General features: G+C 44.8%; 67 protein-coding genes and 2 pseudogenes (1 of these 69 only partly in view). 15 read left to right on the forward strand and 54 right to left on the reverse strand.

The genetic code is table 11. The features are described from left to right. Together G1O98_RS02810 and G1O98_RS02815 are read left to right on the forward strand one after the other, a co-directional pair. Nucleotides 1-3, forward strand: partial view of an aldo/keto reductase gene (locus G1O98_RS02810; protein WP_163927074.1) — the 3' end only. It extends 1014 nt beyond the left edge of the window; 3 of the gene's 1017 nt are visible here — the last part of the coding sequence; its start codon lies beyond the left edge, outside the window; the stop codon is at nt 1-3. A gap of 46 nt (nt 4-49) precedes the next feature. Continuing rightward, nucleotides 50-811, forward strand: a complete 762-nt coding sequence (locus tag G1O98_RS02815; RefSeq protein WP_163927076.1) for a peptidylprolyl isomerase — start codon at nt 50-52, stop codon at nt 809-811. Nucleotides 812-949: 138 nt separating this feature from the next. On the opposite strand, the gene G1O98_RS02820 is transcribed toward G1O98_RS02815, so the two are convergent. The 7 genes from G1O98_RS02820 to G1O98_RS38695 form a co-directional block, all read right to left on the reverse strand. Then, entirely contained in the window at nt 950-3685 is a 2736-nt protein-coding gene (locus G1O98_RS02820; protein ID WP_163927078.1) for a CHAT domain-containing protein, read from the reverse strand. A gap of 19 nt (nt 3686-3704) precedes the next feature. Then, nucleotides 3705-6740 (reverse strand): S-layer family protein, encoded by a 3036-nt coding sequence (locus G1O98_RS02825; protein WP_163927080.1) that lies wholly within the window; start codon nt 6738-6740, stop codon nt 3705-3707. A gap of 41 nt (nt 6741-6781) precedes the next feature. Further along, nucleotides 6782-7582, reverse strand: a complete 801-nt coding sequence (locus G1O98_RS02830; RefSeq protein ID WP_163927082.1) for a DUF928 domain-containing protein — start codon at nt 7580-7582, stop codon at nt 6782-6784. Beyond that, complete coding sequence (locus tag G1O98_RS02835; RefSeq protein ID WP_163927084.1) at nt 7575-9947, reverse strand: CHASE2 domain-containing protein; 2373 nt, start codon at nt 9945-9947, stop codon at nt 7575-7577. Before G1O98_RS02835 ends, G1O98_RS02830 begins: the two co-directional genes overlap by 8 nt. 23 nt (nt 9948-9970) lie before the next feature. Beyond that, complete coding sequence (locus tag G1O98_RS02840; protein ID WP_163927086.1) at nt 9971-10948, reverse strand: DUF1822 family protein; 978 nt, start codon at nt 10946-10948, stop codon at nt 9971-9973. A 25-nt stretch (nt 10949-10973) separates the two neighbouring features. Next, entirely contained in the window at nt 10974-11612 is a 639-nt protein-coding gene (locus G1O98_RS02845; protein WP_163927088.1) for a sigma-70 family RNA polymerase sigma factor, read from the reverse strand. 249 nt (nt 11613-11861) lie between these two features. Continuing rightward, a complete protein-coding gene (locus tag G1O98_RS38695) occupies nt 11862-12035 on the reverse strand; it encodes a hypothetical protein (RefSeq protein WP_167306172.1) in 174 nt (57 codons plus the stop codon). A 156-nt stretch (nt 12036-12191) separates the two neighbouring features. On the opposite strand from G1O98_RS38695, the gene G1O98_RS02850 reads away from it, so the two are divergent. Together G1O98_RS02850 and G1O98_RS39210 are read left to right on the forward strand one after the other, a co-directional pair. Beyond that, a complete protein-coding gene (locus G1O98_RS02850) occupies nt 12192-12674 on the forward strand; it encodes a GNAT family N-acetyltransferase (RefSeq protein WP_163927090.1) in 483 nt (160 codons plus the stop codon). Between the two features lie 325 nt (nt 12675-12999). Further along, complete coding sequence (locus G1O98_RS39210; protein WP_202985777.1) at nt 13000-13329, forward strand: GNAT family N-acetyltransferase; 330 nt, start codon at nt 13000-13002, stop codon at nt 13327-13329. Between the two features lie 11 nt (nt 13330-13340). On the opposite strand, the gene G1O98_RS39215 is transcribed toward G1O98_RS39210, so the two are convergent. From G1O98_RS39215 to G1O98_RS03070, 45 genes and pseudogenes are all read right to left on the reverse strand, one after another. Next, complete coding sequence (locus tag G1O98_RS39215; protein WP_202985778.1) at nt 13341-13595, reverse strand: hypothetical protein; 255 nt, start codon at nt 13593-13595, stop codon at nt 13341-13343. Between the two features lie 149 nt (nt 13596-13744). Further along, nucleotides 13745-14272, reverse strand: a complete 528-nt coding sequence (locus G1O98_RS02860) for an AAA family ATPase (RefSeq protein ID WP_163927092.1) — start codon at nt 14270-14272, stop codon at nt 13745-13747. A gap of 85 nt (nt 14273-14357) precedes the next feature. Further along, nucleotides 14358-14609, reverse strand: a complete 252-nt coding sequence (locus tag G1O98_RS02865) for a hypothetical protein (RefSeq protein ID WP_163927094.1) — start codon at nt 14607-14609, stop codon at nt 14358-14360. A gap of 184 nt (nt 14610-14793) precedes the next feature. Then, nucleotides 14794-15105, reverse strand: coding sequence for a YciI family protein (locus G1O98_RS02870; RefSeq protein ID WP_163927096.1), 312 nt, complete (start codon nt 15103-15105; stop codon nt 14794-14796). A gap of 99 nt (nt 15106-15204) precedes the next feature. Then, entirely contained in the window at nt 15205-15381 is a 177-nt protein-coding gene (locus tag G1O98_RS38700) for a hypothetical protein (protein ID WP_167306173.1), read from the reverse strand. Further along, nucleotides 15356-15847, reverse strand: a complete 492-nt coding sequence (locus G1O98_RS02875; protein WP_163927098.1) for a hypothetical protein — start codon at nt 15845-15847, stop codon at nt 15356-15358. The genes G1O98_RS38700 and G1O98_RS02875 overlap by 26 nt, the downstream gene beginning before the upstream one ends. Nucleotides 15848-16128: 281 nt before the next feature. After that, complete coding sequence (locus G1O98_RS02880; RefSeq protein ID WP_163927189.1) at nt 16129-17283, reverse strand: IS4 family transposase; 1155 nt, start codon at nt 17281-17283, stop codon at nt 16129-16131. Nucleotides 17284-17456: 173 nt separating this feature from the next. Further along, nucleotides 17457-17714 (reverse strand): annotated as a pseudogene (locus G1O98_RS02885) (iron uptake porin); the annotation flags it as partial. A 439-nt stretch (nt 17715-18153) separates the two neighbouring features. Further along, nucleotides 18154-18795 carry an isochorismate family cysteine hydrolase YcaC gene (ycaC, locus tag G1O98_RS02890; RefSeq protein ID WP_163927101.1) on the reverse strand — a complete coding sequence of 214 codons (642 nt, stop codon included), beginning with the start codon at nt 18793-18795 and terminating at the stop codon, nt 18154-18156. A 226-nt stretch (nt 18796-19021) separates the two neighbouring features. Continuing rightward, on the reverse strand, nt 19022-19207 hold the full coding sequence (locus G1O98_RS39655; RefSeq protein WP_243458326.1) for a hypothetical protein: 186 nt from the start codon (nt 19205-19207) through the stop codon (nt 19022-19024). A gap of 15 nt (nt 19208-19222) precedes the next feature. Further along, complete coding sequence (locus G1O98_RS02900) at nt 19223-19600, reverse strand: nuclear transport factor 2 family protein (protein ID WP_163927106.1); 378 nt, start codon at nt 19598-19600, stop codon at nt 19223-19225. A 72-nt stretch (nt 19601-19672) separates the two neighbouring features. Then, a complete protein-coding gene (locus tag G1O98_RS02905) occupies nt 19673-19960 on the reverse strand; it encodes a hypothetical protein (RefSeq protein WP_163927108.1) in 288 nt (95 codons plus the stop codon). A gap of 17 nt (nt 19961-19977) precedes the next feature. Beyond that, a complete protein-coding gene (locus G1O98_RS02910) occupies nt 19978-20469 on the reverse strand; it encodes a peptidoglycan-binding domain-containing protein (protein WP_163927111.1) in 492 nt (163 codons plus the stop codon). A gap of 36 nt (nt 20470-20505) precedes the next feature. Further along, entirely contained in the window at nt 20506-20838 is a 333-nt protein-coding gene (locus G1O98_RS40575; RefSeq protein WP_345940520.1) for an SgcJ/EcaC family oxidoreductase, read from the reverse strand. Continuing rightward, nucleotides 20835-21236, reverse strand: coding sequence for a RidA family protein (locus G1O98_RS02920; protein WP_163927113.1), 402 nt, complete (start codon nt 21234-21236; stop codon nt 20835-20837). Before G1O98_RS02920 ends, G1O98_RS40575 begins: the two co-directional genes overlap by 4 nt. Nucleotides 21237-21497: 261 nt before the next feature. Beyond that, on the reverse strand, nt 21498-21818 hold the full coding sequence (locus tag G1O98_RS02925; protein WP_163927115.1) for a hypothetical protein: 321 nt from the start codon (nt 21816-21818) through the stop codon (nt 21498-21500). Nucleotides 21819-21834: 16 nt separating this feature from the next. Beyond that, nucleotides 21835-22125: a hypothetical protein gene (locus G1O98_RS02930; RefSeq protein ID WP_163927117.1), complete on the reverse strand. Its 291-nt coding sequence runs from the start codon at nt 22123-22125 to the stop codon at nt 21835-21837. A 162-nt stretch (nt 22126-22287) separates the two neighbouring features. Further along, the gene (locus G1O98_RS02935) at nt 22288-23079 is read right to left on the reverse strand and encodes a CPBP family intramembrane glutamic endopeptidase (RefSeq protein ID WP_163927119.1); all 792 of its coding nucleotides are present in this window, start codon (nt 23077-23079) and stop codon (nt 22288-22290) included. Nucleotides 23080-23107: 28 nt separating this feature from the next. Then, nucleotides 23108-23443: a CPBP family intramembrane glutamic endopeptidase gene (locus G1O98_RS41050; RefSeq protein WP_345940521.1), complete on the reverse strand. Its 336-nt coding sequence runs from the start codon at nt 23441-23443 to the stop codon at nt 23108-23110. Nucleotides 23444-23878: 435 nt separating this feature from the next. Further along, the gene (locus G1O98_RS02945; RefSeq protein WP_163927122.1) at nt 23879-24976 is read right to left on the reverse strand and encodes a PHB depolymerase family esterase; all 1098 of its coding nucleotides are present in this window, start codon (nt 24974-24976) and stop codon (nt 23879-23881) included. Between the two features lie 58 nt (nt 24977-25034). Then, nucleotides 25035-25634, reverse strand: coding sequence for a TMEM175 family protein (locus tag G1O98_RS02950; protein WP_163927125.1), 600 nt, complete (start codon nt 25632-25634; stop codon nt 25035-25037). Between the two features lie 48 nt (nt 25635-25682). Next, nucleotides 25683-26624, reverse strand: coding sequence for a DUF5996 family protein (locus G1O98_RS02955; protein ID WP_163927127.1), 942 nt, complete (start codon nt 26622-26624; stop codon nt 25683-25685). Nucleotides 26625-26772: 148 nt separating this feature from the next. Further along, nucleotides 26773-27519, reverse strand: a complete 747-nt coding sequence (locus G1O98_RS02960; RefSeq protein WP_163927129.1) for an alpha/beta hydrolase — start codon at nt 27517-27519, stop codon at nt 26773-26775. A 123-nt stretch (nt 27520-27642) separates the two neighbouring features. Next, nucleotides 27643-27954, reverse strand: a complete 312-nt coding sequence (locus G1O98_RS39665) for a hypothetical protein (protein WP_243458327.1) — start codon at nt 27952-27954, stop codon at nt 27643-27645. A 40-nt stretch (nt 27955-27994) separates the two neighbouring features. Beyond that, nucleotides 27995-28240: an SgcJ/EcaC family oxidoreductase gene (locus G1O98_RS39670; RefSeq protein ID WP_243458328.1), complete on the reverse strand. Its 246-nt coding sequence runs from the start codon at nt 28238-28240 to the stop codon at nt 27995-27997. 17 nt (nt 28241-28257) lie between these two features. After that, the gene (locus G1O98_RS02970) at nt 28258-28647 is read right to left on the reverse strand and encodes a cupin domain-containing protein (protein WP_163927131.1); all 390 of its coding nucleotides are present in this window, start codon (nt 28645-28647) and stop codon (nt 28258-28260) included. 35 nt (nt 28648-28682) lie between these two features. After that, the gene (locus G1O98_RS02975) at nt 28683-28913 is read right to left on the reverse strand and encodes an AraC family transcriptional regulator (protein WP_163927133.1); all 231 of its coding nucleotides are present in this window, start codon (nt 28911-28913) and stop codon (nt 28683-28685) included. A 133-nt stretch (nt 28914-29046) separates the two neighbouring features. Beyond that, nucleotides 29047-29712: a hydrolase gene (locus G1O98_RS02980; protein ID WP_163927135.1), complete on the reverse strand. Its 666-nt coding sequence runs from the start codon at nt 29710-29712 to the stop codon at nt 29047-29049. A gap of 179 nt (nt 29713-29891) precedes the next feature. Continuing rightward, complete coding sequence (locus tag G1O98_RS02990; RefSeq protein ID WP_163927137.1) at nt 29892-30305, reverse strand: hypothetical protein; 414 nt, start codon at nt 30303-30305, stop codon at nt 29892-29894. Beyond that, nucleotides 30298-30828: a pirin-like C-terminal cupin domain-containing protein gene (locus G1O98_RS41055; protein ID WP_345940522.1), complete on the reverse strand. Its 531-nt coding sequence runs from the start codon at nt 30826-30828 to the stop codon at nt 30298-30300. Before G1O98_RS41055 ends, G1O98_RS02990 begins: the two co-directional genes overlap by 8 nt. Continuing rightward, nucleotides 30713-31189, reverse strand: coding sequence for a pirin family protein (locus G1O98_RS39680; RefSeq protein ID WP_243458329.1), 477 nt, complete (start codon nt 31187-31189; stop codon nt 30713-30715). The genes G1O98_RS41055 and G1O98_RS39680 overlap by 116 nt, the downstream gene beginning before the upstream one ends. Nucleotides 31190-31536: 347 nt before the next feature. Continuing rightward, nucleotides 31537-32025 carry a lipocalin-like domain-containing protein gene (locus G1O98_RS03005; RefSeq protein WP_163927139.1) on the reverse strand — a complete coding sequence of 163 codons (489 nt, stop codon included), beginning with the start codon at nt 32023-32025 and terminating at the stop codon, nt 31537-31539. A 30-nt stretch (nt 32026-32055) separates the two neighbouring features. Beyond that, on the reverse strand, nt 32056-32919 hold the full coding sequence (locus G1O98_RS03010) for a dioxygenase (protein ID WP_163927141.1): 864 nt from the start codon (nt 32917-32919) through the stop codon (nt 32056-32058). Nucleotides 32920-32969: 50 nt separating this feature from the next. Then, nucleotides 32970-33539, reverse strand: a pseudogene (locus G1O98_RS03015) (DUF981 domain-containing protein). 34 nt (nt 33540-33573) lie between these two features. Continuing rightward, nucleotides 33574-34773, reverse strand: coding sequence for a ScyD/ScyE family protein (locus tag G1O98_RS03020; protein WP_163927143.1), 1200 nt, complete (start codon nt 34771-34773; stop codon nt 33574-33576). Nucleotides 34774-35186: 413 nt separating this feature from the next. Then, nucleotides 35187-36095 carry an alpha/beta hydrolase gene (locus G1O98_RS03025; RefSeq protein WP_243458330.1) on the reverse strand — a complete coding sequence of 303 codons (909 nt, stop codon included), beginning with the start codon at nt 36093-36095 and terminating at the stop codon, nt 35187-35189. Between the two features lie 207 nt (nt 36096-36302). Continuing rightward, on the reverse strand, nt 36303-36455 hold the full coding sequence (locus G1O98_RS03030; RefSeq protein ID WP_163927036.1) for a hypothetical protein: 153 nt from the start codon (nt 36453-36455) through the stop codon (nt 36303-36305). 88 nt (nt 36456-36543) lie between these two features. Beyond that, nucleotides 36544-38463: an alpha/beta fold hydrolase gene (locus G1O98_RS03035; protein WP_163927145.1), complete on the reverse strand. Its 1920-nt coding sequence runs from the start codon at nt 38461-38463 to the stop codon at nt 36544-36546. Next, nucleotides 38460-38612 carry a hypothetical protein gene (locus G1O98_RS03040; protein WP_163927037.1) on the reverse strand — a complete coding sequence of 51 codons (153 nt, stop codon included), beginning with the start codon at nt 38610-38612 and terminating at the stop codon, nt 38460-38462. Before G1O98_RS03040 ends, G1O98_RS03035 begins: the two co-directional genes overlap by 4 nt. Before the next feature lie 17 nt (nt 38613-38629). Beyond that, on the reverse strand, nt 38630-39385 hold the full coding sequence (locus G1O98_RS03045) for an SDR family oxidoreductase (protein WP_163927147.1): 756 nt from the start codon (nt 39383-39385) through the stop codon (nt 38630-38632). A gap of 162 nt (nt 39386-39547) precedes the next feature. Next, complete coding sequence (locus tag G1O98_RS03050) at nt 39548-40129, reverse strand: nuclear transport factor 2 family protein (protein WP_163927149.1); 582 nt, start codon at nt 40127-40129, stop codon at nt 39548-39550. A 420-nt stretch (nt 40130-40549) separates the two neighbouring features. After that, nucleotides 40550-40732, reverse strand: a complete 183-nt coding sequence (locus tag G1O98_RS03055; protein ID WP_041457393.1) for a hypothetical protein — start codon at nt 40730-40732, stop codon at nt 40550-40552. Between the two features lie 187 nt (nt 40733-40919). Next, complete coding sequence (locus G1O98_RS03060) at nt 40920-41477, reverse strand: DsbA family protein (RefSeq protein ID WP_163927151.1); 558 nt, start codon at nt 41475-41477, stop codon at nt 40920-40922. A gap of 202 nt (nt 41478-41679) precedes the next feature. Continuing rightward, nucleotides 41680-42309: a response regulator transcription factor gene (locus G1O98_RS03065; protein ID WP_163927153.1), complete on the reverse strand. Its 630-nt coding sequence runs from the start codon at nt 42307-42309 to the stop codon at nt 41680-41682. 12 nt (nt 42310-42321) lie between these two features. Continuing rightward, nucleotides 42322-49407 (reverse strand): PAS domain S-box protein, encoded by a 7086-nt coding sequence (locus G1O98_RS03070; protein ID WP_163927155.1) that lies wholly within the window; start codon nt 49405-49407, stop codon nt 42322-42324. A 92-nt stretch (nt 49408-49499) separates the two neighbouring features. On the opposite strand from G1O98_RS03070, the gene G1O98_RS03075 reads away from it, so the two are divergent. Beyond that, nucleotides 49500-49754, forward strand: a complete 255-nt coding sequence (locus G1O98_RS03075; protein ID WP_163927157.1) for a hypothetical protein — start codon at nt 49500-49502, stop codon at nt 49752-49754. Here G1O98_RS03075 and G1O98_RS03080 read toward each other — a convergent pair. Beyond that, nucleotides 49731-50630: a hypothetical protein gene (locus G1O98_RS03080; protein ID WP_163927159.1), complete on the reverse strand. Its 900-nt coding sequence runs from the start codon at nt 50628-50630 to the stop codon at nt 49731-49733. The two genes, G1O98_RS03075 and G1O98_RS03080, sit on opposite strands and share 24 nt — an antisense overlap. A 47-nt stretch (nt 50631-50677) precedes the next feature. Next, entirely contained in the window at nt 50678-50899 is a 222-nt protein-coding gene (locus G1O98_RS03085) for a ribbon-helix-helix protein, CopG family (protein ID WP_163927161.1), read from the reverse strand. A gap of 160 nt (nt 50900-51059) precedes the next feature. On the opposite strand from G1O98_RS03085, the gene G1O98_RS03090 reads away from it, so the two are divergent. The 10 genes from G1O98_RS03090 (at nt 51060) to G1O98_RS03135 (ending at nt 56248) form a co-directional block, all read left to right on the forward strand. Beyond that, nucleotides 51060-51872 (forward strand): hypothetical protein, encoded by an 813-nt coding sequence (locus tag G1O98_RS03090; protein ID WP_163927163.1) that lies wholly within the window; start codon nt 51060-51062, stop codon nt 51870-51872. A gap of 114 nt (nt 51873-51986) precedes the next feature. Beyond that, nucleotides 51987-52313: a hypothetical protein gene (locus tag G1O98_RS03095; protein ID WP_163927165.1), complete on the forward strand. Its 327-nt coding sequence runs from the start codon at nt 51987-51989 to the stop codon at nt 52311-52313. Further along, the gene (locus G1O98_RS03100; RefSeq protein WP_163927167.1) at nt 52306-52509 is read left to right on the forward strand and encodes a hypothetical protein; all 204 of its coding nucleotides are present in this window, start codon (nt 52306-52308) and stop codon (nt 52507-52509) included. Before G1O98_RS03095 ends, G1O98_RS03100 begins: the two co-directional genes overlap by 8 nt. 24 nt (nt 52510-52533) lie before the next feature. Then, nucleotides 52534-52923: a hypothetical protein gene (locus G1O98_RS39685; RefSeq protein WP_243458331.1), complete on the forward strand. Its 390-nt coding sequence runs from the start codon at nt 52534-52536 to the stop codon at nt 52921-52923. 125 nt (nt 52924-53048) lie between these two features. Continuing rightward, entirely contained in the window at nt 53049-53900 is an 852-nt protein-coding gene (locus G1O98_RS03110; RefSeq protein ID WP_163927169.1) for a hypothetical protein, read from the forward strand. Nucleotides 53901-54025: 125 nt separating this feature from the next. Beyond that, nucleotides 54026-54259: a hypothetical protein gene (locus tag G1O98_RS03115; RefSeq protein ID WP_163927171.1), complete on the forward strand. Its 234-nt coding sequence runs from the start codon at nt 54026-54028 to the stop codon at nt 54257-54259. After that, on the forward strand, nt 54256-54654 hold the full coding sequence (locus G1O98_RS03120; protein WP_163927173.1) for a hypothetical protein: 399 nt from the start codon (nt 54256-54258) through the stop codon (nt 54652-54654). Before G1O98_RS03115 ends, G1O98_RS03120 begins: the two co-directional genes overlap by 4 nt. Then, nucleotides 54651-55109 carry a DUF1392 domain-containing protein gene (locus G1O98_RS03125; protein WP_163927174.1) on the forward strand — a complete coding sequence of 153 codons (459 nt, stop codon included), beginning with the start codon at nt 54651-54653 and terminating at the stop codon, nt 55107-55109. Before G1O98_RS03120 ends, G1O98_RS03125 begins: the two co-directional genes overlap by 4 nt. Before the next feature lie 34 nt (nt 55110-55143). Next, nucleotides 55144-55944: a KilA-N domain-containing protein gene (locus tag G1O98_RS03130; RefSeq protein WP_163927176.1), complete on the forward strand. Its 801-nt coding sequence runs from the start codon at nt 55144-55146 to the stop codon at nt 55942-55944. 25 nt (nt 55945-55969) lie between these two features. Then, complete coding sequence (locus G1O98_RS03135; RefSeq protein WP_163927178.1) at nt 55970-56248, forward strand: hypothetical protein; 279 nt, start codon at nt 55970-55972, stop codon at nt 56246-56248. Nucleotides 56249-56258: the final 10 nt, after the last annotated feature.

Consider the following 56258-nt stretch of genomic DNA (forward strand, 5'->3'; position numbering starts at 1 on the left):
TAATCAGCAACAATCTCACCCAAATCAAATTTCATAGGAAAACAAAACCATGATAGAAACTTTAGAAAACATAGAATTAGTGTCTATGCCAGAAATTGCTTTAGCAACCGACGAAGATGTGATTGCTTACCTGCGCTCTTGTCACAAAATAGCTGAATATGCAGTTTTAGCTGAACGAAATGCATGTGTTTTAAGTATGTGTCAACAGCTTGACTTAACTGTTACTGATGAAGAATTGCAAACATCCGGAGATGCATTTCGACTTGAACATAAATTACTAGGAATTTCTGAAACCTTGGTTTGGCTGCAACAACAACGAATTACTGTAGAAGATTGGTCTAGGGGTATCAAATTAGAATTACTTACAAAAAAGTTAAAAGAACATTTATTTGGAGATGTTATTGATGCTCATTATTTGAGTCATCGTCAACATTATCAACGTGTTGCTCTATCTCAAATTCTAATCAGCGACCTCACAGAAGCGAAGAAAGTAATTTATGCAATTCAAGAATCAAATGAATCTTTCTGTGCTTTAGCATTAGAATACTCCAAAGGTAAACAGTCTAAACAAAATGGTGGCTTTGTTGGCGTTCGCTTTTTATCAGAATTAATGCCAGAGATTGTACAAGCTATTTCTCAAGCAAAAGAAGGCGAAGTGATTGGGCCAATACATACAAAACTGGGTTATCACATTCTCAAAATTGAGAAGCGCTTCCCTGCTGAATTCAGTGAAAGTCGAGAGCAAATCTTTAAATCCCTCTTTCAAGATTGGCTACAAGCAAACACCACCTCTACTTCCCGTACTGAATAACATCAATAGTTTTTCTCTTCCCATTTTTCACTAAAGATAATAAAATAATCATCTGCTTGACTTGAGAGATTCAATACAACTCATTTGTCAGTGCAAATGATTAAACTTTGACTGCCTATGACCCATATATCAGTATAATTACAACCAATTGCCCACAAGAACATAAGGTGCCCAAAAATATGGGCGATTTTCTTTAGCTAAAATTGCCAGTTGGGCGCGTTGCAAAGCTTGGGCTTTAGTTACCCCAGCATCCAACTGTCGGTATAATTCACCCATAAACTCGCTAGTAGATTCATCATCTATTGTCCACAAAGTTGCTAGGGTACTGCGTGCGCCCGCCCGCACCGCCACGCCTGCTAATCCCAAAGCAGCTCGTTTGTCTCCCGTAGCAGTTTTACAAGCACTAAGAACGAGTAATTCAATTGTTTCTGGTCGGCTTTCACCCCTAGTTCGTAGTAAATTATCTAATTCTCTAACCTTCAGTAGGTTATCCCACGTGAGAATATAGGTTTGTTCAACATCTGAACTAAATTGCCCGTGAGTTGCTAGATGCACCACTGAAAACGGAGTAGATTGAATTTGCTTTTCCAGATTAATTTCAGTGAAATCCTGATTTAAAAGTTTTTTACTTGTTTTAACTTCAGCCTGGACTTGTTTTAATTCTTGTGTCACATTTGAGAGTTTAGAAAAGGATTGACCTTCAATTAAGCGTTCTTCCTCAACTCCAGCAACTAAAACATTTAGCTGCACGTTTTGTAAAGGTTTGGGATCGATAAGTTGCAAACCAGGGGTCAAAGAAATAGCATACTTTTCTATTAAATACTTCTGCTGTTCTTTGTCGTAGAGAATCGCCATTGGGATATTTCGCAAAGCACCATCTAATACAAATACTAAAGTTTTTATACCTTGGTTTGCTAAATTTGCTTCAATGGGTTTAATTAACCAATCATATAAATGTTGTGAGTACTGCTTAACATCAGGCTCTCGACTAGCAACGGGTAAATCTTTTTGTAGTTGTTCTACAGTTTTTTCTAATATATTTTTAGATATTTTATTAGTATTGCGATAAATTGTATCTTGTCCTGGCAATTTAGTAATAATTTCTAGTCGGTTATCTAAAATAATTGGATAGATAACAGCTGTGGATTTTTCCTTTTCAACTAATTTATCAAGATCAACTCTTGGTAGCAAACAAGGCGAACGAAAGAAGTTATCTAATTCCGCGAGTTGGAGAGATTCAATTACCTGGCGGGCTTGCAGGAGATTGTTTGACTTTTGATTTGTATTTTCCTCCAATTGCAATAGCAAATCAACGTAATCTCGATATACGGGTTCTATGCTCTCACGGAAAGAAAATTGTACGTCAGGATTAATTGCAACTAAATCGTTACGAAGGGATTTAAGGGCATTATAAGCTCGATTATAAGCTGCTGTTGCTGCTGGGATATTAGATTGCTTTTGAAGTATCCGTCCCATCTGCCAATGCCATTGATAAGCAATGTCTTGAGCATCAATAGACTCAGCTTTCACCAAGGCTTGCTGCGTAAGTCCTTTGGCATCAGATAACTGTCCGCTTTGTTCGTACAGTTCGCCAAGAGTACCAAGTGCATAAGATTCGCTTCGTTCATCTTTTAAATTCTTAGCCACTTCTACAGCTTGGGCTAGCATTTTAGCAATATCTTTTGGTTGAATTTCGTTTTGGATGATTTTGCTCAGACTTTGGGCAAAGTTAATCCGGTAGTTAACAGCTGTCCGACTTGGAGGCAAATTGTTTATCTGAGATTGAATTTTGGATAATAATGCTTTTGCTGTGCTAAATTCTTTTTGTTCTACTAATAGTCTTAATAGATTCAGTTGAGCTTGGAGGCGCACAGTAGGTGTTGCAGATGCAATCTGTACCGCCTGTTGATAGTATTGGATTGCTGTTTTAGTGTAATTATCGGCGCTGTTTGAGTTACCTAAATTAACTTGAGCGTATGTTTGAGCGCGGGCTGTGTTACCTAAACTTAGTAAAGCATTACTTTGAGCGATCGCATCTCCCACTTTTCTAGCCACAGAAGAACTTTCTTCTAAAATTTTGTGCGAATCGTTTAAATAACCTAAACTTCGCAGCACATTTCCTAAGCTCTGCAATCCTGTGGCTTTCAGAGAAGAATCTGGTTGTTTTTGAAGAATTCCTTGTACTAAGATTAATGTTTTATGTGCTTGCAAGTAATTTCCCAAAGCTTGCATTGCTTGGGCTTGATTAATCCGATTGCGAATCAGTGCCGATGTATCATCTAATTGTTGATAAATTTTAGCTGCTTCTTGCCAAGTACTCAAGGCGGCTTCAGTTTGTCCCTGTGCTAATTTTAGACCTCCTTGAACATCTAAAGCTTGGGCAAATATTTGCGATTTTTCTTGTGAATAATCGGAATTTTTTAGAGTGTGTAATAATTGAATACTTTGTGCGTGAAGCGAAGCTATCGCATTGCGAATCGCTTCAGTTGCTTCTTGCCATTTTCCGAGTTTTTGGTAGGCTAAAGAAAGATTGCTCAAACTTATAGCTTCGTTCAAGACATCATTATTAGCTTTAAATTCATTAGCTGCTTTTTTTAAAAGTTGTACCGCCTCCATAAACTGTCCCACTTCATAAAGTGCTTGACTTTGTTGCACTAGGCTATAAGTCTGAGTTTGGTTGGCAGTAGACGTTGTTGTTAAAACAGAAAACGGTAGAGTTGTAGATTTTGAGCTATGGGTAACGGCGGTCACATCAGAAGGATTTGAGGTTGCAAACGCCGCCGTAAAATCATTAGATGACTCAAAAAAATGCGGTAAAGATATGCACAGTAATACAGTCAACAATGCTATTAAAAAATGCTTTAAAAGTTTCATGTAACTCTAAAATTTCACTTTAGCTACCATGACATTGAATTGGGTTCTGTCTGGAAGTGCCAGGATTAGCGGTAGATGAATTAGCAGTGAGGACTATTTGCCCTTTGGCATTTAGTACTGCACCTGTGGCTTCAACAATACGTTCGGGAGTGGAGGTTGTTGGTTTAGTGGCAATAGGTGGTAGGGAACGGTTGTGATTGCTGGGTTTGAGAGACACCCAATCTATTTGGGTTGCATCAGGAGTGAGAATGTCTTTGGGGTTGGCTGGTAAACCACCGCGTCCGGCGATCGCAAACTTGCTTTGAGCGTAATTAGGACTATAGCAGCCTTGGGCTATTTCAGTATCAACTGGTATTGTTGGCAATTCAACTAAGCCACTGTTAGGGTCAATCTCAGGTGTATTTAATTCTACAGAACCACCGAGATCGGAACTTGCTCCTGTAGCGGTAATGTCGCTTGTGCTATCAGATGCCACATCTCGGAACTGTATACCAAAGATACCTTGAGCATTTATTCGCACATTCCCCCCACGGAAGTTAGCAGAATTGGCGCTGATATCACTATTTTCAACACCAATGAGAAAATCGGTGTCAATGTTGATGTTGCCGCCGATGACGTTTTCTCCTGTTGCGTTGGTTCTGATGTTGCTATTGCGACTCATGATTAAATTTTCTGAGTTAATGTTAATTGTCGCTTGCTCCTGATTAGGGTCAACTTTAGTACTTTGTGTGTCACCAATAAGTAAGGCGTTCTTGTTTAAACGGATAGAGCGGGCATTTACTGTCATGTTACCTGCGGTTCCTGTTCCCAAACTCTCCACGGTTACTCCAGCTCCATCTTGCACTAGCAACGTATTAGTTTTAATAGTCAAATCTCCCGCATCCCCTGTTGAATCTGGCTGTGCAGAAGCAGCCAAGCCACTGTTCCTATTAATCAGTTGCACGTCTTGGGCATCAACGGTCAAACTCCCCCCATTGCCCTCACCAAATGTAGCAGTATTCACCTGTGCCCCACCTTGCACTAGCAAAGTATTAGTTTTAATAGTTAAATCTCCTGCATCCCCTGTTGAATCTGGCTGTGCAGAAGCAACCAAGCCACTGGCAAACGGACCATTAGCACTTGTACCAATCAGTTGCACGTTTTGGGCATCAACGGTCAAATTTCCCCCTTTGCCTGCACCAAATGTACCAGCGCCCACTTGTGCCCCATCTTTGACTAGCAACGTATTAGTTTTAATAGTCAAATCTCCCGCATCCCCCGTTGAATTTCGCAGTGCGGAAGTACTTAAGCCACTGGTAAACCGACCATCGTCACTTGTACCACCAATCAGTTGCACATCTTGGGCATCAATAGTCAAATTTCCCCCTTTGCCCGCACCAAATGTAACAGTACCGACCTGCGCCCCATCTTTGACTAGTAAAGTATTAGTTTTAATAGTCAAATCTCCCGCATCCCCTGTTAAGTTTAAGTTTGCAGAAGTGGACAAGGCACTGCCCCTATCAATTAGTTGCACATCTTGGGAATCAATAGTCAAATTTCCTCCCTTGCCTGCACCTAATGTACTAGCATCCACTTGTGCCCCATTTTTAACTAGCAAGGTATTAGTTTTAATAGTTAAATTTCCTGCGTCCCCCGTAGAGTTTCGCTGTGCGGAAGCGAACAAGCCACTGAGAACACCATCGACGCTTGTACCAATCAGTTGCACGTTTTGGGCATCAACGGTCAAATTTCCCCCATTGCCCTCACCAAATGTACCAGCACCGACTTGTGCCCCATTTTTAACTAGCAAGGTATTAGTTTTAATAGTTAAATTTCCCCCTTTACCCACACCAGATGTATCAGTAGCGATTTTTGCCCGATCTTGAACTAGCAAGGTATTAGTTTCAACAGTTAAATTTCCTGCGTCTCCTGTTGAGTTTAAGTTTGCGGAAGCGAACAAGCGACCCCTACCAATAAGTTGCACATCTTGGGCATCAATGGTCAAATTTCCCCCCTTGCCTGCACCTAATGTATTAGTATTCACCTCTGCCTCACTAACTTTCAACGTGCTAGCACTGATACTGACATCGCCTGCTTGTCCGTTAGCTCCTGGTTGCACCTGATTAACAATCAAACTCCCAGTGTTAAAATTTGTTGCTCCCGTTGCATTAATATCAATATTTCCTGCCCTACTATTATCAGAACCTAGTCCTCTCCCTATTCCTGCAATCAGTAAACTTCCTGTCATCTCGAAATTTCGGGCATTAATTGTGATACTTCCACCATCACCAGCAATTACGGCTACCCTAGCGCCATTGCTAAGGAAAACATCACTTCTTTCTACACTATCGGGAAATCTCAAACTTAGATTATTACCATCCCCATTCAACCCAACTGTTCCCGCACTTGCTAACCCGCCCAACTCAACTCGCCCACCAAAAGCATACAATCCTCCACCATCCATATTGATATCACCGCCTACCAACAGTAAACTATTGCCATCTGGTACGCGCAAAACTATTGAGTTATTTTCAATCGGCGCAGCAGCAATTTGATTAAATAGTAAGGCGGAAGGATTGACTGTTAGCAAAGATGGAGAAACTTCTGGATTAGTAGCACTAAAAAAACCGCGATCGCCAAATCCAATAGCATTAGCTGTAGTCCCTACAAACGAACCACCAATATTCAGCCTCGCACCTTGCCCAAAAATAATCCCGTTGGGATTTATCAAAAACAAATTAGCTGTACCATTAGCACGAATTAACCCATCAATATTAGAAACTGACCCACCCGTAACCCGACTAATGATATTTTGAATATCTACAGCATTATTAAAGGAAGCAGTGTTGCCAGGAGGCACAGAAAACTCGCCAAAACTGTGAAACAAATTATTTCCTGCTTGCGTTCCTCCAGTAATATTGAAGATATTACCCTCCCTTGTAACGCTGGAATTATTAGGCAAGGTGTTATCTGGGGTAATTTGAGCAAAAACATATTCTTGCCAAGAAGCAATTAACACTCCGCACATCACAAAACTACTACACCAGCATTGCCAATTTTGAGTTATCCCCGACATAACACCTCCAAGAAATTAGTAACTTCACCGTGCGATTAGTTTTATTTTTCCAAGTTGTAATGCTCTACAATTGGCTCCTGAGCAATATCTTTCAAGCCAACTACATTTAATAAATCAACCCAATCTTTATTAATAGTTGCATTCTGCGGATTAGCACGGCGCAGTTGACCTAAATTAGTTAGGGCATCATACCAAATATCATTGGCACTATAGGCAATATACTGCCTTGATTTTGCCATCTTCAATTGGCTATCAAGAGTCTCTGTCATCAGTTGTTTTTGTACAAACCCATCTACATAAAAATTGTCAGATGTTTTTTGCGGGTCGCCACAATAAATATGAAAATACCAGCGATATTTTTTATCTGCTTTTAAGGAAGATTGCGATTCTGATGGCAAACTAATGCTAACAATCCCAGATTTTCCAGAGAGAGTAAGAGGTGTTCGATAGACATTCTTTACATCTTTACCATCTAGCACTTGTAACACGAATTCTCCATAACGCGTGGTTTGTGGCAATTGGGGAACATAAAACCAAAATGTTGGATTCTCTACAACTGTTGATGCTAAAAATGATTCCTCTGCATCGCCAGGTACTAAAGCAGTCAGACGTGTCAGAGAGCTAGGACACTCAGGATTACGCCCAGCCCCTGCTCTGCGCCGACCTGTCGGTGCGCCATTTCTGGGCAATTTCGGTTGGCGAAAAGATTGGAAGTGCGAATTTTTAACAGTGTTTTGAATCGAATCATTCAGCTGTGCTTGCACTGATTGTGAGGAAATTGTTGTACTAAAAATTAGCAGATGAATGACGCAGGTACGTTTAATTATTTTTTTTCTAATCATGGCGAAAATTTAATTGTTTTTTCTTACCAATATGGAAATGCCTAAACCATGAAATTACCATTATTTGGGTAGCTAGTAATGCTAATGCTGGAGGAATAAATGGTATCCATCCAGCAAATGTAAAAATGCCAAAACATAAGCCAAACAATATTAGTAACCCTCCTACCACCGCCAAGCCAAGGTACAGGGGTTTTGAATAATACCATGCTGTAATACCTCCTATTAATGACCATCCCCATATCCAAAGTGCCTCCATCCATCCAGACCACCACCACAACAAAGGTCTGCGGTCTAAAACGGCGCTCAGGATTTGGCTTAGCATCTGCGCTTGTACAAACACTCCCGGTATTTGCTTTTGCTTCGGTTTTGCATTAGAACTAAAAGGTGTTTTCCAAAAATCGTTTGTATTGGTGGGGGCAGAAAGACCAATAAGAATAATGCGGTCTTTGAGTAATTGAACTGATTCTAACGGGATTTTTTCATCTAACACATCTCTCAAACTAATTTGCTCGGCAATTTTTTCTACAGAGGAGAGAGAACGATAATTCAACAATATTTGATAACCCGATGCATCCACTTTTTGATAACCACTAGTGTGTTCGTTGAGTTGCTCAAACACAACGTTACCAATTTGTAAATAACCTTCTTTTGTAACACTTGATATTTTGCCTTCTTTATCTAAATAATGAAGTGCTAGTTGTAGACTAAAAGCGTATTCTGTGGTACACAAAGATTTTGAGGGGGGAGTTAAATGTAAAAGCTGGCGACGAGCAATATCTTCTTCGTCTGCTACAAAATCACTAAAACTCAACCGTTCTCTGGAAACTCCAGGAGGTGGGGGAATTCCATCAGTATCACCATCATCATAAACAGTAGCAACTTTGCATACGAAAAATAGCCGATTATCTTCTTGAAAACGAGTAGCTAAATTTGGATATTTCGGGTCTAGAATACCATCACGATAAATATCTAAACCGATAGTTCTTGGTTGATAGTTATTTAATTTCTCTAATAGTTGAGCGAGGGCTTGGTCAGATAACGACCATCGCATTTGCATTCCTTTATTAAGTTGGTACTGGATATCTGCTTCATCAATAGTGATAATTAAAATCCGTTCGTCAGGTTGTTCCGTGAGAAGTTGCGATCGCAATTGCATAAAATGGTCAAAAGCCTGTAATTCTGACGTTTGCAGATAACCCCAATACCGCACTCCCATCACTAAACTTGTTACCAACAAGCTTGTCAGCAATATTGCCATTCCACTCTTGAGAGCAAACATTTTTCGGTGCGCCTGCCAAGTCATTGGCACTACCGCAGGATGTTCGCTAATCACTGGCAACCAACTTGCACCTGGATATTCCTTTTCTATTCCTTTAAGCCTTTGTCTGGCAGTGCGAACCGCAGCATATATAGATTGTCCTGATGAAAAAACCTCCAGAAAATGCTTTAAAAATTTTTGAGCTACGAAGTCTGGCACTGGTTCTCGCATGACAATAATTTGCGGAATCTGTAAATCTTGTAGCTCTCGCGCTAATCCTAATCCATCACAAGAGTTAAAAATCGCTAGTTGTAAACCATTGGCGACAGCATTTCTCAGGTCATGTCTGAGTTCATCAATTGTTAATTTATCTGTCTTATTAATATAGATACAACCAGTATCACCTTCGCTTTTGGTATGACCTGCAAAAAATAAAATATTCCAAGGTTGTTTCCACAATTTATCGTTGATGTCTGAATATTGAGGTTCTACTAAAAAAGTTGTAGCGGCATTAGGTAATTTCTCTAGTAACTGGCGGTCTTGCTCCACATCAATACCGTCACTATGGCCTAAAATTGCCAAAATTCTGATTTTATTTCTCCAGTTATACGTCCGCAATGCAGCTGTTACTCGTTCTGATTCTGGAATACTGAGAACAACTTCAGCTTTGAGGTAATCTCTATCTATCAAATCCCACAAATGCCAGGGAAGTTTCTTGAGTTGCAAACAATGAGTACGAATCAACACCCGTATTTCTTCATCTGGCATCAGATGTTTGAGCCATTTTTCCCGCACGGGACGAAAAGATTCTGACAGCAACCATTTATTCAGATGCTCCTGCACCTCACTAGCTTTTGTGTCGTACTCCTTACGTCGCTGGGAGATAGAACCATCGTAAATAATTTTTTTTGCTTTGATGCGGGTAAATTTCCACAAACTGCGATAGTTCAACTGCCACTGGTCAATTGCTGTTGCCATATCTAGATTGGAGGGCAGCTTGCCAGTAATTTCTGTAGTGGGGCGTTTGCCTTCTTCTCCAATTTCCAGCGTTACATGCACGCCTAAGTGCAAATCGCCATCTAGCTTCAGCACAACTAATTTTCTCATTGGCAGTACCCCTGCTGTTGCTATTAACAAATGGCAAAATTTTCTGTAATGCTGATATCTCCCAGAGCTAGTTTAACGCTGAAACGTTCTCCCATCTCACAACTAAATTCCAATTGAATATTTTTATTGCTGCTTCTAGCTTGAGCTTCCATCACAGATGCACCCTCAAAATCTAGTATCATTAGATGGAGATTTGGTGGCAGATAATCTTCTCCGTTTGTCGGATGTACTTCTACGATAACGTCCATTTCTTGCTCGTTGTCTGGTGGTAGGGTGACAACTAAAACCACTGCGCGTTGGTGTAGCCCGCCGTAGGCATCGCTCAAAATTTTTCCTAAATCAATCAGCTTACCCCTACTAATAAAAGCGCCATTAGCACTTCTCAAACTCCAAGCTGGATTGATACTTGGAGTCCCTAAAAGAGTTTCAACTTCTTGCCAACCAGATTCAAAAACATTCTCTAACCATTGCTTCAAATTAACTAGATTCTGATTACAGGTCAGCGAATTATTAGCAAGTTGAATTTGAGAAAGTTCTTCTAAATACTCTAATAGTTCATCTAAAGGTTGCAATTGGTTAATGGGTAACAAATCAGTTTCTACCTGCTTGACAAATCCCAGCAACTTTGCTTGTCTAAATGATTTGCCAATCTGCACAGCTACATAGCCAATTCGATTTGACTGTACTTCCGGCGGCACATAAACAAATTGTGTATCTGACAATACTGGGCGACATTCTAATAAACCCAAGTTTTTAAGCGACAAATCAGCGACATCCATCAGTGTCTGTTGAATGACATTCCAACTGTCACTTTTATTCAAGTCTGTCTCAAATCCCATGCAACATAGATAATAGTTTACAAAAGATACAGCCAAAGTATTGAGATAAACTTGTTCGCCTTTTGCTTGCGTGGCTTGTTGTCTGCGTAACTCTTCTGCTCGATGCCTTCCATCCACAGGTATAGGGGCTGAAAATGTTAAAACGTCTATGATTTTGCTCATACTTTTCCTAGCTAATTAGATAATATTAAATATACAAATATTCTTGAAATTTATTGGCAAATTTTTTCAAACAACGTTGGTAAAAATTGTGTAAAGATGTGATTCCAATACCCCATTCTGCTGAAATATCTTTCCAAGAAATGCCAGAACATCTTCTTTGAGCTATGGCTTGAAAATTTGCCTCTGGATGACCTTTGATGTGTTCTTTGCAAAAAATTAACTCTGGATCTGATTCTATACATTCTCTTACTTGTTCAAATAAAGATATGGGTTGATATGAGGGTATATTTTCCCAGTGAGAGTTTTCTAGATTTATTTCATTTTCTTTGCCGATAACTTTGGGGATAGCTTCTGGGAAAAAACGTTTAGTTAATAACATATTTACCCAAGTCATTACTTCGCCCCGTTCTGGGTCATATTTATCAATATTGTTATCTTGACAAAGATAGAAAAAGAAATTTTGTACTGCCTCATCATAGATATCTTCGTAAAGTAGTTGAAATTGGCCTTTATAAGGACGAACAAGCTTACCTGACTGCCAAATAGCATTTATCAGACGTGTTAGAGCTATCCGCTTTTCCTTGGTTAGGTGTGTGTATTGTTGGGCTGCGATCGCTAATTCTTTAAGTTGTACATCTAGTTGTTTTCTCCAATCATTAGTCATAAAAGACCTCGAATCAGAACGCACCAAGTTGCGAATTCATATATATCTCATGGATTGATTGCAACTTTTACACAAACCAGCCACAATTGTTACAAAACTTTGTGCTTAAGCATTGAACTGAGGACTGGGAAGATTTGGCTCGGCGCAACACCAGATTCTTTCTTTGGTGTTTACGCTGACCTCCTTTCAAGTTCGATAGTAAGTTAAATTCCTCTTTGGTGGAGGTATGAGCCACTAGAATTAGCTGGACTAATCCCCAGCCTTACATTTTTGCTCGATAAAACTCGGTAGTTTCTCTTCAACCACAGTCAAATACGATCGCTTCAGTTCCCCCAAGTGCTTCAGCACAGCACTTGGGGCATCTTCTAAATTCTCATATTCCCGTAACCTACTGATGCGTAGGCTAGCAAGAACCGCAGGCATCGCAAATCACCTGCATCTGCTGACATTCTGACTCCAGCTACTTCAATGGTTCAATGGCTTAAAGTGGTCAATTCTGACAGTGTATTTCCCATACCAAAAAAACAAAAGATTAGCTGGTAGTATTTATGTAACATACTATCACCACATAATACCTCTATGCGAATTGAACCATACGAAGATAGCAAACTTGATACCATCAAAAGTCTTTCGCTTCGGGCATGGAGTCCGGTCTTTGATTCGATTCAAAAAGCGATGGATATTGAGGTGTACCATTCATTTTACCCTGATGGTTGGCGTGTAACCCACCTTAATGCTGTGGAGTCCGTCTGTACTACAGCAGACATGAAGGTGTGGGTTGCAATCGACTCTGCTGATTCAACCGTGGGCTTTGTAGCTGTGAAGCTCCATTCAGAGAGTTGTATGGGAGAAATCTACATGATTGCTGTTGATCCAAATTATCAACGTCTTGGTATTGGAGCCGCTCTGGTCGAGTTTGCTCTTAATTGGATGAAAGCTGCTGGTATGTCCGTTGCTATGGTCGAAACCGGAGGCGATCCTGGCCATGCACCAGCACGTTGTACTTATGAAAAGCTGGGTTTCGGATTGTTACCAATTGCAAGGTACTTTAAGAAGCTGTGAAGTTCACCATTCCAAACCAACCGCACAGTGTAAGATTTAACTCTTATTCTTCTGCTCTCCTGTTTGTTACATACTTATAAATTTTTCTACCGACTTACCTATCTTCCAATACTCAACCTTTATCCCTGATTCCTCAATTGCAAATTAGCAAGGATGATCGCACGCGATTGGTTTAAGGGAAGACAAGTGAGCTAAAAAGCTTACTGTATAAGCTTCATAGCCCTTAAACTTCACTGATAATATGCCTGCTTATTGCAAATGAAACCGACCAGTTCCTCGACCCATGCTTGACACTCATGCAAAGCTTCTATCCAATTAAAATCGTATGAACCATTTAGCTATTGATATGGAGATAGTGACCAAGAGATTTCTGCTGCGTGATTTCGTTGAGTTAGATAGATCGTCATTCCTAAACTATCAAGCCGATCCACGCAGTCAAATATTTTCTCAAAGGGGCGAAGCTAGTCCCGAAAATTCAGCACGTTTGTTTGAGACATTTTGCACATGGGCTTCTGAGCAGCCTCGACTTAACTACCAGCTTGCGATTGTCCAACGGCGTGAACCTTACGCGCTTGTCGGTTGCTGCGGATTACGGGGAAGGGGGTATGATGCAGGTGAAATGGAACTGGGGATTGAACTTGCACCTGACTATTAGGGGCGATATGCCTACGCGATCAAGGTTGGACGCGCCCTGCTCGACTTCGGATTTAGGAAACTCAGGCTAGACGTGATCTCTGGTTTCACAGTCAGTGCAAATGTGCGGGTCGCTCGGTTGGCATGGTGGATGGGAGCAGAAATAGTTACCATCCGTCCAGGTTCCACATGGATGTCCAAACGAGGTTGGAGCGAGGTCAATTGGCGAATCACAAGAGCGCAGTGGAGCAATTGCTCAAAGTAAGTTTTTATGCTTACAAGTTGCACAATAATAGTAAGTTATTGTCGTCTCAGATATTAACCCCCAACACTTGCAATATCTTCTTAATCCCCGCTTTTTCTTGCTCCATCTGCTAAACGCGCTTCAGTAAACTGAGGATGCGATCGCTCTTCCTGAGCTAGTTCTGTTATTATTTTCAGGATTGAACATATTTCAGAATTGTCTGAATATTTTCATTTAAAGGATGAACTGCATCTATTGTCAGGTGTTCTCCTTCATCATCTGTCCAAACTTCACTCTTCAAACGCATTCGTTCTACATGGCTCCAACTAACAGTGTCATGCCAACCTGGAATACCACGCTTACGCCCTTCGACTCGTCTACGATGTAGCTCCATATCTGAGCAAATTGTTTCAATTCCATAAAACCCTGCACTACATGATTGCGCTAAATCCTGCCAGCGTTTTCTTTGTGCCACTGTATTAGCAGGAGTGTCTAAAATAGCCGATTGTCCTAACATTAGTTGTCTTTGGATTAGCATTGTCAGCAGTGCTTCAGCAGTCGTAACGTAAAATCCCTCTTGTTGGACACGCAACTGTGATCGCAGCATTGCCCCTAGTATCCAGTCTAGAGAGAATACAGGGATATGCAATATCCGTGCAATTTCTTCTGATAGGGTACTTTTCCCAGTGCCCGGAATACCAGAAAATAGAATTAGTTTCATCTATTCATAGTTAACAGAATCATAGGCTGCTCCCAGACTAGCAGGCAAGAAGCAGTAATCTAAAGAATTGCTACTCACGAAGATTCTAATAAATCTGGGTAATCTCGTTCCCATATTCCAACTCCACAACACTCAATAATTTCTCTTCCACAGCAGTAAGATAAGGCCGATTTACCTTCCCTAACGACTGCAACAGACTTTTGACAGTCTCCTCCAGCGAATCGGAATACACTCGACTGATGCGATCGCTGATTAATTGCATCTGCTCACACTCGACAGGCAAGTATTCGTAAGATTTCAAATGTTGCAACCCAACGGCGTACTCGCCATCCCACATTCTCACCCTGCAACTAAAGTCATTCACTGCACTGACAATCGCCCAGCACCCGCCCTTGCCCCTGAGTTCCGGGTTGTCTTTGACAAGGATTTGGCAGACAGGATTAATCTCAATTATGAGAATTTTCTACTGTGCGTTTATCTGCTTGTATCCAAGTAATTTAGCAATTGTTGCTTCTACTTATTCACACGGGAGCAAAACGATCGCGTCCAATGTGAACTTCCCACTCCACAACTCTAGCAGAGTCCGCCAGCATACCATCTCGCACACGAGGACTGCTGTTTACAACAGCTTGAGCCTGTTCAAGATTATCTGCCTGGATTACCCAAAGCCCAGTTCCATCATGGGGAAAAAATGGCCCACAGCACAGTAGTGTTCCTTTCTCATGTTGCTCATTAAACCAAGCGAGTTGGTTTTGGTCATGCTCTGGGTGAGCCAATTTATAATCGTAATACTCTGGAACGGTTGCAACCACAACGGCAAAAAGTTTAGACATAATGCTCTGGTTGGTGATTTGAGATGATGTTCAGATTGTATGACCCAAGAAATACTTCTGGAACGCCAGTGTAGGTTCAAAGATCAGGTTAACTCTGCCCTAATTTACAATCCCATATTCTTGTTCAATAAAACCTAATAATTTTTCCTCAAACTCACTCAAATACGGTCGCTTCAGTTCCCCCAGATGCTTCAGCACAGCACGGGCTGCCTCTTCCAGGTTTTCGTTTTCCCGTAATCTACTGATGCGATCAGCTACGCTGGGCGCTTGCGCCATCGCAAATTACCTGCATCTGCTGACATTCCGACTCCAGGTAATTCAGTGGCTTCAGGTGGTCAATTCTCACAGTGTACTCCCCATCCCACATTGTGACTGTACAACTGACCTCGCCCACATGGTTGACTATGCCCCAGCATCCACCTTTACCTCTGAGTTCTGGGTTGTCTTTTGCAAGAATTTGACAGACTTCGCCTAACTGGTAGGTGTTTGGTACTCTAGTTCGCTCAAGAATGCGCTGCACCACATCCTTCACAATCCTACCACTTGGAACTTTACCACCGGCAACCTCAACTGCCTTCTGCCAAGCTTCTCTTTGCACTTCTGGCTCTAAAGAAGCCAAAGGGCGTACTTGACGTTCATTATTTGGCAGAATTTGTAAACCATTGGTTAACATTTTTGGAGTCTGTAATTCATCCGTAGCTTTTTCCTCTTTTTGTAAACCATTGGTTAACAAATTGTCCATGACTGTCGCTGCGGCAATCTTGTAGCTGGCTGCTATCCGCGTGTAACCAAACCTTTGCTTGCAATATTCTTCAAAGGTTTTATGCGTAGAGCGATATAATCCAATACGGTTCAGTTAAGGCTATGCAGTGCTTGAAACAACAAACACAGGAGGATTGGTTATTGTTCCAGTACCTCTGTGTTTAACCTTTTTCGAGCGAAATTTTGATACAGGCTTTTTCACAACCCTTGGGTTGTTTCTATGAACCCTTTCAGGTAAAAGTTGGTCAAGAATCTCCACTGTTAACCAACTAAAAAAAAGGGAAGTTCTTGTGGTTGTAATCGCTGGAATTTGGGAAGGGCGCGACGAACAACTCGTAATGTTCCTGTGAAACTTACACGTAAGGGTGAAATATTTGCGTTGCTTGCAGCTTGAAAAATTAACAACCGGATAGCCCAATGTCCTAATAACAAACCGTAAACTTCTTGCACCACCTCTTGTGGCTTTTGAGAACGAATATGAGTTTTTCGTCCTAGAAGATGTACTTTGAGTTCGTCAATCGTATTCTCGACTTCCCAACGTTGATGGTACTCGCTTGCAAGTAACTCGGCTGGGAATTTTTCAATGTCCAATAAGCTCGTAATTAAACGATATTTGATTTGTTCTTCTGGATTATCAGGATTCTCAATTGTGTACTCGATAACTCGTACTTGTATTGGTTCAAAACCTTTTTTTCTCAATTTCCCAGATGGATACATATAACTTAAATATGAACCATCGCCTAAAGCTTCTTCATTTAAAAATTTAACATTGGCAGGAATTCTTCCTAAATAATCACAACCCTTACTTACTGTTGCTTGTACCATCGCGTAGGAATGCAAGCCCCTATCCCACATTAACAACATGGAGGATGTTACCGAGCGTAATAATTTTAGTGACCTCACTCGCTCTCCAATCTTATATGGGCACATTAATGCATCAAAAATTAAATGTGTCCCTGCCTCTACTAAAATAACTAATCTAACTTTGGGAAATGCTGCTCGTGTACCAGGACGACTACCAGGACGACCAAAAACCCTTGCATTTTCATCACTATCTGGGATATCTAAGCAAGTTCCATCAATCACTACAATTCGTAGCCCGTTTAGAAAACCTCCAATTGTTTCGCTGTTTGCCATTGGTTGCACCAAGCGATGAAACAATTGCGTCATTACCCCCGCACCTAGTCGCTGTCTGGCTTGAGTAATAGCTGATTTACACGGGATACGCCAATATTTACCAACTTTTACCCATGCCTCTGAAAGACCATCAATGAGATTTTTTAGTACATCTCGCATTGAATCTCTCGACCACAGGCTCATTTCTATTATTAGACAAATGACTAGATGTCCTGGTAACGAACGATGGCGTTCCTCTTCTACTTTAGTTTTAGCGTAGGCGTAGCCCGCCGTAGGCATCGCTTGTTCGATTGAACTTACTGGGATAGCGACCTCTATCGCTTTGAATATCTCCGTACTTTGTATCTTAGGAGACACTAGTGAGAATTCTTTGAGATGCACTGTGCTTGATTTCCATTTTTGGAAACAACGCCTATTTTATAGCTATTCGAGCCTTAACTGAACCGTATTGCCTTTTGAAGTCTTTGCAAAGTTTGTAAATCTTCTCTCTTAATCACATCTGCTGTCGTACTTTCTAGTAGCTGATTGAGCCGAGCCAGACAAGCATTCAACCCGACAGCAAATTCATAGCGAGTGATTGAGCGATTGCCTTGAAATTTTTGATCGGGATAACCAACAATGCAGTCGTAGCGATCAACTAATGCTTGTAATGCTTGAAATGCCCAATCTGTAGGCTGCACATCAGTAAGCTGATTCACAGATGTGACTTGCTCGGGCAACATATCTTCGGCAGTAGCAGACCTAGAAAGGCATTGCTGAGTAAGGCATACTGCAAAGATCAGAGATGACGAGAGAATTAATTGAGAAAAAAGTTTCATTGAGAACAACCACCTTAGAGACACCAGATTGTTCGGCAATTTTTTACCAAGAAGTAGTTGTCACCGCTATGTTTCAAGTAAAGTTGATAACCTAGCGATGACAATACCAACTCAGCTACACACGAGCTAAGGTACTTGCCAAGAATAAATCAGCCCAGCCCCTTCGGGGTTCAGCAGTCGCTCATGGGGGAAACCCTCAAGACCGCGCTGCTTCACCGTATCAATAATATTTTTGGCAAAACCGAGATATCTAGGCGCTTTCGCCTTGAGGGCGAAAGCGACGGCTGGGCTGATTTATTTATTGGATCTCCCTAAAATAGACACTTTCTCATTATTTACTGGGAGATCCAGCACTTGAGTTTGCTGCATAGCTGGTCATCAGGTTTTTGTAGTCAGGAATAAACCCTGCTAAAAGACTACCTAGCCCTTCAATATCGTTACGCCAGTCACGGTGCAATTCACCCACAACGCTAAACCAATTGACCAATTGAACTCCAGCACGAGACATTCGATCCCAAGCTGCATAGCGACAGGCTTCATCAAAGGTTCCAGAGGCATCGGTGACAACAAAAACGTCATAACCTGCCTCCAATGCCGAAAGCGCACAAAAAGTAACACATACATCGATGACAATCCCGGCAATGATTAATTGCTTTTTGCCTGTGGCTTCTACTGCTTTCACAAAGTCCTCGTTGTCCCAAGCGTTGATCTGTCCGGGGCGGGGAATAAAGGGAGCATCGGGAAACTTCTCTTTCAGTTCAGGGATGATGACACCATTGGGGCCATCCTCAAAGCTAGTTGTCAAAACTGTAGGCAGGTTAAAAAACTTGGCTGCACTTGCCAGTGCTAACACATTATTTTTGAAGTCGGCTGCACCAATATCACGCACAAGTGAGAACAGTCCAGTTTGGTGATCGACCAGCAGCACCGCAGCATTATTTTTGTCTAACCGGTTGTACTTGAATGTAGACATGAGTTATTGATCCTAATTTGAGTTATTGGGAATGAGGAATTGCAGAATGCTCTAAATAGCTTATGGCGTAAGCTGTTGCGAGATGGACTCAGTGTCCCAACGCGCCTAAAGGACGCAGCAAAGCCGTCTGCGGGGATTTTGAGACCGATGAGGTAGTCAGCGACTATGTCGTTGACACACGCATTGCCGGCGGTGAGGGCTACACCGTGCTGTTCGCCCTCGACGGTCAGCAGGCTCGCGCCGAGCGTCTTGGCGAGGCTGATACCGCCTTCGTGCCATGCCTTGCCATATTCGGAGCCGCCGCGAATGTTGGCGATCGCCATCGCCTAAAAGGAAGGTCTGACCGCAACCGATCGGATTCGATTACCTTGTTCAGGTTTTGTTCTCGTAGGTGATCAGAAAAAAATTTCACAGTAATCGATTCCTTTTACGCTGCATTGCTGGTTTCATCCTTGACCTCGGTTTTGATGACAAAAGCTCTTAATTCGACAATCTTGCCGCCATGAAAGCGCCAGATGTCGCAGTACGAGTAATCAGCCGCCTTCCCGTCTTCGTCCTTCATGGTGATGTCGCCGAGTGCCGTGACGAAATCACCCTCAGCGATTAAGTTAGCGACCCTAAACTTTGGCGGCTCTATGTATGTCATTGCCATCCATTGGCGAACGGCTTCTTTTCCTTTAAGGGTCTTGTCACCTACAAATGTCCATTCCATGTCGTCGGCGCAGAACGACAAGAATCCTTCATTGTTGCCTTCAGCGATCGCCGCGTTTGCCGCTTCTAAAATTGCTTTATTGTTCTCTGACATCTGAATCTCTCCTCTGTTCAAAGCAACAAAGTGGTGTGAGTTGTTATGCTGTTGCCCCTCACTGGTTTACTTCTAGGGACTGGTAAACGGCTTACATTGAATCGCCTTCACATTTCGCAGATAGTCCAACTGTGGCTCGAAGTCAGTCGGACAGAAGACATAAACATTGTCCTGAGATCGGCTAATGACTAAACGGTAGCTGGGTGGAATCCCTTCAGAACTTTCGATCACTTCGATTCTGGGAATCACTTGTGAACTGACTTGAGCCAGGGATGGAAAATTGAACAGTAGGAGTACGCCGAACAGAATTGTGATTGCGATTGTGGTTGTGATTTTGGTTGAAAGAATCTTTCGGTTCATTAGAAATCTTCTGTGGCTTATGGTTGTGTAATGTTCTGTTGTTTCCAGGGAAGCGGGGATCGATAGGGGTTTTCGTGCATATCCAGGACTTCCCAGGTGGTTGGATTGACTCGCCCTGTAACTGGGATTCTGTATCGTCGCTGGAGATCGCGTACCGCAGACACTGTGACCGCACCAAAGATGCCATCGACGATCGCCCCTCTTGGATTGCCTAGCCTCACACCTGCGGCTCCTAAAAAGCCATTGTCTTGAAGGATGCGCTGTAACAATTGCACGTTTTTGCCGCGATCGCCTTGGCGCAAGGTAGGTAAAGTTAAATCAGTGTAGGCAGTGGCGATCAGAATGGGGGAGGTTTGTTGTGGAGGAATGCTGTGTGCGATCTGCGCTTCTCCCAAGGGGAGACGCCAAAGGCGAACGCAGCAGCACTTCGCTATCGCGGGATGAGTGAATGAACCTCCGAGCAATCCTGTTGCGATCGTTAGTACTCCGAAAATGAGTTGAGGTTTCATGATTGTCCTCCTGATGGAGATTGGTTTTATTTCGCATCAATTTGCGTCGGAGTGATTACTCCACTCGCTTTGAGACCTGCAACGAGGTAACGCTTGCTGATGAAATGCAGCGATTTCTTTTCGACCCTTGAGATGTGTGCCCTCGAACGTGAGGAAATCGGCAGTTTTGCTGAACGGGGCAGCAAAGCCTTCCCCGCTACCTCGATTCCAAGCATCAATCATCTGGTGAAGGAAAGCACGGATTGCCGACTCGTCAGCATTAGTGGTGGTTTGAGCTGTTTGTGAATTCACAGTCTTGAGTTCTCCTTTTAAGTAATAGACCAGTTTTCGAGCAGCATAAATTGTGTTATTAACGCTTGCAAAACTCACGGAACAATTGCAGTCACGCGAATTTCAATCCGCATCGTGGGTAGTCCAAGCGCCGCGACTCCTACCTGTGTCCAGATTGGAGCGTGGTTCGGCATATAATGACGAAATAGCTTGGACATCACTTCGTTAACCTCCGGGGGGAACCCGCCAACATGGTAAGAATTAACGTGAACCACATGCTCCCAACCCGCACCAGCCGTCGCCAAGGTTTGCTCGACGTTCCGGAACGCCTGAGCAATCTCGTCTGCAAGCGATTCGGTAATTTGCAGATTGTCATCCCAGCCGCCTTGCCCTGATATCTCCACTCGATTGTCAATTTTTACCGCTTGTGAGTAATGCAATTGATTTAACAGATATTCCCCATAACCAGGGGTAACAAAAAACTTTGGCTTATTCATGGTGTTGCTCATGTAGTACGTTTGACTCTATCTCGCGTTGCTGAAACGAGTTTGTTTCGGCATCATCCGATTCAGACCCTAATGTTCAGAATTCACTTGCCATGTAATCACAATGATTTCTGCAAACAGTAAGACAACTATAGGACTCGTATTTGATTTTTGAAAAAAACTCAGTACACTTTTATTCCTTCTTCCCTGTTCCCCGTTCCCTGTTCCCTGTTCCCTCCCTACGCAAATAATTTCAGGAATCAAAGCGGATTCCTATATTAGCCGCGAAAACGCTTGTAAAATGGCTTCCATTGCCCAGTTCTGACTCTGAACTTCCCAGAGCATCCAAATAATGTTCACTCCAATCACCAACCAGGGTAGAATTACCGCTGAATTCCGCCTGCGATAGAAGCGAATCGCTGTCTCACGCCAAAATGGAAAGGTACTGAGAATACAAGCGATGTAGGACGCTCCTGCACTAATGAACAAGCTTGTTTGAAGACCCGAAGGCAGGTTTGGGTATCCAAGCGCGATCGCCGTTAGACAAACTCCCAGCGCCAGATACAAGAAAGTAAACAAGGTAAATCGTTTCATTTTTTGCAAATAAAGCTCAGCGATAATCTATATATTCTGCCCAGCCCTCCGAGCGGATGGAGAGGGCGACAATTTTTGTCCCTATGGGTGGACCACTACCGTCTTGTGCCGTTTGTTCAACAACGCCAACGACATCCCAGCCAATTGGAGTGCCCAGTGGATCATTTTGCGATCGCTTAAGTTCGCCCCGATTCATCGAAAATGCCTTGACGCGAATCAAGCACTCGTTAGCCTTCGGAGTAGGAACTTCAGTGTCTTGAAAGGTGAGGTTGCCAACGGCATCTGGTGAACTCACGAGTCTACGCATCGCAATATCCTTGTGTGTAGAGGGCTATAGTTTCATGTTCTAGATAGAACTGTTTCAATCAACTCTCTGTATATCCACCATCGATCGCTAAGGGTTGTCCCGTGATATAGCTAGTGGATCGGTTTAGGCTGAAGCAATCGTGAAATCACTTTAGAAAAAAACTTAGACAAATCTTGCAAGCATTAGACTAAGAGCAAAGGAAAAGGCATGAAAGCTGATATGGGCTAACATTGCAGCTTCTAGCGAATATTTCCAAAAGAGCCAGCCAAACGCAATCCCCACAATTCCATTCAGTAACAACGCCCGAATAATCACAACTGGAGTGAGGGAAACGATCGCGGCAGTTGCGGGCAGGTGTAGTAGTCCAAATACCAACGCGGCTAGAACGATCGCACCCTGGTAAATCCCTTGACCTGGCAACGTAACGCCTTGTTTTAGACCTTTCCACGCAATCCAAACAAGCAGCGACATTAAACCCCAGCGCATCAAAATTTCCTCAGTGATGCCGCCATAAAGCATTGCTGTAAGTGAACTCAGCCAATTTGGTTCTGTGTTATTGGATGCCTGTAGCGCTTCAGGTAGGACAGGTTGCATCAACCGATCGAGCAACAAGAGAACGATCGTCGCCGCTACACCTACACCCAAGCTCCATTGCATCTCAACGGCAAAAGATGGAGACTTAGCGATGTGAAACACCCAATGATCAATCAAATGGGAGCGTAATCCAACACGATAGGCACAACCAATTCCGATTAGAATGCTGATTGCCAGTAGAATTGAATACTGTAGTCCTTGCAGAAGCATTAAAATCCACAATGGAGGCACTTTTTCCAGTGTTTCTGGAGACAGTTTCGCTAACTGTTGCTCGACTAAAGGAATAGACGCGATCGTAGACATCACAATTCCCACACTACCCAATACAAATAAAATGCCGAATTGTTTCAAAATTGCCATTGGCTTAATCTCCAGATGATCCGTCCTATCAGCCCATGCCAGCAGCTATCATCACCGAAATTGTGGGCAAGTTGAAAACGACGTGAACGACAACAGCAGTCCAGACTGATCCACTACGGCGGTAGATTTCGGCAGTGGCAAGACCTGCTACCACAGCCGCAGGAAAGACAATATTGATGCCGTGAGCGATCGCGAAGATCAAGGTGCTGCCCACGACTGCGATAATCGGACGACTGTAGCGGAGCAGAACAGTAGTGATCACACCCCGGAAGAGCAACTCCTCGCCAAGGGGGGTGAGAAAACCAAAAAACACCGTAGCCAGAACCAGAGATAGCACCCCGCCACTGCCACCCTGAGCGTACACCCCCTGAATATTTTCGATGTTCCCAGTAATCTGAATCCAGACCAGAATCGCCAGTCCTTTGAGAACGAAAGCAACCAGTCCGACTCCGACTCCAATGAGGAGCCACCGCCGGGAGGTTCGACGAACGCCGAAGGGTCTGAGGGAACGAATGCGTAGTAGCACAGCGGCTGCAAACCCTGCAATGCCAGCGATACCAGACAGAGCGCTGAAGACCAGTCCGTAGACCACAGGATCGAGTCCGAGCCGCGAGAGTTGCGAGCCGCCCACAAACCCAACGAAAAGGACGACAAGACCAACAATGCATTCGGGCAAACCTGGACGGGGAACCTTGTTAGGTTGAGACGAGGATGCGGCAGTCTTTCCTAAGTCCGGCGGGTGGTTAGAAGAATCTTGAGACATGATGATGAACTCCTTTCAAAACGTTGCTCCGACTGACTACGACTTCGGATGGCGCTTGGCAAAATTCCAGATAATGGCACTGGCATCGGGACCGGCATGATCGATATAAATGCCGTCTCCAGCAGGTCCCGGCCAGACATGTCCCATATCCTGGACGAGATACGACTCAATGAGAGATGAACCGTCCGGCGCAGTGATGGTAGTGTGGGTGTACGAATGCTTGCCCTGTTCTGAAGGCACCGTTGTCGTCTTTTCGAGTAGGTTCAGGCTGTCGTTAAGCAGATCGTCATCAACAAAATCACTTACCGCAGTCCAGTGTGCAACCAGCCGAGTGGCAACGAGGGGCGGAACGACGGCATCCTCCTCACCTTGGATGACGAGTAGTGGCACCTGCCGCGCCCGATCGCCCATCTGCGACCACGCCTGACGTGCAGTGTAGTCTGGTGGCGTGGAATTAGGGTTGTCCGGGTTCACCTGGTTCAGTCCGTACTCGCCCCCTGCAACCGATGTCACCGTTGCGAAGACATCGGGGTAGGTCACGGCGAGAATAACGGCAGCACCCGCACCCGATGAGGCACCGGCGACATGTACTTGTGCTGGATCTGCGTTGTACGCCTCGACCACCTGTTGGGCAACGCCAGCGAGAAGCGCCGGTTCTCCGCTGTAGCGGTGCTGCTCTCGTGGGTCAGTCGAGTTCCAGCAATTAATCATGTTGCGAAACATCCGTTGTGTCGGGTAGACAACGATGAAGCCTTCGCTGTCAGCCAAGCGGTTGAATTGCGTTGTGGACTTCATAGAGTTCCATCCGTAACCCGTCATTCCGCAGCCGTGAATCGCCATGATCACTGGCAGTTTGATTGTGCCATCAAACTGAGGCGGAAGGTGAACCTGGTAACGCAGAGAACCGATATCGCTTTCGTACACATGATTGTGGTCTCCTGCCTGCATCCACCAGGGCAGCCCAAACTGGAAAGCCGCAGTGACGATGCCGATGGCGATCGCACCTGTGACGAGGATACTAGAGGTGATCCAGAGCGATCGCCATCGCCTACGAGGAAGGTCTGACCGCGATTGATCGGACTCGAACACTTCGTCCAGATTTCGTTCTTGCGGGTGATCAGAAAAAATTTTCATAGCGAGCGATTCCTTTCATCCTTGTGCTGAAAATTCAGCCCGTGCCAGCAAATACCATTTATGAGTTCAACGTCTTTTCAATACGGCGATCGGGAATGAGCCACAGGACTGCAACCATAACGTATAATGCACATGCAAGCCAAGGGGTTGCAAAAGCAAGTGGAATTGTAACTGCATAAATCAATACTGATAACTTGCCTTTAAAATCCCGACCCAGAGCGTTCGCAAGTGTGGAACCTTGACCGTGGTGAAAAATAAGTGTGCGGGTCAGAGTGAAGTAGGCGATAACCCTGACGGGATTCCTTCGGATCGCAGCCAGCAATAGAACCACACCATAAAGCACCACAGGCAACGCAGCAAAGTGATTTTCACCCATCCATGCGGTGACAAAGGGAAATAATGATAACCAGAACAACAAATGTAGGTTTGCCCACAAAGTTGAACCATTCACTTGTCGGACTGCTTGAAACAGGTGATGGTGATTGTTCCAGTAGATACCAATATGCACGAAACTCAACACATAGCTTAGAAAGGTTGGAATCAGCAGACGTAGCGCAGCTAAATCTGACTCATGAGGTATTTTCAACTCCAGTACCATAATGGTGATGATAATAGCAATTACCCCATCACTGAATGCTTCTAACCTACCTTTAACCATTTTTGGGTATGCCCCTTGTCTGCTTTAGCAATTTGCAATTTGTTAGCCTTACACAGTTGGGGAACGCTCCAAGGCTACTCGATCCCAATGTCCTAAGTTGGCTGCTGCTTCATAAGTGCTTTGGAGAAAAGCAAGGAGCATTGCATCTGGATCGTCAGCTTGTCTCACTGCTTCATAGGGTAGGATAAACTCTTGCATCTCTGAGCTGTAAAAAGCTTCTGTGGGTTGGATCGGGTAATCACGGAAACCTTCTGGCGTAGGGTAAGCGTAAGCGTAAAAAACAGGCTCCACAATTGACCCACCCCCTGGCCAAAAGCCGCAACTACTAACTTCGTGTGAATAGGCTTCGCGCGTGACCCAATCTGCCATATTCGGAACCCCACCGGGATGTTCTGGCGCACGACGACCAGAGAAACGGGTCACAGCCAAGTCAAAGCTGCCCCAAAAGAAATGCACAGGGCTGGATTTACCAGTAAACTGTGAACGGAAGACGGTCATGATGCGATCGACTTGCACAAGAATTTGCCAGAATCGTTGTGCATACTCTGGATCATAAACTGCGTGTTGATAGTCCTGATCGAACGGGATGGGTTCTGACACTTCTTGCGGCATCGTCCAGATTCGGACTTCGATGTCGATGTTGCTCAATGTAGTTAGCACCATTTGGTAAAAATCTGCAACAGAGCGAGGAGCCAGTGCAATTCTTTTAGCAATGCCGTCGCTAGTGTCGATTTGTAGTTGATGGTCGAGAAAATCAAAGCTAATTTGAAAATTACGAGTTCCGCAAGGAATTGAAGCGGTTGTTAGTCCACGCGGTGTGACATAAAGAGTAGATTGCCACCAGTGATTGAGTTTAGGTGCCAGTGCCAACCGGATTTTACCGATGATTTGCGTCCATAGATGGAGAGTTGCATAGGTATCCTGCCAAGTTGCTAAGGGCAAACTGGGCCAAACGATGTCAGTGGAAGTATTTTGATTAGAAACAGCCATGAAAATCACCCACAGGAGGAGAATATGTTGAAGAAATGAGAAAGAAATCTAGATGAAATCAGAATCGCTATCAATAGTCTTTTCCCTGTTCATCTGCAAAATTCACGGGACGATGATTTGTTCAGATGCCTGCGATCAACTTTCGCGGCTAGTCGCGCCCTGCGACAATAATCTTTTCTACTAGACCGATAGGATTAGAAAACATCACCTCATGACTACCCGGCATTTGCACGAGTCGAAATAGCCCCAAGCGGCTAGACATCCTGGGATGCCAACCCCCCTCCCCTTGAGGTAAGACATTGTCTTCTGTACAGTAGAGGTAGCTTTTGGGAATGGGCAGCGAGTAAAACTGCTTCAAGTCTAATTTGTCAATAAACGGTTGATACGGTTCAGGCGATAATTGCGCGTAGCTCGATTTCGCCAGGTCGAGGTCAGCATCGTTGAGAAACGCTTCTCGCCAAATCTCAAATGGCATCGTTATCGTATTATCGTCCGATTCTTTCGCTAGAGAGTTGAATAACGCTTGAGTGTCAGGTGGGATGTTGTCTCTGAGGCTCTCACCATCATTGAGGACAAAGGCATTGAAAAAGATTAGCCGTCGAATCCGTTGCCTTTGGCCGGCGAAGCCATCGCCAATGGCTTCAGCAACTTTGGCAATAATGCTGCCGCCGAAACTATGTCCGAGTAGGACGATATCAGTTAAGTCTTTATCGACAATGTAATCGACGATCGATTGCGTGCATTGAGCGTGGTTGACGTTTTTATTCGCGCCTTTTCCATGTCCGACAATTGTGGGAGCAAAAGCCTGATGACCTTTCGCTTCTAGATGTTGGATAACCGCTTTCCATGCAGAACCATCGTGCCACGAGCCGTGAACTAAGACAAAAGTTGACATTGGATGACTCCTTGCAATGCGGGATGAATATTCTGTTCTAATGACATTGAAAGTTTCTCTTTTGCTGTCTGCAACGAATTCATTACGTTTCTGTAGCAGCGGCAGGTAAAGTTCCAGGTGGCCCTAAAATTTCGTCGCCAATCTCGGCAGAAATCCGATTAACCAGCGATCATTATTAAAAACTCGAGATTGATCTGCTTGATGACGCTGCTTGAGACCTGCAACGAGGTCGGTTACTTGACGTTGAGCCTCTGCGCTCAGGGAGTCAAAGTCGTCTAAGAAGAATTGACGTTCTAGCGTTAACTTCCGGGTATTGAGTAGCTTTTTAATCCACCAATCTTCACCACGTTTCATAACAACGAATAGCTGCATCGAATCTCGTGACGGTGAAGTTTCAGTTTGTCCGGGCAGTATTACCCTGATAACTACGTGCATGAGCGCAAGTTGCGAGTTCACGAAGCGGACAAAATTCACCTCACCCCTCACCCTCCAGGCATGTTCCTTTGATAACTGTGTCGAACGCTTGCTGATGAAACGCAGCGATTTCTTTTCGACCTTTGAAATGCGTTCCCTCGAACGCGATGAAATCGGCAGTTTCGCTAAACGGAGCAGCGAAGTCTTCACCGCTGCCTCGATTCCAAGCATCAATCATCTGGCGATGGAAAGTACGGATTGTGGACTCGTCAGCAGTAGTGGTGGTTTGAGCTGTTTGTGAATTCATAGTTTTGAGCGATTAGATTAGAGTGATCCGGTTGCCTCAATTTCAGGGGTATAAATCGTTTCGTCTTTTTTGCGCCAAGCTGGATCAACTAGACAAACGAAAACAATAGGTTCGTTGCCATAGTTGTGAAGGAACTGGATTGCATTTGGAGGAATGTAAACCGCATCACCTGCTTCAATGCGACGAACTTCACTGTCGATCGCCATTTCCCCAACACCGCTAATGATGTAATAAACCTCAGAAGTCTTTAGGGAATGGGGAATCGAAGTTTTGCCAACAGGTAAGATCGCATGCGCCAAACTGTAACGCAAGTTGATGTCTTGTTTGTCAGGATGAAGCAGTTCGCGCAGAACAGTTCCATCTCCAGCGATAATTTCTTCACAGTCGTTTAGTTTTTGGATCAGCATAAGTTTCGGCTTGCAATTACACAATCGGAGCAAGTTCAAAATCTGTAAATTTTGGAGGAGAAATTTGCCTGTTCCACGCGCCGTTGAATTACGTACTGATGGGGCGAAATCCCCATCATTCGCTTAAACAAACTTGCACAGTAAGTCGGGCTGATGTTAACTACACTTGCCAGTTCGGCTAAGGATAAATCACGATTCAGATGAGCATGAATGTAATCGATCGCCTGCTGCAATTGGCTGTAAGTTAAGCTTCTATTCTCAGGCATGATAATTTGTACGACCTCAGAATAGTGGCGCAATAGATGAATCACTAACGCTTGAGACGGAGACAGTATTTTATCTTTTTCAAAATACTGTCTCCTGTTTTACTGGTTGTTTCCGTAGAGGAAACCTCAAGTATTAGTGTTCACCTGAGGTTACTGGAGCGGTTGTTGCAAGGAGCTGAAGTTCCCATGCAAGGGCAACCGCACTAGCACCGCCATGCTCAAGAAGAATCTCTGATACACCCGCAGATGTTTCTGTGCGTGCCCAGTCACGTTGCCATTCAGCAAGTACAGCCATCCAGTTGATTGGAACTGCACCAGCCTGAACCATCCGGCGAACCGCCATGTCATGAGCTTCCGCAGTAACACCGCCCGAAGCATCGGTAACGATGAATACTTCATAACCTTCACCCAGCGCCTGGATTGCTGGCATTGCGAGACAGATCTCGGTGTAAAGTGCAGCAAGTATAAGTTGTTTGCGGCTACTTTTCTTCACTACATCTGTAACGTTTGGATCTTCCCAAGTATTGATGAAAGTGCGGTTGATCGGTTTTTGATCGGGAAAAACATCCTGTAGTCCCTTGATGATGTAACCCCCTCTTTCTTCAATGACTGTGGTCAGGATTGTGGGTACGTTAAATAACTTTGCCGATTTAGCAAGACCAATCACATTGTTAATGATCATCGTAGGTTCATGGCTGTTCAGGTTGGTGAACTGGTAAGGCTGGTGGTCAATCAGTACCAAGATGCTATCTTCTGGACGAAGCAGTCCTTCCAGTCCGATTTTTGAATTTTTAGACATCGCTATAAGTCTCCATTCAATGTTTACTTTTCAGACACGCCCTAGCGTGTGAGTCTGACTCAACGGGGTGAATCACACAGTTTTTTCACATTCTTCGCGCCACAGACTGGACATAACCAATCTTTAGGCAGATCCTCAAAAGCTGTTCCCAAAGCAATTCCAGACTGTGGTTAAGCGGGTTAAATACTGTCAGAGGTCAGCAACATCATGACATCTGCATGAGCTAACACGACATCGGGGTGGCGTTGAAGCGCCGTGTTATACTTCATGGCAAACTCGTCGCCCGATTCATCGGGGCTGAGCAGTGTCCGAATGTCACTGTTGATCGCTTCAATTGCCTCTGGTGTAACAGATTCATCGGCATGAAGCAACTCATCGATTTGGATAATCAATGCTGAGAGTCGATGCAACCAGGCAAACTGCTCATGACTAATCACCAGTTGTAGCAATTCACCTCTAGAAACTTGCCCTCGAACTTGCTCATAGGTAAGGCGCTCAGTCTCTAGTAAAAGCTTGTGCAGATGCAGTAGTTTGATTCGTAACTCACTCAAGCGTTGATGTTGACTAATTTGATATTGAGATGTGTTAAGCATCAATCCGTCCCATCCTTCCTTCCTGGTAGTCGTTGATCGCCTGGGTGATTTCAGCTTCAGTGTTCATTACAAACGGACCGTAGCGCACGACTGGTTCGTTAAGGGGTACACCTGCAATCAGCAGAAGATCTAGAGGACGCTGAGCATCAGCAGGGTTGGAGATCACTACATCCTCTCCATCTTGAGAAAAGAGCACCATCTGCCCATCATCACCAGGCGCTGACTCTGTCCCAAACAACCCAGACCCCTCCAGTACATAGACAAAGGCGTTGTACTCTTTTGGTACAGGCTGGATCATCGTTGCCCCTGGTTGCAGTGTGAAGTGGAGGTAGATTATCGGCGTGCGCGTCTGAATTACGGCTTTTGCCCCTAACCCTTCTCCCGCAATCACCCGCACCGTCACAGACTTATCTTCGGTTTGAGCTACCGGAATGTGAGCCGCTGGAATTTCCTGATAGCGGGGTGGCATCATTTTGTCTCGTTGTGGCAGATTGACCCATAGTTGAATGCCATGGAACCCCACCCGTTTGGGTAAACATTGACTCCGGCATCTCGGAATGCACGATCCCGGCACCTGCTGTCATCCACTGGACATCACCCGGATTTAGTAGCCCGGCGTGTCCCGCAGAATCTTTGTGTTCTAACCGTCCATCCAAGACATAGCTGACGGTTTCAAAGCCCCGGTGCGGATGATCGGGTGCACCTTTTGCCTGACCCGGCTTTAGATTGATCGGACCTAACTCGTCGAGGAGGAGAAACGGGTCAAATTCAGAGAAGCTACTTTTGGGAAAGGGCCGACGTACAAGAAATCCAGCCCCTTCAAGTGTTTCAACGCTATTAATTACTCCGGCAACGGTTCGAGACGTTTGAGTGGGGACAGTCATAGAATTGCCTCTTCAGAACTAGACAAGTATGTGTATCATTTGAGCCTGACTCAACGGGGTGAATCACAGAGTTTTTTCGCAAGCCAGAAATGCAGCAGATCACTGATTATTCCTGCTGAAGAAAGTCCAGCAACAGGGGATTGATCTGATCAGCGTGAGTCCAGTTGATGGCGTGCGGCCCGCCGGGAATGACAACCAGCCTGAGTGTTGATCGCCCAGCGCAGAATGACGAACAAGTAGGGAGCGGCAATCGATCGTTCGCCAGTGAGCCAGTTTCGTCCGTCGACATAACCGAGGATAACGACGTTTTCAGTGAGTGAAAAGTGATCGTACTTGCCTTTACTTCGTTATCGACAACGAACTCCCCTTGCTATAATGCGTTCCCACAGCAGCTCAAAAACCGCTTCAACACCATCACTCAAGACTGGCGGCGTCACGAGCGTTAGTCGGCTCTCATTAAGAGTAAAGGTGCGAACTAACGTTGTACCAACGCGATTAGGAATTGACGCAATTTTGATCTGGTGAGTTACTGTGTTGCCACTCAACGTATAAGTTCCAGCGTAAGCATTGAATGTTGTAAATGCTTGAGCAAGCTCTTCCACGGGTAAAGATTGCATCTGGGGAGTCAGCGGTGATCTGACCTCCTGACTCAGCGGTGAGCGATCGCTCCTAGAAAACATCACCATCATGTGACCATCTGATGTGTAAGTGATGTAGCCAACCGGATGAGTTCCATACACGTCTGGAGTCACCGTTCCATCAGCGTAAATGGCAGTTGCAGAAATTAACTTCCAAATGCCAATTAGCGGATTGTTCTGGATTGATGGTGTAGACATAATGTGCAACCATTGCTTGATGATTCTCCGCTAGAGAGTAGCGGGTTTCAACACAAAATCAAACTCAGTCGTGTAAAACGGTTTACTTTGATTGTGTGCCTTGAGTTCGTCTAGTGCTTCGTGCTTTTGCAATTGAACGATCGCTGATCGCACGGCAAAGGTTGTATCTGAATCCAGGTGAGGATCGCCAGCCATAAAAATTTGTGTTGTCAGCGGAGTGTACTCCGGAGCACTGAGTTTGAAATGGATGTGAGCCGCCCGCCAAGGATGCCGTCCCAAGAGTCGCAGCAATTCGCCAGATGGACCACTGCTTGGCACTTTGTAACCTAGTGGCACGACGGTTTCAAACATATACTTTCCAATCTTGTTCGTTTTGAAACGTCCGCGAAAATTCCCCAACGGCTGAGATGGCTCTTGGACATCATATAATCCTTTGGAATTGGGTTGCCAAACATCAATCAGAGCATTGGCGATCGGTTGACCGTTCACATCTAAAACCCTGCCTGACAGGAAAAGTGAGTCTCCTTCTGCATCAATACCCAAGCGATCGCCCATCTGCCGTTCTGGTGCATTCGGTACATACAATGGTCCTTCTAAATTGCTTTCTGTACCGCGATGGGCATCGTGCAGTAATTCTACCAACTCTGAGATTCCGAGTAGATCTGTTAACGCCTGCATTTCTCCAGCGGGAATCTCCTGAGTGTGATGACTGACCCGGTTGAGAAAATTACGTCCCTGCTGCAACTCTGATTTAGTCAGATTCACCTCACGCACAAAGTCATGCAAATGTCGAACGAAGCTCGTGTAAATTTCATACAGTCGCGGGTGAGATTTGCCGCGATCGCCATGATTAATGACGGCTTCAGTGATAGTGTCAAGTGTGATTTTCTGCACGATCAAACTCCTTTTTAGTTACGTGATTAATGATGGTTGTTTTACGGCGACTATCTTGGCAGGGGCTTCCATGTCGAAAAGTCCGCAAGATGCGCCCAGTAGGCAGTCAATCCGATATAAGCAAAGATGAGAGCTGCCACACTTAACACAATTGCTCCAATAGTTCGCAAGAGCCGGGTTGATTTGAGAGAGAGGGTTGGTACAGAAAAAATTCCTCCTAAGCCAACGAGAATGAACCCAATTCCTGACAGCAAAGGAAGTTGTGTTATTCCCAGGTTTATGATGCGAAAGCCAATTAGAAGCGATACCAGTCCTGCAAAGAATCCATAAATGCCCAGGGTAAATAATTCTCAACCCATTGCCAGAGTTAGGGAAGTTCCTACAAACAAAATGCCAAACAGAACAGTTGTTTCACCAAAGGCAACATTGAAACTACCAATAATGGGCCAGGTAAAAGTCATGTGTAAGCCAGTGACTAAAGCGATCGCACCGACTACACCAAAACCAGGAATCCAGCGTTTCTGATTTGAAGTACCAAGACCAAAATACACATAACTAGCTAACAGAGCGAGTCCAGCCGATAGATTAATCAGCATGAGTGTAAGGTAATCGATAAACATTAGACCTCCTGCAAATGTTCGGTTTTGTCACTGTTCAAGCTCCTGAATATAATTGGACAGGAAACGAATGACTCAACAGAGGATAATAGACATTCGCCAGATCGCTATCTGCCGAGATCGCCATTATGCAGTGCTTCACCAGGTCATACGGCGGAGCACAACCGAAGGTTATATCCTTCTCTAAACTCAACCGCAGCACCTCTCCTTGTCCTGCGATAAAGCCTTTGTTGGAAATGTAAATGTCACCATCAGAACCGATTTCTAGACCTGTCGGATTAATTAGCTCATCATCCGCGATCGTGGTGCGAGTTTTACCATTTGGAGACACATAAATCAGGGCACCTGCGTCACTTCCATTCAAGATTCCATCCGCATCATATTCCAGGACATATAGACCGCCAAATTTATCAAAGGCCAGATCGGCGATATGCGTAAATCCCCCTGCATAGACTTCCGGTTGACCTTCAGCATTGATGCGATAAACTTGTGCAGTTTCTGCTTGAAAAGGAAACCCAGTCAACTCGCCAACATAGAGAGCGTTATCAGGGCCAACGGTAACTGAGGTGGGGACAGGCTGCCGCACCACGGCTTCACCTGTGAGTGGATCAGTCGTGGTACGAGTTGGAAAGACGGTTTCTAAAGTCGGTTCGCCACCAAAGGCTCGCTGAAAGAGCAAAGCATTGGCACCTGCATCTACGACATAGGCTATATTATCTGCAATCAGCAAGTCATAGAGGTTGGTGTCTACGTTTTGCCCATCAGGGTTGTTATTTTGTTCATAAGCACCAAAATCGCTCAATCTTGTCCAGGAAGCACCACCATCAAAGTTATCGATCGCGAGCAACTGGCTAAAATCAGGAACTTGTAGAAGGTTATCTCGATTAGCTGGATTACCAGCAAGACCAACGATCGCATAGGCGTTTCCATAGGCATCAAACTCAATGTCATTCACACCTGCTGCATCCGATCCATCGGGTAATGCCAGCGATGGTAGTCCAGTTACGACTCGTTTTACAACACCGTTTTGAATCCGGGTAATTGCACCTGTTGCACCATAGAATACAGACGCGCCCGGTTGAGTTGGAGATGGAATACTGGCACCTGTCCCCCCTCGTCCTGCTTCGGCAACATAAAGTGCCCCATCAGGTCCAAAGTTCAGCTTACGTGGACTATCCAGACCGGATGCCAGCACTTCAATTCGCGATATCTGTGGCGTTTCTACTGTTGCAGACATAATTTTCCTCCTTTGAATTTACGATACTCTATCCTCAATAGCGGACAAAAACTGAAGCAAAAATGCCTGTCGCATTGCTTTGTAGCCCCAGTTTTGGCTTCAGAAATACTCTTTCACAACAGCATCTATTTCATATGCTGACGACGACGACTTTGCTCCTGGAAGGAATGGCACGCTTGAAAAGGGAAAATCGTTGAGGCAGCTCTTGTGCTCTTGAGCAAAGGAGCAGAGGAGAAAGAAGAAATTTTAGGCATTGCGTTCAGATATTTAGAAATTCCCCTCTGCATCCCTGCAATCCTTACGCCACCTACCCTTCAGCTTAACTTAATGCCATTCATGTGTATCATTTGAGCCTGACTCAACTGATGAATCACAGCGTTTTTTCACAGGACAGGAATCCGGCAGGTCACTGATTATTTCTGCTGAAGAAAGTCCAGTAACAAGGGATTGACCTGATCAGCATGAGTCCAGTTGATGGCGTGCGGCCCGCCGGGAATGACAACCAGTTGACTGTTTTTAATCAGCTTTGGAAGTCTTGCTGCGGTGGACTCAAGGGGCAGAATCCGATCGCTATCTCCATGAATAATCAGAGTCGGCACATCAATGCGGGGCAGATCATCGCGGAAATCGGTGAGCCAGGAGGGTACACAGTCCAAAGTCCCTTTAGCAGAAGCCCCTACTGCCACATTCCAACTGGCTTGGATCGCTTCATTGCTGATGCGTTGGCGTAGCCTCTCGGAACGAGAATCGCCAAGCAATACATCAACATTGAAGAACTCTTTGAAAAAGGCAGAGAAATAAGCTGGACGATCGTCAACAATCGCTTTCATAATGCCATCGAAAACGCTTTGATCAACACCCTCTGCATTGTCGTCTGTCTTTAACAGAAACGGTGGAACGGGAGCCATCAGCACGGCTTTCTGCACCCGCTCTGAGCCGTATTTGCCAAGATAACGTGTGACTTCACCTGTTCCCATTGAAAAACCGACCAGCACGGTATTTTGCAAGTCAAGCTTGGTCATGAGTGTATTCAAATCGGCGGCGAAGGTATCGTAGTCATAGCCAGATGAGGGCTGACTGGAGTTGCCAAATCCTCGGCGATCGTAGGTAATTACTCGATATCCTGCATTCAGTAAAACTAAAACCTGCTTCTCCCAGGAATGTCCGTTCAATGGAAATCCATGAATCAGAACAATCGGTTGACCTGTCCCAATATCTTCGTAGTAGAGATCGATGGTTGCAGAGTTTTCTTGACCAACGGTAATGTAAGGCATGAGAGGTTTATCCGTTGTAAATTGATGATGTGTTTTTGTCTGTTGCATCACAATTGTTATGCAGCGATCGAGCACCGTCTTAACAATGCTGTGTTAAGCAGACTTCAAAGATGGGGCAAGCATCCATTGCGTATCATCGGTTCAGAACGACAAGAATCCTTCATTGTTGCCTTGGGCGATCGCCGCGTTTGCCTTTTCTAAGATTGCTTTATTTTTGGCTGACATTTGAATCTCTCCTCTGTTCAATTGGATGCTTTAAGCGATAACTTCTCTGCGAGACGCTACGCGAACGTTAAGCTTTCCTTCTCTACGAGAGGCTGCGCCAACGGAACGCTGCGCGAACGCTAACGCTCTACCAATTCCCGATGTTCCTCCAGTAACTAAAGCCACTTTATCTTGCAGTATCATCCTGTTTCTCCTGTCCCAATCAATATTGACCTTCGGCACACAATTAAACTCCGATCCGTTTAGCAATTACCAACGCCGTAAAGCTGGTCTAATTTTCTGTAAACTTCAGCACAACTTTGCCCCGTGTTCCTCCCTGCTCTAGACGCTGATGTGCCAGAACGACCTGATCCCAAGAAAATACTGAATCAATCACTGGGCGAAGCTGATGACGCTCGATGAGTTTTGTCAAAGCCTCTAATTTTGCTCGGTACTGGGGTGAAAACACAAAATGAATCGTCAGATTCTTACCCCATGCTTCAAAAAGCGATTGCGGAGTTGCAATGTCTACAATGCTTGTAAGCCTACCGAAGGGACGAATGATTTCTAGACTACGCTGAATTGTTTCTCCACCGATCGTATCTAGAACTAAATCCACACCCAGTCCATTTGTTTCTTGACGAATGACTTCTACGTAATCTTCATTTTTGTAATCAATCACCCGATCTGCGCCCAGTTCTGTCACGAAATCTCGGTTTCTAGAACTACACGTTGCAAAAACGTATGCCCCGATCGCTTTGGCGAGTTGAACTGCGATCGAACCCACTCCACCCGCACCCGCATGGATGAGAACTGTTTCACCAACTTGTAGGTTGCCCCTAGTCACTAGACAATCCCAAGCCGTTCCGCCTGCAAGCGGAAAAGAAGCTGCTTCAATGTGCGATAGATTTGCAGGCTTCAATGCAACAATCGCTGCATCAGCCACATGATACTGAGCGTAGCTACCGAATTCTCCAAAAATTTGCGGCGAGTAATACACGTTGTCTCCCACCTTGAAATCAGTCACAGCTTTGCCAATTGCCTCAATCACCCCTGAAACATCGACTCCAAGGATGGCGGGTAATTGAACCAGTTCCTTGTAATCACCACGACGAGTTTGGTAATCGACCGGGTTAATCGAGGTTGCACAAACTCTGACTAACACCTGATTCGCCTTCAGTGTTGGTGTGGGAACCGTTTGAATCTCAAACTTCTCAGCATCACCAAACGCAGTTAATACGGCTGCTTTCATAGATTCCATCTGTGCCAACTCTCCTTGATTTAGAATAAACAGTGACGGAATTTTGATACCACTCAGCGTAGGTAAGTTCTCCCTTTCAAGACGCAGCGTGGAACCGATCGTGCTGTCGAGGAACGCGCGGATCAACGTTGCTACCTCCTCCGCATGGGTCTCCAACGCGAAATGTCCGGCATCGAGCAGATGAATCTTTGCATCCGGGAGATCTCGCTGATAAGCGGCAGCACCAGCGGGCAGAAACGCCGGATCATGACGACCCCAGACGGCGAGAAGCGGCGGACGGTACTCACGAAAGTAGGACTGGAAGGCTGGATAGAGCGCGACGTTGCTGCGGTAATCGAGGATCAGATCGAGCTGGATCTCCTCCGCGCCCGCTCGCCCCATGTAGGCGATGTCGAGTTCGTAGCCGTCGGGCGACAAAAGGTTTGGATCGGCTCCGATACCGTACTGCCAATTCCGGATTGTGTCTGGCGTGAGCGAGGAGCGGCAGGCTTCCCGGTTCGCTGCGCTCGGTTCGCGCCAATAGGTCTCCCACGATCCCCATTCATCACTGAAACCCTCAAGGTAGGCGTTGCCGTTCTGCGAGATAATCGCAGATATCCGTTCAGGATGGCGCATCGCCAGACGCAGACCTACTGGCGCACCGTAGTCGAAGATGTAGAGTACGTATTGATCGAGCGACAAAGCATCGACGAAGCCCTCGATTACGTCGGCAAGGTGGTCGAACGTATAGTCGAACATCCCGCGTGGCGGTGCCTTAGTCTGTCCGAAACCAGGCAGATCCGGCGCGACGAGCCGAAAGCGATCGGCAAGCAGAGGGATCAGGTTGCGGAACATGTGGCTAGCGGTCGGAAAGCCGTGCAACAGCAGTATCATTGGCGCATTGCTTGACCCCGCCTCGCGGTAGAACACTTCGACATCGCCGACCTGTCGAAACCCGTAGCGTATTTTCATCGTACAATTCTCTTTTTTGATTTTCTTCCGACTGAACTTCGACACTCAGATTTGGAATCTTGGACACCTTTCGCATACCCTACGATCGCCGTCCCTAAACCGCGAGAACCACCCGTTACCAGTGCAACTTTGCCTGCAAGTGTTGTCATCTCGCACTGTCGTTCGACTACTGCGCTACAAACCCACCATCTACCATCAACGTTTCACCTGTTATGAACGATGCCATGTCAGATGATAAAAACAGAACTGCATTTGCAACTTCAAGCGGTGTTCCAATTCGTCCGATCGGGTGAAGTCCTGTTATATAAGCTTTGACCTCATCCTGCCCACCTGTAGCTGCTTCAAACATATCTGTTTCGATTGACCCTGGTGCAACGGCATTAATGCGAATACCCGCTTTGGCATATTGGAGCGCGGCGGCTTTTGTTAAACCTACTACTGCATGTTTACTCGCGGTGTAGAGGGGTACGCCAGGAAGTGCAACGACTCCAGCCCCAGATGATGTATTGACGATTGCACCACTTCCCTGTTTCAACATCTGAGCAATTTCATATTTCATCGACAACCAAACGCCTTTGACATTGATGTTCATAATGCGATCGTATTCCGCTTCTGTTTGCTCAATCAGTGAGGGATTTTCGCCGACAGTTCCTGCATTATTAAAGGCAATATCCAACCGACCAAAAACGTCAACCGTTTTATCAACCATTGCTTTAACATCGGCTTCTTTCGTGACATCTGCTTGCACAAAAATAGCCTCTCCGCCAGCTTCTTTGATCAATCGAACCGTTTCTTCACCTTCATCAATTCGACGACCAACTACCACCACCTTTGCTTGTTGTTGGGCATAAGCGATCGCGGTTGCTCGACCGATGCCCGATGTTCCGCCAGTCACCAAAGCAACCTTGTCTTTCAGCATCATGATAGTTACCTCTTGTTGTGAATGGCTGTGTCACTTTGTCAAAAACTCAATGAGCAATACGTGTAGGGGCCAGCAATAAGAAGCACCTCCTACAACCAGGATGAGTACGATCCTGATTGCAAAATGGCGGGTTTAGGCATTGATATTTGCTGGCTCCTACATTTAGTCGCGATCGATTAGTGTGTTTGAAGGTAAGTTGGGATCGATCGCCTTACGCGCACTGTCAACGCCCACGACGGGAAGTGTACCCGGATCGAGCAAGCCGACTTGAAGCAATACACTTGCCTGATCCCAGTAAATGTGTTCGTGGGCTAGTTTGCCGTCACGGAACTGGACGATCGCTACTACTGGCACTTCCACCCGTTTTCCGGTGGGAGCAACGCCGGGTAATATCCATTCCATCCAAACAGTATGAGTGAACTTAGCCACCATTTCATCCACGAGTTGATCTGTCCCGATCGTGCGCGAGATTAGGGTCAACTCCGTGTCCGGCGGCATCTGTGGAATGAGGTATTTGGAATAAAACTCGCGCAGTGCTGGTTTCCCGACTCCCCCAGTCATTACCGGGATGTGGTTAACGTAAGCATCTTCAACCATCGTAGCGAGGGCATCTTCAGTACTGTGAGTGCCAAACTCGTACTGTAAATGCTCTTCCCAAAGTGCTTGCAAAGACTCCTGGGCTGGTGTCAAATTGGTAGTTGCTTGTAAAGAAGCTTGTCCGTCTACAGTTTGCTCTTTGACCATGATTAAATACTCCTGGTTCTATCTATCTAAAGTGTCTTGAGTTCCAATGCTTGACTGCTTTCAGATTCTTAAAATGATTTGTCAGATTTTTGTGATGTTAGTGAACTTGTTTCAATGAACGTATAAGCATTCAGCGCCTGTTTCACGAATCAGTTTGGCAGTTTTTTCACCTTCTGCATCGCGTCTGCCTGAGAATACTACCTTTGCTCCAGCAGCACCAAATGCGATAACTTCTCTGCGAGACGCTACGCAAACGTTAAGCTTTCCTTCTCTACGAGAGGCTGCGCCCTAAGCGTAGCTATGCCGCAGGCTTTACGGAACGCTACGCGTAGCTTGCTTCCCCGTAGGGGTACGCTAACGCGGTTGCACGACCAATTCCTGAAGTTCCGCCAGTGACTAACGCCACTTTATCTTGCAGTATCATTCTGTTTCTCCTGTTTCAATTTCGTCAGTTTGTATCGGGTAAGTTTGTCTCAGCAACTCAGTGACTTCTTGCGCGATCGCAATCAGGGCATGATTAACTGAGGAGTCGCGAAGAGAACCAGTCTGAGGTGTACCTTCATGCCCAGAATTATTCTTGCCTTGTACTAGTGAATGCGTCATAGAACTATCCTCAATGAAATACCGATTTGTAATTCACTAAATCAATACGCAGGAATTCAGTTGTTGGCATGGTTCAAAAAGCGGCAAATTTGTTCAGTGAAACAGGCAAAATCTAGCCATCAAAATTAGATGGCTTACAGCACTTACAGGCAAGTCAGATATGAATTGAGAGCAAAGATCGGGGAACTTAATAACTTGCAGCAATCATGGCAGCCATCAACTCCGTCGTGTTCCAGCGCTCGGTATACCGAATTCCATTGATAAACAGGGCTGGGGTAGTCGTCACTCCACTCTGTATTCCGCCTTCGATATCTTCATTGATGCGATCGACATACACTTGTTTAGACAACTCTTTGAGAAATTGAGGAATGTCAAGCCCTAAATCATTGGCGTACTCGACAAGATAACCGTTCTCCAACCTTTGTTGATGGTCAAATAAAGTATCGCTCATTAACCAAAACTTTCCTTGGGCGGCGGCGGCAACGGCTGCTTGGGCTGCCCGTTGTGCCTGTGGATGAATCTGGATCTGTGGAAAATGGCGGAAGATAAAACATAAATAATCCTCTCCAAAAGAAACCGTAAGCTCTTGCCGAATGATTTTAATCAGCTTGTAAACGGCTGCACTTCTAGGACATTGATAATCCCCATACATCACTAATACCACGGCGGCACTTAGCACACCTTGACTGTGATCTTGGGTTGAAGCTGGCACAACTAAAGAACTGGAACTATGGTCGTCGATCATCTTTCTACATCTGTATCAAGCATGGAACCTTGCGATTCACTTGCTCAATCCACATGAATTCAATATAAGCAATTGGGTTTTAGTTGTCGTCTACAGTGAGTTAACATTTTTAGGCTGTAATTTGATGGAGCAGCCGCTCCTTCTTAAGATAGAAGGTAGGCTCTAACTTAAGTTAGAATCCGAATTTGATCGAAAGTACATCCTACAAACTTACAATGCCGCGCTTAACGGCAACAATCACAGCTTGGGTGCGATCGCTCACATCCAACTTATTCAAAATCCGATTGACATGGGATTTAACCGTGCCTTCACCGATGCTCAAAGCAGCCGCAATATCAGCGTTACTCATCCCCTGTGCCAGCGAGCGGAGTACTTCTAGTTCTCTTTCACTCAGTTCTGGATTGCTGAGGCGCTGTACTAACTTTGCTCCCACATCGGGCGGAATATACTTCTGACCCCGATGAACGGTGCGAATCGCATTCAGAAGCTCGTCAGGTTCAGTTTCTTTCAACAGGTATCCTTTTGCGCCTGCCTGCAATCCCCGATAAATATCTTCGTCACTATCATACGTGGTCAGTACAATAATCCGAGCAGATTTAGCAGTAGCACAAATTGCACTGATGGCGGCGACCCCCTCTACTTCAGGCATTCGCAGATCCATTAGCGTTACATCTGGTTGGTGTTCCCGAAAGGCGGCGATCGCTTGTTCCCCATTTTCGGCTTGTGCAATCACCTGCATATCTGGGTCACGGTTGATAATCGTGGCTAATCCTTGCCGAAAAATGGCGTGATCGTCCGCAATCAGAACCCGAATGGTCGTAGCTTGGCTCATTGTAATGCTCACTCAAAGGTTGACGGTGACAATAATTTCTGTTCCTTGTCCAGGTTGACTCCTAATCGTGAGTTGTGCGCCGATGCGCTCAGCCCGTTCGCTCATGCCGAGTAAGCCAAAACCCTCAGAGGCTGAAATACTGCCAACTCCAAAGCCCTGTCCATTGTCTCTCACGCGCAAGCAAAACTGGTCGCGATCGTAGACTAGCTCCACTCGAATTTCGTCAGCATTGGCGTATCTAATCGCATTAGTTAATGCTTCCTGCCCAATTCGTAGTAAGTTATTCTCGACTTCAGTGGGTAGAGAATACACTGCACCCTCAATCTCATAATACAAAGTGGTATCCATTGCGGCAGCTCTAGTCTGAGCGACGAGACGATGTAGAGCGCTCTGTAAACTGCCTTCCTCCAAAAGCTGAGGACGGAGCGCGACGACCGATCGCCGCGCTTCAGACAGTCCAGTTCGCGCCAATTCTTTGATCAGGTCTAGGTGTGCCTGAGTTGCTTCTACATCATCCATTAGCACCTGTTTTGCAGCTCCCACCTGAGCCAGAATGCCTGTAAACGCCTGAGCGAGTGTGTCATGAATTTCACGCGCCATGCGGTTGCGCTCCTCTAAAATTGAGGCTTCTTCTGCTTGCTTCAGCGCCGTAATATCTCGCGCCAGCCAAATCACCTGATCGTGGTCGATTGGGGCAATGCGAGCCGAAAACCAGGCTTCTCGTCCACTTAGAAACGCACTGTACTCGACTGTGAGGATTTGTTGGGTTCTCAGCACCTGCTGAATATAACCTAGAAATTGATCGGCTTGTTCCTCTCTGAGTTGATGCATGGTTTTACCAATCATCTCCTCAAAGGGTTGCCATAGCAGATTTGGTTCCTGTACGATTATTTCAAGAAATCGCCCTTCAGCAGTCATTACAAATAATGGATCGGGGATTGCCTTAATGAGAGTCCGTAGCTTTGACTCTGAGGCTTGTAGGGCCTCTTCTGCTTGCTTGCGATCGTTGATATCCGTAACAACTCCCAACGCTCGGATGGGTTCACCGGATTCATTCCAGGTAACAATTTTGCCGACAGAACGAATCCATTTCCACTGACCATCCTGGGTACGACGGCGATACTCTACTTGAAAGTTGGGGATTTCTCCAGTAATACAAGCACGGTAGGTTGCGACAACTGATTCTCTGTCATCAGGATGCAAATGAGCAATCCATTCAGGAATGGTTTCGTGGAATGTTGCTGGATCGTAGCCCAGCATTAAAGCGTATTCCGGGTTAACAATTCTTTCTTCAGTCTTTAAATCGAAATCGTAGAGTCCTTGATTTGAAGCGGTTAATGCTAAGCGTAGTCGTTCTTCACTCGTTTGTAGAGCGGCTTCTGCTTGCTTGCGATCGCTAATATCCGCAATCACCCCTTCAATGTAGTCATCGTCTGCATTCAGATAAGCAGAGAAAAGTCCCCAAAACACTGTCCCATCTCGTTTTCGCCCCTGTGCTTCATAGCTTCGCACTTCCCGATCCCGCTTCAGCACCTCAAGGAATTGTTGGCGATCGCTGGGATTTACATAGTAGTCTGTGGCGTGTTCAAGCCCAATCATCTCCTCTGATGAATCAAAGCCAAGCAGATTGGCATAGCGTTGATTGGCATCGAGAAGTAATCCATCCGAGAGGCGGGTGCGGAAGATGCCAACCTGTGAGTTTTCAAAAATATTGCGGAACTTAGCTTCACTGCGTTGTAATGCCTCTTCTGCTTGTCTACGCTGGGTGGTGTCATTGCCCACCGATAAGATTTCAACGACCTCTCCCTGGTCATTGAAGATGGCTTGATTCGACCAGGCAATCCAAACCCGTCTACCGTCTCGACAAAGGTTCTCATTCTCGGTTTGCAGGTAAGCTTGAGGCAAGGAATCTTCAAGATTTTGAAACAGATTGTGAACAAGCTGCTTGAGATTACGTCCAGATGTTTCGGTTTCTGGAACGATTGTTTCCAGTAGGGTATGCCCTAAAATCTGATCTTCCTCATAACCAAAAAAGCTCAGTCCATAGTCATTCATGTATCGAATTCGTCCTTGCCTATCCGTGCGAAGGATGATTGAATTCGCAGTTTGAATCAGGTTACGGTAATTGGCTTCACTGCGTTGTAACGCAGCAGTTCGTTCTGCGACCTGTTGCTCTAAAGTGCAGTTGTAGTCGGCTAGGAGTTTCTCGGCTTGTTTGCGCTCTGTAATGTCCTGAAAGGTAGCGATCGCATAAGTGATATTGCCCTGTCGATCAAAAACTGGTGTTCCCCGTGCCTCAATTAGAATTGAGACACGATCTCGACGAATTTCTATATCTTCAGTCCTAATGCGTTCGCCCCTTAATGCCCGCACAGTAGGCAAGCTCTCCGCTGGATAGATTTGATCCGTTCCCGCTACGTAAAGCTGATAAGCCTCTGAGATCTGCTCCGGTGCTATGGAAGTATCAGTTTCTTTGCCCGTGAGTTGGTTGCCGTATTGGTTGGTATAGTAAGGGCGACCCATCGCATCCACGATCGCAATTCCCACCGGAATCGCTTCAAGGAACTGGGTAATCTTGCTTTCCTTAGCCCGCAGTTCTGAGTAAAGGTTGGCATTTTCGATGGCGATCGCTGCTTGAGTCGATAATAGCTGCAAGACCTGCGATCGCTCTGGTGTAAATACTCCAGTTGCTAACCGATTTTCTAAATACAATACACCGACCAGCTTGGCTTGATTCAGCAGCGGCAAACAGAAAATAGATTGAGGCTGGTTCTGTTGAATGTATGGCTCATTAATAAAAGCACCTTCACGAGTCGCATCATTTAAGGTGACAGGCTTCAGAGTCCGAATCACATATTGAATGATTGATTCTGGCAATTGATCGGCAATTGGAATAGACTGTAACACCTGAGTCGCACAAGCATTCTCATTGGCATTGAGTTCACAAGCCGCTTCAATCGACCATTCTCCTGAGTTTTCTAAAATCAGATATCCGGTTTGTGCGCCAGCATTCTCAATTAAAGTTTGCATCAGTGAGCGCAGCAGTTGCTTCAGTTCAATTTCACGAGAAATCGCCTGTGAAGCTTTCATCACTGCTGCTAAATCGAAAGCGGTATGGAAGGGATTAGGGATAGTTTCAGCAGTAATAGGAATTGATGTGGAAGCGGCTCTAGACGACTGAGAAAAGAACTGTGGATAGCGTTTTTCTAAGTCTTTAACTTTAGCGGTTGCGCCCCAGCGATCGTAGCAATAGTGCGCCTCTTTCATATAAGTTTGAGCAATTTTTGACCGACCTCGCACCAGATAATGTTTAGCCGCTAATTCATAAGCTAATGCTTCTTCCTGGATATACTCATTTTCAGCAGCACCTGCGATCGCTCGTTCATAAAGTTCCTCGGCCTCAAAGAATTGCCCTAAAACTCGCGCTTTCTCTGCCTCGACCAGATGAAATTTATGGAGATAATTCATCGGGGCGTGTTCTGCCCATTTTTGCATCTTTTCTTGGTTGGTGGTCACACTATTTAGCCAAACTGCTCTTTGGGAGTTTGAAGCATCGAGCGATAGGCTCAAAAGCACCAAAGAATGGTAGAAACAGAATAAAGGTAAAATCCTGATTGCTGTTGCCTCTTCAAAATGTTGCCCTGCCAAAACAGCAGTTTGTGCAGCTTGGCGCTCTTCTTCAAAGAGATAACACAACATAACTTTGTGTAAATAAAACATTTGAATTGCAATTCCATCTTTAACTGCAATCGCATGTGGCAACCCTTGCTCTTCATCACATACCCCACCCATTAAGCGGCTGGGATTCTCAGACCGATCTAACAAATTAAGAATGGTCTGCCACACGATTGCAATCCAAGTCGAGGGGCTTTCCCGTCTGATTCGATCAACCGCTTTGCTGTAGGTTGCCGTTTTCTGTTCCAGTTGGGTGAGTTCTTCACCAACGAAAAACGAGTTGTAGCACACGTCATATGCAGCATAGCCAGCGATTTGAAAGTCTCCGGTTTCCACTCCGTTTTGATACACCTCAACCAGCAGTGGTATCGTCTCCCTAAGATGTACCTTCCATTGCATAACATGGTCACTAAATAACTGTAATGCTTTAGCATTGCCTCTTTTGGTATTCAATCGTTCTGCCAAACTTAGAGCCAATTGACCCAATTTATAGCCGAGTTCAATGTCTTGAACGGCTCCACATAAAATAAATCCGTAGCCAACATAACCCAGTGGTGACCAGGCAGCATTACCGTAGTCGAGCGATAAATTTACCATTTTGCCAGTAGTCAGCATGAATAGTGCTGGTGACCTGATAAATGCAGCCGCCCCAATATTCGCCAGGATATAAATTGCTGCTAGCGGTTCTGGTGCAGTCATCTCTGGTAGATCAATTAAGTCTTCGATTTCTCGTCTAGCTAACAGTGCAGTCGTTTCCTCCAATCCCCTCTGAACATCGACCTGACTTGGATTTTCCGGTAAGACTACTTCCAGGAGCTTCAACACTTCCAGTCCAATTTTAAGTGCTTCTTCTAGATCGCCCTGTGACAAAAACGCTTGAATTCTGCTATCGTAAGCCTGCACTTTGTCAACCACTGTTTTGGCACGAGCGAGTACCACTTCTATCAACTGTTCCATCTCATCAAAGCGACCCTGGAGATACGCCGTTTCTGCTGCTTCTGAGTACAGCGCTAAGGTGAGATCATACTCGCTCTGCCAACTCTCTGAATTGAGGAGGTGAAACCCTGTATTGAAATACTTAAAAGCTGCTTCATAAGCCATTGCTGCCTTTGCTTTCTGACCTGCCATTAAATTCAATCTGGCAATTTCAGTTCGTTCTGATCGAGCAGTGACTAGCTCAAGTCCTTGATTGAGATGATCGATGATTTCAAACAACCGATCAGATCGTTGCTCTGGTGAAGTTTTTTCGAGCAAATTGCGACCGATTTGAAGATGAACAACCTGTTTCTGTGATTCATCAATCAGAGCATAAGCCGCTTGCTGAACGCGATCGTGCAGAAACTTATACTCTTGAACTAACAAATCTTCGTCCAATTCAGACAGAGGTTGAATTAATCCCGCTTGTATTACTGCTAGTAGATCCTGGAAAATTGCTTTCAGTGATTTTTCGCAAACGATCGCTAACGTCTTTAAATCAAATTCAGCTCCAATACAAGCGGACAGACAGAGAATTTGCTGTGTTGCTTCCGGTAATTTCTGCAACTGACGCAGCAGCAACTCCACCACATTGTCAGTAAAATCTTGAGCTTCAATCTCAGCCAGGTTCCATTGCCAGCTCAACCGTTGTGTATCAAAGACTAACAGATTTTCGCCATACAGCAGTTTCAAAAATTCACCAACAAAGAACGGGTTGCCCTCGGTTTTACGTGACACAGCTTGGGCTAGGGAACGAACAGTTTCAGGATTGTGATGTAATGTCTCAGCTACCAATTGACTCAACGATTCCAATGTTAAGGGGGTCAGAATGATTTCCTGAAGTATTGCTCCCTGTTTTCGCAGGCTCTCTAGCGTCAAAACCAACGGATGCGTTGAGGTCACTTCATTATCTCGATAGGCTCCGATCAAAAACAGATATTGGGTTTGCTCATCGAGTAATATTAACTCGATTAACTTCAGCGTTGCGGAGTCGAACCATTGTAAATCGTCTAAGAAGATGACCAGTGGATGTTCTTTTGAACAAAACAGCCGCACAAAATTTTGAAAGATTCGATTAAAGCGATTTTGAGCTTCCGTTGCTCCAACTTCGGGTACGGGTGGCTGTTTGCCAATAATTAATTCAACTTCCGGAATGACATCAATGATGATTTGCCCATTGCTTCCTAAAGCTGAGAGCAGACGCGATCGCCACTGTTGCAACTGCTCATCGGGTTCACCTAGCAGTTGTTGCACCAGTTTTTGCAGGGCATGGGCGATCGCGCTGTAAGGAATATTACGCCCTAATTGGTCAAATTTACCAGAGATAAAATAGCCGTGCTTTGCTGTGATGGATTTGTAGAGTTCCTGCACTAGTGCTGATTTGCCAATTCCCGCATAGCCAGAAACCAGCATCATTTCGACTTTGAATTGAGAATTTCCTATGCTTTCCTCTGGTCGCTGGGCTTCGCCAACATTCCCCGTTCCTGCCACTCTGTCAAACGCCGCCAATAATGCTTTAGTCTGGGCTTCTCGTCCATACAGTTTCTGAGGAATGCAAAACTGTTCTGAAACATCTTGCAGTCCCAACGACATGGCGTTGATCTGACCCATTTCTGCCAGTTGCCCGGCGCAGCGTTCTAGATCCGCTTTGATGCCCCAGGCACTTTGATAGCGATCCTCCGCATTTTTTGCCATCAACTTCAAAATTATCCCTGAAATGGGTTTGGGAATTGTGGCGTTCAATTTATGCACAGGAATCGACGGTTTGGCAATATGACAATGAACTAGCTCCAGGATGTCTTGAGTGGGGAACGGTAGCTGTCCAGTTAACAGTTCGTAGAAGGTTACGCCTAGCGAGTAGAAATCGGTGCGATAGTCGAGCATCCGGTTCATCCGCCCGGTTTGCTCTGGCGACAGATAGGCAAGCGTGCCTTCTAACACATGGGGACTTTTGAACGTCGGATTCGTGCGGTTAAATTGGGTCGCAATCCCAAAGTCAATAATTTTTACAACGCCAGTATCTAGATTAAAGACTATGTTTCCAGGGTTGATATCTTTATGAATGACATTGGCTGCATGAATTCTGCCTAAAATGTCGCAAACAGCGATCGCAACACCGAGAAAAGTGGATAAAGGCATGGGGCAGAAGATATCTGGGCGCTTGTGCATCCATTGCTCTAAGGACTCTCCCCCAAAATCTTCTAAGATAATCACCAGAGTCCGTTGATAGTCCTGCTGGCTGTATACCTTGATAACTCCTTCCAGATTTAGGGAACGGGTAATTTTATATTCCTGTCTGTAGCGGGTTAGTTCTTGGGGAGAGGGATAATCAAGCTTTAATATTTTTACGACGAGCCGTACTCCATCGTCTCTGATGCCCCGGTACACTAGAGAATTAGAACTTTCATATATCTTGTCTTGGATGGCAATACCAGGTAGAGCAATCATAGAGCAACTCTTGAGATGATAATCTGGCATAACCAAAACTATACAGCAATCCAGCTATCTAGATTTTTCATCTTCTGAAATCCTATTTGGTTTTGTTCATTTCTAGCCAGTTGCAGACTGATGGCGTTCACTTACGAGCGCTGTATCAATATGTAGAGCGTTTTTACAGCACTCACGCTTACAACTGGCGTAGCACGGGACACCAGTTGCGGAAAGTTTTGCCACATCCCTCGTACAACTTAACTTCCTTACTGTCCCGTTGTGGTGATATCTCCATTGAAACTGCAACCCAAAGACATTGGATGCCAAATTGCCAAAATTATTCAGGGTATTCTCCCATACTCTGACTCCAGAAGCGTCAATAATTTCTCTTCCACAACAGTAAGATTTGGTCGATTCAGCTTCCCCAATAACTGCAACAGGCTTTTGACTGTCTCCTCCAATGAATCGGAATATATCCTGGCAATGCGATCGCAAATCACCTGCATCTGCTGACATTCCGCAGGCAGGTAGTTGAAAGACTTCAGGTGTTGCAACCCAATGGTGTACTCGCCATCCCACATCCTCACCGTGCAACTAAAGTCATTCACTGCGCTGACAATTGCCCAGCAGCCACCTTTGCCTCTCAGTTCCAGGTTGTCTTTGACAAGAATTTGGCAGACTTCGCCAATTTGGTATGTGTTTGGTACTTTCGTCCTTTCCATGATGCGCTGCACCACATCTTTGACAATTCTACCAGTTGGCACTTTCCCACCAGCAATTTCTACTGCTTTTAGCCACACTTCCTGCTGTTCCTGGGGTTCAAGCTTTGTCATGGGTCGAACTTGCCCCTCTGCTGTGGGCAATTTGTGATCAAATTGATCACAAATTTCAACCAAGTTATCAAAAACAACAGCCGCATCCATTAAAAGATAAGACTGGCGACGACTATGCCCAAAGCGATCGCGGCAATATTCCTCAAACGTCTTGTGGGTGGAGCGGTACAATCTGCGATCACGTAATTGCGCCAGCGCCTTCCCCGCTTCAAAGAACGCCCGCTCCACTTTCCTCTCCAGATGTAGGCGATCGCTTTGCTCCTCTTGGGTCAACTCTGTTACTTCAACAGCACTAACTGTAATTGTTGCTGTAGCTGGGTTTTCTTCTTGGGTCAGGTTATCTGGTGGCGTGTCGTCACTGGATGCGGTAGAGGTGGCTTTCTTGCGCTTACGGGGCGGGTTGTTCATGAATCACTCGTAGTCAAACAGACCAAAAGCAAAGATTGGCAAGCTCTTTAATCGTCATCCCCAGCAATCTCTTTTAAGGTTTCAAGGTTGAGACATTTGGAACGAATTAATCTCTCAATTACTTCTGCTCTAGTTAATTCCATCTGTTCAGCTATAGCATCAACAAGCTCAATCGCTGTTGGAGTCAACATGATTTGAACCCGTTGCTTGCTTTCACCCCATTTTCCTGGCTTAACTCGATAATCTTTTGCCACTAGCGTTTTAACCATATCAATACCTACACATATATTCAACCAGATTTGATTATATACATACTTGACGATGTGTGTATATGTGTATATTATAAAGATATCAAAAAGCAAAAGACGACCGCCCTCGCCTTGGAAACTTGTGCGCTCGTCTTTTGATCCTTTAACAGGAAATACCATCATGACACATACCATTTACAGCCATCAACAGCTGCAACTGAAATCTATTGCCCGACTTAAGCAAATCTACAGCGAAATTGCCTGCACAGTCGAAGTAACTGACAAACGCTGTAAGGATGCCTGGATTTCTGCCATTGTTAACTATCAGTCAAGCAAGGTTCAGAAACTCACTACTGCTGCCCCCGACAACCAAGCCACCGCCCAAGCCGAACTCGACAGCTACATCGCTGACCAAGCCCAAGCTGTTGCTCCCGAACCCCTCAGAATAGTCGAAATCTCGTTTAACCATCACGAATATTACGCTGATGACAAACTGATAGCCAGCATCACCCATGACGATGACCACTTAACGCAACGCTGGGTTGTCATGGTCAACGATAAAGAATTATTTCGTGCCAACACTCCAATGCGTTGCGATCGCTTCATCTGCACTCACTACAAAGACGGTTCATTACCTGTGCAGGAACAAGAAGCAACACCCCCCACGACCGAAAACCAAATCATGGCGCATATCTTCAACAAGTGCCAAAATTACGGGTTTGAAATTCTCGATGATGGCATTTACAACAACAAGGGCGTGAAACTGGGGCAAGTCGGATGCACTGACGGGAACTGGTGGGTGAAGAGGCGTTATTCAGTCCAGCAGCAGTATTCTAACTCGGTGCTTGATGCTGTGCGCTCATTATCGATGGTGGACATGTCTACTGATGGTAAATCCATTTTTGATGAATATTTTTTAGATCAACCCTTAGAACAGCTAACTGGCGATAAATTGCAACGGCTGCTGGAGAGAGCAGAGTTAGTCACAGCGTAAGTCTTGGGTTTCGCCTGGGAAAAGGTTAAAGGGAAAGGGGAAAAGGTAAATTTCTTCATTCCCTTCCCCTTTGCCCTTTCCCTAATTATTTATTCACCAATCCCCATTAAATCAATGCAACCCACAATTTCAATCCCTCAACACTGGGGCTACCCTCGCTTTACTTTGGAACAGCGTACAGAACAAGGCACGATTCTAGGAGTTTATTACTATCCGAATGGTACAGAACTGGCTGAACAATTTGATGAAGGATGGCGTTATGTATTGATGCCTAACAAGAATTCTGACGAGATATCGTACTTGAAAGAGGATCAAATTCAGCCGCTCACACCAGAAGAATTATTTCAGCAAATTACCGCAGAGATTGACTTTTATCAACAACAGATAAACATTCTCAACCGACAGTTAACCGTATTAACCAGAGGTGCAAACAATGGCTAAGGAAGCAAACAACGACTTTGAGCGTAGAGCTAATCATCTGCTGCGTTCGATTCGGCTTTGTGGTGGTTGTATTCCTCTGCACTCTCTCCAATGCCAAGTTTCAAATTCAGTTATTCAAACTCTGCTGGATAAAGAACTGGTGCAAGTACAGAACACGGGACGCGGTTTTTTGTTAGAGATTACCAAGGATTTTTAACTCTTAATCGAAGAGGAAGCAATTATGAAACTTTACACTAAGACCATTCTACAGACTTTACCCGATTGGGCAACCACTATTACAAAGGGGGCAGATTTATTTGAAGTTGAAATCAACGATAAACACCCTAATTTTCAATCTTTACTTGAAGAGTTGGAAACGGAGATTGAGGCAGGAACAATAGGTGTAAAAGCGGAAGATTTATGTTCCAGGCTTGGCATTGAAATGTCTAACCCCAACCTACACCAATTAGTTGAACAAGCCCAAACTCTGATATCCCTTATTGCTACGCACCCAGATTACAAACAACTACTAGAGTTGGGATATCAACCTGATTTAAACATTGCCGATGCTCAAACTGCACTGACTTATTTGCAATGGGAGCTAGAGCGGAATCGAGAACCTTTTGCCTAATACAAAAGCGTTCATCTGAATGAGTGCCGCTTATTCAAGTGAACGCACGGAAGTTTTTCTCCCGCTACAGAATTCCCATTATTGCACACAGAACAACAATCAATAAAACTTTAACCGAGGTGAACATGGTTACTGAAATTAAACTAGGTTTATGCAACCCTCCAGAACCCATCTATTTATATGTCAAAAATGCTGAGTTAGGTGGAGAATCTTATCTCTGGTATCACTACGATATTGACAGGGAGAAAACCATCCCTGTTTCCCAAAGAGCATTAACTGGGTATCTGTGTGAACTGCGATTGACGACTAAAGAATTCCAAAAAAAAGACAATCTCAAACTTGATATTGTAGTCAATGCTGATGAAGTTTATGTCATCAGAAGTGGTGTTGAAACCAACTTCACCAAAAGCTTTCTCTTGGCTGCATCAGGTGTACAGGATTTTTCTAAGCCACTGATTATTGCTGCTAATGCTGGTGAACAAAATACGGTTTTCTGCAATCTATATGATGCAGTAACTAAAACCAGAATTGAAAGAGAATGGAATAAAAATGCTGATTGGGGAACTCTCATTAATGACATTCAATCCCGCTTAGGTGGCACATCATTAACTATCCCACCTATAGCAGAAACCAAAGTAGCTCCACCAAAACTTAGCGTAGTTCCTCAACCAGTACATCCTCAAGACCTACGAATCAAAAATATTCGCACCTTGCTTGATTATCCACTTGATTTAGTCAGAGAGTGGTTGCAATTTCAGGATGTTGACCGTCCAAGTCAACTTCATATTACCAAGATTAATGAACTGGTAAAAACAATGTGTTTGGCTTGGGCAGCAGACAAGTGTGAGTATCCTAATCATGCCGAATCTTTGTATCAAAACCAAGTTGTTGATGCTGTTGTTAGCGGTGCTGATGAATTAACAGCAATCAACGCATGGATGCAGCAGTTGCAAGCAGTAAAGACTGGGGCAGTGTAAATCAAAAGTCAGAAGTCAGAAGTCAGAAGTCAGAAGTCAGAAGTCAGAATTCAGAATTCAGGATTCAGAATTATTCTAATTTCTGACTCCTGACTCCTGAATTCTCAACATCAGAGGAATTACCCATGAGAGTCATAGTTACAGTTGTTGAAAAAATCATCAGTGAAGCACACATCGATATCCCTGATGGGCTGAATGAATCTGCTATCAAGCAGCACATAGTAGACCGCTACAACATTGGAGAAATATCCACAGATATGAACATCTTTCAAGTGGATTTTGAATTTATCAGCGCTCGAATTGTACAAGGACAGCCAGACACCAATTCTATCTCTTCAGAGAAGGAGGTAATCAGATGAGTATCAAATGGACTGATGAAGAACTCGCAATTATTGAAGAAAAAGCTGAAGTCTATACAGTCAAACAAATAGCTTCAATCCTAAAAAGGCGAGGATATCAACGCACACCAATTGCGATTTATCTGAAGTTAAATAGCTTAGGTTATTCAGCCCGTCCCACTCTTGATAATTATAGCTGCCAGGAAATTGCTCAAGTCCTTCAATTGAATTTCTCAACTGTTACAAGATGGGTCAAAAGAGGATGGCTCAAAGCTACAAGACGCTCTGCCAGACATTACCAAATTCGGAGATGGCATCTCAAACAGTTTTTTGACAACCCACCCCAATCAATTAAAAAACGTATTACCTCTCTTGATCCAGAAGCAGTTAATTACTTGTTAGGGAGAAAAGCATGATTGACTACATTAACGCTTTCAAAACATGTTGGTATCTTTCTCCACCTTGGCGTGGAACAATTCCACCCGTTGAGGTCAATTTACTGGAGAGAGTATACCTCAGAACCACAAGAACATTTGGTTACTGCTGTGGGATGCAATGGAAGCATGAATGTTGGATTTATTCAATTGATTGTGGAAAAGAAATCCTCCACGCTACACAAAACCAAATTATCGCCACTGGAGAGTTAGAAACCCTCAACGTGCAAAAACCTGCTTTTGTTTTGGGCGAAAGAGTGATCCTCTGCTCTCACGATAAGGGAACAAAGCAACGGCTGATTTTGGGGATTGCGCTGGTGCATAATTCTTGGTTTTACCTTGTTGAATTGATGTCACCAACGTTAATTAAGACACCAACTATATCGAATCGTTTCTCATTAGTTGGTGAAAAAAGTTTGGTGCGTGTGAATGCCTGAATCAATTATTTGTTCAATACCCAGGGAATGAATCATGTTGACACATTTTTGGCACGACTCAGAAATTAATCAAATGCCTCAAGATGGGGAAATAGGTAAATATGCTGTACCCAAAGGCTATGTGAATGCAAGTCAGATGTGCAAAGCTAACGGGAAATTCTTAGCTGATTACACGAAGCTCAAGTCTACAAAGCAGTATTTACAAGCACTTTCTAACGATATGAAGATCCTCATATCGTTATTGGTGATAGATATCCAGGGGTACGGAAGCGAACAAAGCACTTGGATTCACCCAGAAATCGCCATTGATTTAGCTCGATGGGTTTCTGTCGAATTCCGCATCTGGGCTAATAGAACTTTAATGAAAGTGATGCTCTTAACCCAAGTAGAGCAAGTATTACAGCAAGAATCACCACATACATTAGCTCCGTCCCATGAAGCTGCACAGTTGGCAATGATGTTGGGGGAATTTGCTGGACTAGACAAATCCCTCACTGCCCAGTTAGCAGTTAATGCTGCAACAATTGTCAACCCCGCACTTAAGCCAGCAGCCGATGAACTCAAGATTGCGATTGCTCAAACCAATGTTGCAGAGGATGCATTTCTCAACCCAACACAAATCGGTGAGGTAGTGGGAATGTCGGCACGGGCTGTTAACCACTGCTTACTAAATTCGGGACTGCAATACAGAACAAATGACAAGAAAATTCCTTATCGTCCTACTGAATCTGGTAAGCAATGGGGGCGGATGGTTCCCGCAGTTGCCAAATCTTCAAACCAAACTGTTTTTCAACTGCGCTGGTTGCCCGAAATCGTAAAAGTCATCTCTCAATAATTCCCTACCTAACTCAACAACAATTATGAACACTCTACGAAAAACCTTGGCAGAAAAATATGGTCTTGTTGCTGATATCATGCACGACGATTATTTTTTTGTTCAACTACCAGAAAACGAGGATCATTCACTCAAGTTTTTAGAGAGTAATTTACCAGAATGTATTCGGATTGAACTTGCAGAATGTTTTGCTGGTAGTGTGATTGCGGCTTGGGAAGTCCCCTTATTTTTACTCCCTCAAGTGTTACAGCAAGCGCATGATTTTGTTGTTGAGTATTGGGAGCAAGTCTCTCAAGAAAAATGAAGTCTTCTCC

Origin of the sequence: Nostoc sp. UIC 10630, from assembly GCF_010747425.1 — a bacterium.
Classification (GTDB): domain Bacteria; phylum Cyanobacteriota; class Cyanobacteriia; order Cyanobacteriales; family Nostocaceae; genus Nostoc.

Coding starts and splice junctions, on each gene's coding strand:
- G1O98_RS39665 (WP_243458327.1), bottom strand. CDS start 27,954: ATGCACGTAGTTATCAGGGTAATACTGCCCGGACAAACTGAAACTTCA.
- G1O98_RS02935 (WP_163927119.1), bottom strand. CDS start 23,079: ATGGCAATTTTGAAACAATTCGGCATTTTATTTGTATTGGGTAGTGTG.
- G1O98_RS02930 (WP_163927117.1), bottom strand. CDS start 22,125: ATGCGTAGACTCGTGAGTTCACCAGATGCCGTTGGCAACCTCACCTTT.
- G1O98_RS03045 (WP_163927147.1), bottom strand. CDS start 39,385: ATGATGCTGAAAGACAAGGTTGCTTTGGTGACTGGCGGAACATCGGGC.
- G1O98_RS02865 (WP_163927094.1), bottom strand. CDS start 14,609: ATGTGGGATGGCGAGTACGCCGTTGGGTTGCAACATTTGAAATCTTAC.
- G1O98_RS02860 (WP_163927092.1), bottom strand. CDS start 14,272: ATGAAACTAATTCTATTTTCTGGTATTCCGGGCACTGGGAAAAGTACC.
- G1O98_RS02975 (WP_163927133.1), bottom strand. CDS start 28,913: ATGCCTGAGAATAGAAGCTTAACTTACAGCCAATTGCAGCAGGCGATC.
- G1O98_RS39670 (WP_243458328.1), bottom strand. CDS start 28,240: ATGAATTCACAAACAGCTCAAACCACCACTACTGCTGACGAGTCCACA.
- G1O98_RS03115 (WP_163927171.1), top strand. CDS start 54,026: ATGAGAGTCATAGTTACAGTTGTTGAAAAAATCATCAGTGAAGCACAC.
- G1O98_RS03100 (WP_163927167.1), top strand. CDS start 52,306: ATGGCTAAGGAAGCAAACAACGACTTTGAGCGTAGAGCTAATCATCTG.
- G1O98_RS02960 (WP_163927129.1), bottom strand. CDS start 27,519: ATGTCAACTTTTGTCTTAGTTCACGGCTCGTGGCACGATGGTTCTGCA.
- G1O98_RS38695 (WP_167306172.1), bottom strand. CDS start 12,035: ATGCCTGCGGTTCTTGCTAGCCTACGCATCAGTAGGTTACGGGAATAT.
- G1O98_RS03005 (WP_163927139.1), bottom strand. CDS start 32,025: ATGTCTACACCATCAATCCAGAACAATCCGCTAATTGGCATTTGGAAG.
- G1O98_RS02955 (WP_163927127.1), bottom strand. CDS start 26,624: ATGGCTGTTTCTAATCAAAATACTTCCACTGACATCGTTTGGCCCAGT.
- G1O98_RS02870 (WP_163927096.1), bottom strand. CDS start 15,105: ATGTCTAAACTTTTTGCCGTTGTGGTTGCAACCGTTCCAGAGTATTAC.
- G1O98_RS02830 (WP_163927082.1), bottom strand. CDS start 7,582: ATGATTAGAAAAAAAATAATTAAACGTACCTGCGTCATTCATCTGCTA.
- G1O98_RS02970 (WP_163927131.1), bottom strand. CDS start 28,647: ATGCTGATCCAAAAACTAAACGACTGTGAAGAAATTATCGCTGGAGAT.
- G1O98_RS02990 (WP_163927137.1), bottom strand. CDS start 30,305: ATGCTTAACACATCTCAATATCAAATTAGTCAACATCAACGCTTGAGT.
- G1O98_RS02910 (WP_163927111.1), bottom strand. CDS start 20,469: ATGAAACCTCAACTCATTTTCGGAGTACTAACGATCGCAACAGGATTG.
- G1O98_RS03020 (WP_163927143.1), bottom strand. CDS start 34,773: ATGTCTGCAACAGTAGAAACGCCACAGATATCGCGAATTGAAGTGCTG.
- G1O98_RS02920 (WP_163927113.1), bottom strand. CDS start 21,236: ATGAATAAGCCAAAGTTTTTTGTTACCCCTGGTTATGGGGAATATCTG.
- G1O98_RS03090 (WP_163927163.1), top strand. CDS start 51,060: ATGACACATACCATTTACAGCCATCAACAGCTGCAACTGAAATCTATT.
- G1O98_RS03050 (WP_163927149.1), bottom strand. CDS start 40,129: ATGGTCAAAGAGCAAACTGTAGACGGACAAGCTTCTTTACAAGCAACT.
- G1O98_RS02845 (WP_163927088.1), bottom strand. CDS start 11,612: ATGACTAATGATTGGAGAAAACAACTAGATGTACAACTTAAAGAATTA.
- G1O98_RS02880 (WP_163927189.1), bottom strand. CDS start 17,283: ATGCCTACGGCGGGCTACGCCTACGCTAAAACTAAAGTAGAAGAGGAA.
- G1O98_RS03055 (WP_041457393.1), bottom strand. CDS start 40,732: ATGACGCATTCACTAGTACAAGGCAAGAATAATTCTGGGCATGAAGGT.
- G1O98_RS02850 (WP_163927090.1), top strand. CDS start 12,192: ATGCGAATTGAACCATACGAAGATAGCAAACTTGATACCATCAAAAGT.
- G1O98_RS02840 (WP_163927086.1), bottom strand. CDS start 10,948: ATGAGCAAAATCATAGACGTTTTAACATTTTCAGCCCCTATACCTGTG.
- G1O98_RS39210 (WP_202985777.1), top strand. CDS start 13,000: ATGAACCATTTAGCTATTGATATGGAGATAGTGACCAAGAGATTTCTG.
- G1O98_RS02950 (WP_163927125.1), bottom strand. CDS start 25,634: ATGGTTAAAGGTAGGTTAGAAGCATTCAGTGATGGGGTAATTGCTATT.
- G1O98_RS03095 (WP_163927165.1), top strand. CDS start 51,987: ATGCAACCCACAATTTCAATCCCTCAACACTGGGGCTACCCTCGCTTT.
- G1O98_RS03080 (WP_163927159.1), bottom strand. CDS start 50,630: ATGAACAACCCGCCCCGTAAGCGCAAGAAAGCCACCTCTACCGCATCC.
- G1O98_RS03125 (WP_163927174.1), top strand. CDS start 54,651: ATGATTGACTACATTAACGCTTTCAAAACATGTTGGTATCTTTCTCCA.
- G1O98_RS02905 (WP_163927108.1), bottom strand. CDS start 19,960: ATGAACCGAAAGATTCTTTCAACCAAAATCACAACCACAATCGCAATC.
- ycaC (WP_163927101.1), bottom strand. CDS start 18,795: ATGTCTACATTCAAGTACAACCGGTTAGACAAAAATAATGCTGCGGTG.
- G1O98_RS02925 (WP_163927115.1), bottom strand. CDS start 21,818: ATGAAACGATTTACCTTGTTTACTTTCTTGTATCTGGCGCTGGGAGTT.
- G1O98_RS03135 (WP_163927178.1), top strand. CDS start 55,970: ATGAACACTCTACGAAAAACCTTGGCAGAAAAATATGGTCTTGTTGCT.
- G1O98_RS02815 (WP_163927076.1), top strand. CDS start 50: ATGATAGAAACTTTAGAAAACATAGAATTAGTGTCTATGCCAGAAATT.
- G1O98_RS03065 (WP_163927153.1), bottom strand. CDS start 42,309: ATGAGCCAAGCTACGACCATTCGGGTTCTGATTGCGGACGATCACGCC.
- G1O98_RS03085 (WP_163927161.1), bottom strand. CDS start 50,899: ATGGTTAAAACGCTAGTGGCAAAAGATTATCGAGTTAAGCCAGGAAAA.
- G1O98_RS02820 (WP_163927078.1), bottom strand. CDS start 3,685: ATGAAACTTTTAAAGCATTTTTTAATAGCATTGTTGACTGTATTACTG.
- G1O98_RS02825 (WP_163927080.1), bottom strand. CDS start 6,740: ATGTCGGGGATAACTCAAAATTGGCAATGCTGGTGTAGTAGTTTTGTG.
- G1O98_RS02835 (WP_163927084.1), bottom strand. CDS start 9,947: ATGAGAAAATTAGTTGTGCTGAAGCTAGATGGCGATTTGCACTTAGGC.
- G1O98_RS03030 (WP_163927036.1), bottom strand. CDS start 36,455: ATGATACTGCAAGATAAAGTGGCTTTAGTTACTGGAGGAACATCGGGA.
- G1O98_RS38700 (WP_167306173.1), bottom strand. CDS start 15,381: ATGGCGCAAGCGCCCAGCGTAGCTGATCGCATCAGTAGATTACGGGAA.
- G1O98_RS03110 (WP_163927169.1), top strand. CDS start 53,049: ATGGTTACTGAAATTAAACTAGGTTTATGCAACCCTCCAGAACCCATC.
- G1O98_RS39685 (WP_243458331.1), top strand. CDS start 52,534: ATGAAACTTTACACTAAGACCATTCTACAGACTTTACCCGATTGGGCA.
- G1O98_RS39680 (WP_243458329.1), bottom strand. CDS start 31,189: ATGACTGTCCCCACTCAAACGTCTCGAACCGTTGCCGGAGTAATTAAT.
- G1O98_RS03130 (WP_163927176.1), top strand. CDS start 55,144: ATGTTGACACATTTTTGGCACGACTCAGAAATTAATCAAATGCCTCAA.
- G1O98_RS02980 (WP_163927135.1), bottom strand. CDS start 29,712: ATGTCTAAAAATTCAAAAATCGGACTGGAAGGACTGCTTCGTCCAGAA.
- G1O98_RS03070 (WP_163927155.1), bottom strand. CDS start 49,407: ATGATTGCTCTACCTGGTATTGCCATCCAAGACAAGATATATGAAAGT.
- G1O98_RS03120 (WP_163927173.1), top strand. CDS start 54,256: ATGAGTATCAAATGGACTGATGAAGAACTCGCAATTATTGAAGAAAAA.
- G1O98_RS03060 (WP_163927151.1), bottom strand. CDS start 41,477: ATGATCGACGACCATAGTTCCAGTTCTTTAGTTGTGCCAGCTTCAACC.
- G1O98_RS03025 (WP_243458330.1), bottom strand. CDS start 36,095: ATGCAACAGACAAAAACACATCATCAATTTACAACGGATAAACCTCTC.
- G1O98_RS02945 (WP_163927122.1), bottom strand. CDS start 24,976: ATGAAAATTTTTTCTGATCACCCGCAAGAACGAAATCTGGACGAAGTG.
- G1O98_RS02875 (WP_163927098.1), bottom strand. CDS start 15,847: ATGGACAATTTGTTAACCAATGGTTTACAAAAAGAGGAAAAAGCTACG.
- G1O98_RS02900 (WP_163927106.1), bottom strand. CDS start 19,600: ATGTCAGAGAACAATAAAGCAATTTTAGAAGCGGCAAACGCGGCGATC.
- G1O98_RS03040 (WP_163927037.1), bottom strand. CDS start 38,612: ATGACAACACTTGCAGGCAAAGTTGCACTGGTAACGGGTGGTTCTCGC.
- G1O98_RS03035 (WP_163927145.1), bottom strand. CDS start 38,463: ATGAAAATACGCTACGGGTTTCGACAGGTCGGCGATGTCGAAGTGTTC.